The 57,671-nt window shown below is 45.2% G+C and carries 54 protein-coding genes (1 of these 54 running past the window's edge); 24 read left to right on the forward strand and 30 right to left on the reverse strand.

The window, feature by feature from the left end; genetic code table 11:
- Positions 1-301: 301 nt before the first annotated feature.
- The 5 genes from N5J47_RS09465 (at position 302) to N5J47_RS09485 (ending at position 4,325) form a co-directional block, all read left to right on the forward strand.
- Positions 302-1,192, forward strand: coding sequence for a VacJ family lipoprotein (locus tag N5J47_RS09465; RefSeq protein ID WP_279960031.1), 891 nt, complete (start codon positions 302-304; stop codon positions 1,190-1,192).
- Positions 1,193-1,322: 130 nt separating this feature from the next.
- Positions 1,323-2,291, forward strand: a complete 969-nt coding sequence (gigA, locus tag N5J47_RS09470; protein WP_004675729.1) for an RsbU family protein phosphatase GigA — start codon at positions 1,323-1,325, stop codon at positions 2,289-2,291.
- A 102-nt stretch (positions 2,292-2,393) separates the two neighbouring features.
- Entirely contained in the window at positions 2,394-2,915 is a 522-nt protein-coding gene (gigB, locus tag N5J47_RS09475; protein ID WP_004799901.1) for an anti-anti-sigma factor GigB, read from the forward strand.
- A gap of 29 nt (positions 2,916-2,944) precedes the next feature.
- Positions 2,945-3,769 (forward strand): carbon-nitrogen hydrolase family protein, encoded by an 825-nt coding sequence (locus N5J47_RS09480; RefSeq protein WP_279960032.1) that lies wholly within the window; start codon positions 2,945-2,947, stop codon positions 3,767-3,769.
- A gap of 193 nt (positions 3,770-3,962) precedes the next feature.
- Positions 3,963-4,325, forward strand: a complete 363-nt coding sequence (locus tag N5J47_RS09485) for a DUF4951 domain-containing protein (RefSeq protein ID WP_279960033.1) — start codon at positions 3,963-3,965, stop codon at positions 4,323-4,325.
- A gap of 14 nt (positions 4,326-4,339) precedes the next feature.
- Here the strand turns inward: N5J47_RS09485 and gspE are convergent, their stop codons facing one another.
- A complete protein-coding gene (gspE, locus tag N5J47_RS09490; protein WP_279960107.1) occupies positions 4,340-5,827 on the reverse strand; it encodes a type II secretion system ATPase GspE in 1,488 nt (495 codons plus the stop codon).
- 93 nt (positions 5,828-5,920) lie between these two features.
- Here gspE and N5J47_RS09495 point away from each other — a divergent pair, with 93 nt between their 5' ends.
- Together N5J47_RS09495 and N5J47_RS09500 are read left to right on the forward strand one after the other, a co-directional pair.
- Positions 5,921-6,757, forward strand: coding sequence for a hypothetical protein (locus tag N5J47_RS09495; protein ID WP_279960034.1), 837 nt, complete (start codon positions 5,921-5,923; stop codon positions 6,755-6,757).
- A gap of 9 nt (positions 6,758-6,766) precedes the next feature.
- A complete protein-coding gene (locus N5J47_RS09500) occupies positions 6,767-7,696 on the forward strand; it encodes a mechanosensitive ion channel family protein (RefSeq protein ID WP_267981760.1) in 930 nt (309 codons plus the stop codon).
- Here the strand turns inward: N5J47_RS09500 and N5J47_RS09505 are convergent, their stop codons facing one another.
- Positions 7,697-10,552 (reverse strand): DUF2339 domain-containing protein, encoded by a 2,856-nt coding sequence (locus N5J47_RS09505; RefSeq protein WP_279960036.1) that lies wholly within the window; start codon positions 10,550-10,552, stop codon positions 7,697-7,699. It lies immediately after the preceding gene.
- Between the two features lie 188 nt (positions 10,553-10,740).
- Here N5J47_RS09505 and polA point away from each other — a divergent pair, with 188 nt between their 5' ends.
- Positions 10,741-13,521 (forward strand): DNA polymerase I, encoded by a 2,781-nt coding sequence (polA, locus tag N5J47_RS09510; RefSeq protein ID WP_279960037.1) that lies wholly within the window; start codon positions 10,741-10,743, stop codon positions 13,519-13,521.
- Positions 13,522-13,642: 121 nt separating this feature from the next.
- Complete coding sequence (locus N5J47_RS09515) at positions 13,643-14,773, forward strand: acyltransferase (protein WP_279960038.1); 1,131 nt, start codon at positions 13,643-13,645, stop codon at positions 14,771-14,773.
- Between the two features lie 40 nt (positions 14,774-14,813).
- Here N5J47_RS09515 and N5J47_RS09520 read toward each other — a convergent pair whose 3' ends face one another.
- Genes N5J47_RS09520 through ppx form a run of 5 tightly spaced genes read right to left on the reverse strand, consistent with a single transcriptional unit; the run spans position 14,814 to position 19,944 of the window.
- Positions 14,814-15,383, reverse strand: coding sequence for a YggT family protein (locus N5J47_RS09520; protein ID WP_267981756.1), 570 nt, complete (start codon positions 15,381-15,383; stop codon positions 14,814-14,816).
- 16 nt (positions 15,384-15,399) lie between these two features.
- The gene (gene proC, locus N5J47_RS09525) at positions 15,400-16,239 is read right to left on the reverse strand and encodes a pyrroline-5-carboxylate reductase (RefSeq protein WP_279960039.1); all 840 of its coding nucleotides are present in this window, start codon (positions 16,237-16,239) and stop codon (positions 15,400-15,402) included.
- A gap of 3 nt (positions 16,240-16,242) precedes the next feature.
- On the reverse strand, positions 16,243-17,634 hold the full coding sequence (gene tilS / locus N5J47_RS09530) for a tRNA lysidine(34) synthetase TilS (RefSeq protein WP_279960041.1): 1,392 nt from the start codon (positions 17,632-17,634) through the stop codon (positions 16,243-16,245).
- Positions 17,571-18,395, reverse strand: coding sequence for an acetyl-CoA carboxylase carboxyltransferase subunit alpha (locus N5J47_RS09535; protein WP_279960042.1), 825 nt, complete (start codon positions 18,393-18,395; stop codon positions 17,571-17,573). Before N5J47_RS09535 ends, tilS begins: the two co-directional genes overlap by 64 nt.
- 28 nt (positions 18,396-18,423) lie before the next feature.
- Positions 18,424-19,944: an exopolyphosphatase gene (ppx, locus tag N5J47_RS09540; RefSeq protein WP_279960043.1), complete on the reverse strand. Its 1,521-nt coding sequence runs from the start codon at positions 19,942-19,944 to the stop codon at positions 18,424-18,426.
- Between the two features lie 273 nt (positions 19,945-20,217).
- Between ppx and trxA the strand changes: the two genes are divergently transcribed.
- From trxA to N5J47_RS09555, 3 genes are all read left to right on the forward strand, one after another.
- A complete protein-coding gene (gene trxA / locus N5J47_RS09545) occupies positions 20,218-20,544 on the forward strand; it encodes a thioredoxin (RefSeq protein WP_004675702.1) in 327 nt (108 codons plus the stop codon).
- A 329-nt stretch (positions 20,545-20,873) separates the two neighbouring features.
- A complete protein-coding gene (rho, locus tag N5J47_RS09550) occupies positions 20,874-22,142 on the forward strand; it encodes a transcription termination factor Rho (protein ID WP_005085280.1) in 1,269 nt (422 codons plus the stop codon).
- A gap of 395 nt (positions 22,143-22,537) precedes the next feature.
- On the forward strand, positions 22,538-22,819 hold the full coding sequence (locus N5J47_RS09555; protein ID WP_279960044.1) for a hypothetical protein: 282 nt from the start codon (positions 22,538-22,540) through the stop codon (positions 22,817-22,819).
- A 106-nt stretch (positions 22,820-22,925) separates the two neighbouring features.
- Here the strand turns inward: N5J47_RS09555 and N5J47_RS09560 are convergent, their stop codons facing one another.
- From N5J47_RS09560 to pheS, 3 genes are read right to left on the reverse strand one after another with little or no spacing between them, the layout of a single operon-like run.
- Positions 22,926-23,222: an integration host factor subunit alpha gene (locus N5J47_RS09560; RefSeq protein ID WP_004664224.1), complete on the reverse strand. Its 297-nt coding sequence runs from the start codon at positions 23,220-23,222 to the stop codon at positions 22,926-22,928.
- On the reverse strand, positions 23,219-25,600 hold the full coding sequence (gene pheT / locus N5J47_RS09565; protein ID WP_279960045.1) for a phenylalanine--tRNA ligase subunit beta: 2,382 nt from the start codon (positions 25,598-25,600) through the stop codon (positions 23,219-23,221). The genes N5J47_RS09560 and pheT overlap by 4 nt, the downstream gene beginning before the upstream one ends.
- A gap of 33 nt (positions 25,601-25,633) precedes the next feature.
- A complete protein-coding gene (gene pheS, locus N5J47_RS09570) occupies positions 25,634-26,614 on the reverse strand; it encodes a phenylalanine--tRNA ligase subunit alpha (protein ID WP_279960046.1) in 981 nt (326 codons plus the stop codon).
- A 231-nt stretch (positions 26,615-26,845) separates the two neighbouring features.
- On the opposite strand from pheS, the gene N5J47_RS09575 reads away from it, so the two are divergent.
- Positions 26,846-27,844 carry a hypothetical protein gene (locus tag N5J47_RS09575; RefSeq protein WP_279960047.1) on the forward strand — a complete coding sequence of 333 codons (999 nt, stop codon included), beginning with the start codon at positions 26,846-26,848 and terminating at the stop codon, positions 27,842-27,844.
- 53 nt (positions 27,845-27,897) lie between these two features.
- Here N5J47_RS09575 and N5J47_RS09580 read toward each other — a convergent pair whose 3' ends face one another.
- From N5J47_RS09580 to rpmI, 3 genes are all read right to left on the reverse strand, one after another.
- Positions 27,898-28,095, reverse strand: a complete 198-nt coding sequence (locus N5J47_RS09580; RefSeq protein ID WP_004761977.1) for a hypothetical protein — start codon at positions 28,093-28,095, stop codon at positions 27,898-27,900.
- Between the two features lie 176 nt (positions 28,096-28,271).
- On the reverse strand, positions 28,272-28,631 hold the full coding sequence (gene rplT / locus N5J47_RS09585; protein ID WP_000124858.1) for a 50S ribosomal protein L20: 360 nt from the start codon (positions 28,629-28,631) through the stop codon (positions 28,272-28,274).
- Between the two features lie 11 nt (positions 28,632-28,642).
- The gene (rpmI, locus tag N5J47_RS09590) at positions 28,643-28,837 is read right to left on the reverse strand and encodes a 50S ribosomal protein L35 (RefSeq protein WP_004637967.1); all 195 of its coding nucleotides are present in this window, start codon (positions 28,835-28,837) and stop codon (positions 28,643-28,645) included.
- 236 nt (positions 28,838-29,073) lie between these two features.
- On the opposite strand from rpmI, the gene N5J47_RS09595 reads away from it, so the two are divergent.
- Entirely contained in the window at positions 29,074-30,327 is a 1,254-nt protein-coding gene (locus N5J47_RS09595) for an MFS transporter (protein ID WP_279960048.1), read from the forward strand.
- Between the two features lie 53 nt (positions 30,328-30,380).
- Here N5J47_RS09595 and N5J47_RS09600 read toward each other — a convergent pair whose 3' ends face one another.
- From N5J47_RS09600 to thrS, 4 genes are all read right to left on the reverse strand, one after another.
- Positions 30,381-30,806, reverse strand: coding sequence for a DedA family protein (locus tag N5J47_RS09600; RefSeq protein ID WP_279960049.1), 426 nt, complete (start codon positions 30,804-30,806; stop codon positions 30,381-30,383).
- Between the two features lie 25 nt (positions 30,807-30,831).
- Entirely contained in the window at positions 30,832-31,449 is a 618-nt protein-coding gene (locus N5J47_RS09605; protein WP_279960050.1) for a glutathione S-transferase N-terminal domain-containing protein, read from the reverse strand.
- Between the two features lie 133 nt (positions 31,450-31,582).
- Complete coding sequence (gene infC, locus N5J47_RS09610) at positions 31,583-32,134, reverse strand: translation initiation factor IF-3 (protein ID WP_267981768.1); 552 nt, start codon at positions 32,132-32,134, stop codon at positions 31,583-31,585.
- A gap of 5 nt (positions 32,135-32,139) precedes the next feature.
- On the reverse strand, positions 32,140-34,062 hold the full coding sequence (gene thrS, locus N5J47_RS09615; protein WP_267981744.1) for a threonine--tRNA ligase: 1,923 nt from the start codon (positions 34,060-34,062) through the stop codon (positions 32,140-32,142).
- Positions 34,063-34,335: 273 nt separating this feature from the next.
- Here thrS and N5J47_RS09620 point away from each other — a divergent pair, with 273 nt between their 5' ends.
- Positions 34,336-35,979, forward strand: coding sequence for an acyl-CoA synthetase (locus N5J47_RS09620; protein WP_279960051.1), 1,644 nt, complete (start codon positions 34,336-34,338; stop codon positions 35,977-35,979).
- 47 nt (positions 35,980-36,026) lie between these two features.
- On the opposite strand, the gene yjgA is transcribed toward N5J47_RS09620, so the two are convergent.
- The 9 genes from yjgA to mazG form a co-directional block, all read right to left on the reverse strand.
- The gene (gene yjgA / locus N5J47_RS09625) at positions 36,027-36,563 is read right to left on the reverse strand and encodes a ribosome biogenesis factor YjgA (protein WP_004681698.1); all 537 of its coding nucleotides are present in this window, start codon (positions 36,561-36,563) and stop codon (positions 36,027-36,029) included.
- 2 nt (positions 36,564-36,565) lie between these two features.
- The gene (locus tag N5J47_RS09630) at positions 36,566-36,835 is read right to left on the reverse strand and encodes an HPr family phosphocarrier protein (RefSeq protein WP_004678316.1); all 270 of its coding nucleotides are present in this window, start codon (positions 36,833-36,835) and stop codon (positions 36,566-36,568) included.
- The gene (gene rapZ, locus N5J47_RS09635; RefSeq protein WP_267981741.1) at positions 36,832-37,683 is read right to left on the reverse strand and encodes an RNase adapter RapZ; all 852 of its coding nucleotides are present in this window, start codon (positions 37,681-37,683) and stop codon (positions 36,832-36,834) included. The genes N5J47_RS09630 and rapZ overlap by 4 nt, the downstream gene beginning before the upstream one ends.
- A 27-nt stretch (positions 37,684-37,710) precedes the next feature.
- Complete coding sequence (gene panC, locus N5J47_RS09640) at positions 37,711-38,556, reverse strand: pantoate--beta-alanine ligase (protein ID WP_279960052.1); 846 nt, start codon at positions 38,554-38,556, stop codon at positions 37,711-37,713.
- 3 nt (positions 38,557-38,559) lie between these two features.
- On the reverse strand, positions 38,560-39,369 hold the full coding sequence (gene panB, locus N5J47_RS09645; protein ID WP_267981739.1) for a 3-methyl-2-oxobutanoate hydroxymethyltransferase: 810 nt from the start codon (positions 39,367-39,369) through the stop codon (positions 38,560-38,562).
- A gap of 39 nt (positions 39,370-39,408) precedes the next feature.
- The gene (gene folK / locus N5J47_RS09650) at positions 39,409-39,897 is read right to left on the reverse strand and encodes a 2-amino-4-hydroxy-6-hydroxymethyldihydropteridine diphosphokinase (protein ID WP_279960053.1); all 489 of its coding nucleotides are present in this window, start codon (positions 39,895-39,897) and stop codon (positions 39,409-39,411) included.
- Complete coding sequence (gene pcnB, locus N5J47_RS09655) at positions 39,894-41,351, reverse strand: polynucleotide adenylyltransferase PcnB (RefSeq protein WP_279960054.1); 1,458 nt, start codon at positions 41,349-41,351, stop codon at positions 39,894-39,896. The genes folK and pcnB overlap by 4 nt, the downstream gene beginning before the upstream one ends.
- Before the next feature lie 139 nt (positions 41,352-41,490).
- Complete coding sequence (locus tag N5J47_RS09660; RefSeq protein WP_279960055.1) at positions 41,491-41,919, reverse strand: ComEA family DNA-binding protein; 429 nt, start codon at positions 41,917-41,919, stop codon at positions 41,491-41,493.
- Entirely contained in the window at positions 41,888-42,694 is an 807-nt protein-coding gene (mazG, locus tag N5J47_RS09665; RefSeq protein WP_279960056.1) for a nucleoside triphosphate pyrophosphohydrolase, read from the reverse strand. Before mazG ends, N5J47_RS09660 begins: the two co-directional genes overlap by 32 nt.
- Before the next feature lie 102 nt (positions 42,695-42,796).
- Between mazG and N5J47_RS09670 the strand changes: the two genes are divergently transcribed.
- The 5 genes from N5J47_RS09670 to N5J47_RS09690 all read left to right on the forward strand — a co-directional run bounded on the left by N5J47_RS09670 (position 42,797) and on the right by N5J47_RS09690 (position 47,277).
- Complete coding sequence (locus tag N5J47_RS09670; RefSeq protein ID WP_279960057.1) at positions 42,797-43,570, forward strand: SDR family oxidoreductase; 774 nt, start codon at positions 42,797-42,799, stop codon at positions 43,568-43,570.
- 203 nt (positions 43,571-43,773) lie between these two features.
- Complete coding sequence (locus N5J47_RS09675) at positions 43,774-45,144, forward strand: hypothetical protein (RefSeq protein WP_279960058.1); 1,371 nt, start codon at positions 43,774-43,776, stop codon at positions 45,142-45,144.
- Positions 45,145-45,162: 18 nt separating this feature from the next.
- Positions 45,163-45,570 carry a DUF1425 domain-containing protein gene (locus tag N5J47_RS09680; protein ID WP_279960059.1) on the forward strand — a complete coding sequence of 136 codons (408 nt, stop codon included), beginning with the start codon at positions 45,163-45,165 and terminating at the stop codon, positions 45,568-45,570.
- 28 nt (positions 45,571-45,598) lie between these two features.
- Complete coding sequence (lpoB, locus tag N5J47_RS09685; protein WP_279960060.1) at positions 45,599-46,201, forward strand: penicillin-binding protein activator LpoB; 603 nt, start codon at positions 45,599-45,601, stop codon at positions 46,199-46,201.
- Positions 46,202-46,275: 74 nt separating this feature from the next.
- Complete coding sequence (locus tag N5J47_RS09690) at positions 46,276-47,277, forward strand: CsgG/HfaB family protein (RefSeq protein ID WP_279960061.1); 1,002 nt, start codon at positions 46,276-46,278, stop codon at positions 47,275-47,277.
- Positions 47,278-47,311: 34 nt separating this feature from the next.
- On the opposite strand, the gene N5J47_RS09695 is transcribed toward N5J47_RS09690, so the two are convergent.
- The 4 genes from N5J47_RS09695 to cysM are packed head-to-tail and all read right to left on the reverse strand — an operon-like array spanning position 47,312 to position 52,860.
- Positions 47,312-49,618 carry a bifunctional (p)ppGpp synthetase/guanosine-3',5'-bis(diphosphate) 3'-pyrophosphohydrolase gene (locus tag N5J47_RS09695; protein ID WP_267981730.1) on the reverse strand — a complete coding sequence of 769 codons (2,307 nt, stop codon included), beginning with the start codon at positions 49,616-49,618 and terminating at the stop codon, positions 47,312-47,314.
- Positions 49,619-49,649: 31 nt separating this feature from the next.
- Positions 49,650-51,077, reverse strand: coding sequence for a 23S rRNA (uracil(1939)-C(5))-methyltransferase RlmD (gene rlmD / locus N5J47_RS09700; RefSeq protein ID WP_279960062.1), 1,428 nt, complete (start codon positions 51,075-51,077; stop codon positions 49,650-49,652).
- A 9-nt stretch (positions 51,078-51,086) separates the two neighbouring features.
- A complete protein-coding gene (locus N5J47_RS09705) occupies positions 51,087-51,902 on the reverse strand; it encodes a 3'-5' exonuclease (protein ID WP_279960108.1) in 816 nt (271 codons plus the stop codon).
- Between the two features lie 22 nt (positions 51,903-51,924).
- The gene (cysM, locus tag N5J47_RS09710; protein ID WP_279960063.1) at positions 51,925-52,860 is read right to left on the reverse strand and encodes a cysteine synthase CysM; all 936 of its coding nucleotides are present in this window, start codon (positions 52,858-52,860) and stop codon (positions 51,925-51,927) included.
- A 149-nt stretch (positions 52,861-53,009) separates the two neighbouring features.
- Between cysM and N5J47_RS09715 the strand changes: the two genes are divergently transcribed.
- From N5J47_RS09715 to N5J47_RS09730, 4 genes are all read left to right on the forward strand, one after another.
- Complete coding sequence (locus N5J47_RS09715; RefSeq protein WP_279960064.1) at positions 53,010-55,820, forward strand: ATP-binding protein; 2,811 nt, start codon at positions 53,010-53,012, stop codon at positions 55,818-55,820.
- A 118-nt stretch (positions 55,821-55,938) separates the two neighbouring features.
- Positions 55,939-56,727, forward strand: a complete 789-nt coding sequence (locus N5J47_RS09720) for a crotonase/enoyl-CoA hydratase family protein (RefSeq protein WP_279960065.1) — start codon at positions 55,939-55,941, stop codon at positions 56,725-56,727.
- Positions 56,728-56,748: 21 nt separating this feature from the next.
- Positions 56,749-57,615 (forward strand): NAD(P)-dependent oxidoreductase, encoded by an 867-nt coding sequence (locus N5J47_RS09725; protein ID WP_279960066.1) that lies wholly within the window; start codon positions 56,749-56,751, stop codon positions 57,613-57,615.
- 21 nt (positions 57,616-57,636) lie between these two features.
- On the forward strand, positions 57,637-57,671 hold the beginning of the coding sequence (locus N5J47_RS09730; RefSeq protein WP_279960067.1) for a TIM barrel protein. Its footprint extends 760 nt past the window's final position; 35 of the gene's 795 nt are visible here — the first part of the coding sequence; its start codon is at positions 57,637-57,639; its stop codon lies off the right edge, out of view.

A 57,671-nucleotide genomic window follows, 5' to 3' on the forward strand; every position in this document is an offset into this window, starting at 1 on the left:
CATCAATCTCAACTTTATTTTAAACCACTTTAAACACTTGATTTAAAACAACTTTCAATCAACAGCACCGCCGATGGAGTCGCATTATAGATCATTCCAAATACCTTGCAAGTGCTTTTTTCAGTTATTTTATTTAACCGAACACTTTTCAATCAAAAACACTTTCCAGCTTATATTTTTCAACCGAATTTGTTTTAATACCAGAAGAACAATTAAACTATATGCCGTTTCTATATAATGTTTGCATCAAGGCAATCATTTTAATGACTGTAATTTCGCTCTAACGCGATTAAGGACTTATATGCATTACTCAAATTTTATCTTGCTTGGGTTGTTAACTGCTGGAGCATGTTCATCAGTATTCGCGCAAGAGACTCCCAATGAATCGGTAGACCAGACCAATATTGCTGAGAATCAGGCAACAACCGAACAGAAAAACCCGACCACGATTCAAGCAATAAAAGATTTGAAGCATCTCACCAAGAATGATTTAAAAGTAAATGCAAATGCGGCCCAGCCTGATGCGGTAAAAGACCCTTTACAACCATTGAACCGCCAGATTTATGCATTCAATGACATGCTGGACCGTAATATATTAAAGCCAGTAGCCATACAATATGTCGCCAAGGTTCCAGAAGAGGTTCGTAGTCCTTATCGTCAGTTCAGGAAAAACCTGGGTGAACCGTGGAATGCAGTCAACCAGTTCATACAGGGCCGTCCAACACGTGCCGCCAAAAGTCTAGGCCGCTTCACAATCAACACCTTAACGACTTTAGGTTTTGCTGACCCTGCACGTCGTCTGGGATTGCCAACAGAAGAAGAGAGTTTTGGTGTAACACTAGGCTATTATGGCATTGCCTCAGGTCCTTATGTCATGCTGCCTTTCTTTGGCCCAAGTACGTTCCGTGATGGTTTTGGTTTACTCGCTGATAGTTATGGTCGCCCTCAAAAATATTTGCTGGATGATCAGAAAGGCATATATTGGTCAACGAATTTGTTACAAGCAGTTGATGCCCGTTCCCAGATTCTTGATATTGAGGAAAGCCTGAAAGGGGATAAATATGCGATGATTCGTGATTTCTACCTACAGCGCAAAGCTTTCCAAATTGCTGAAAAGCATGGGGATTCAGCTGATATTTCATTTATTAGTGATGAAGATGATACAGATGATTCATCTGCTGATGACAAATAAAAAGACAAGATCTTTCACTATGGACTTCAGTATTGCCAAAGATTTTAAATATTGGCAATACTATGTTTTTCATCATCTTTCATCTATGATGAATTAAAAAATGATCATACAAAGGATCGGCTATTCATCTATGTATTTCATTCAGCCCACACGCTCAATACCTTGTTTAGATCAGTCATTAAATGAGTTACCGAGTTTGCAAGTCATTCATGTTGATGATCTAGATTTGTATGATCCCACAATTATTGCAATTGCGGATGTTCAGGACTTTTTAAAATACCAATGGAAATTACCCACCATTGTGCTGGCTTTTGAAGATGAAGGAACTGCTTTGGCCCAAGCATGGGAAATGGGGGCATTGGCAGGCTGGATCTGGGATAGTCTACCTAAAAATCCTGTTCATGCCTTATTTAAAATTGATGCCCAATATAAACGTAACCAGGATAGCCGAGACCTGCCCTCCGCTGCTGAACTACAGAAACGCCTTTTACCCAATCCAATTGAATTGCCCAATTATCAGTTTGAATCCTTTTTTCAGCCTTCCGCCTATCTTTCAGGGGACTGGTATGATTATTGGCGTCTGAATGATGAAGAAATTTTATTCTATCTTGCCGATGTTTCTGGACATGGGGTAACCAGTAGCTTACTGACCTCATGGATGGCGGCATTTCATGGCAGGTCAAAGACACCAAGCCAGCTCATCCAAAAGCTCAATGCCATGCTGGTACAGGAAAACATTGAAAAGCATATCACCATGGTGGCAGGGGTTCTGAATTTGGTTAGCCACGAAGTGCGTTGGTCAAGTGCGGGACATTATCCTCCCCCAATCATTTTTGAACCGAATCAGCCTCCCCAGATTCTGACAACCAGCAGCTTTCCATTAGGCTTGACCGAAGAACTGGAAGTGGAAGAACATCATTGTGTACTAAACCGTCATTCCCGCTTTATTTTATGTTCCGATGGCGCACTGGAACCTTTTGATGGCGGTTTGAACGAGCAATTTAACCAACTGGTCACCCACCTTCAAAACAACTCTTTCCAGCCTCCCGACCATGTGGCTGATGATATTGCCATTCTGAGTTTATGCCGAATGAATTAATTTTAAAATCAATATTTTAATTAGATCACAGCATCCAACCACTTGTGTCTAGAATATCACTATGGGATAATTTTATATCCTTTCTCTGAAAATGGCATTTATATGTCAACAGGTCATGTTGAATATGCAAGTTTAAATGGAACGCATATTTTCAAGCTTATTGGCGAAGTGCGTGCCCAATCTTGTATAAGTCTGGACAAGCTACTCAACAAGATTGAACAGCAGCAAAATGTTGTTGGTGCAATCGTTGATTTAACCCAGACCACATTTATTGATAGTACTGTCCTAGGCGTACTTGCAAAACTCGGTCTTAAGCTTAAACAAGTCCATCACATACAGGCAGTCATGCTTTCAACCAATCCAGATATTACCACCTTGGCCAATAGCATGGGGCTGGGGCAAGTTTTTGTGATCCTGAATTACTGCGGCGATCCTAGTGTGTGTACGCTGGAGCTAACAGAAGAACTTGTGACACACAGCGCAATGTTAAATACAGTACTGGACGCACATAAGACCCTGATGCGCCTGAATGAAAACAATCAGAATATGTTTGAACCACTGGTCAAGCAGCTGCAAAAAGAACAGGATTGTTTAAATCAGGATACCCAAAAACAAAATGCCTGATCGTTTCCTCCTGATATTGTGGTGTCTATATGAGCCTGCTTTCTGTTGTACAAATGAACTCTCAAGATGACATTGAGGCTAATTTCACTGTCATTGAGTCATTGATTCAGCAAAGTAAGGCCCAAGATGCTGAACTGATTGTCTTCCCTGAAAATTTTGTCTGTTTTGCCGCAGGTAAGCAACGTGAGACCGCAGCACAGTTTGAGGCTATTCAGCAACGACTGGAACAGCTTGCCCACCGCTACCAGATCTGGATTGTTGCGGGTACACTTCCATGCCCATTTCGTCCTGATGGTTCAATCATTCAGGATGGTCGTGTGCGTACCGTCAGTTTATGCATTAGTCCTGAGCGTACAGAAGCACGTTACGACAAGATCCATTTGTTTGATGTTCAGGTGGGTGACGCTGTCGGTGGTTATCAGGAATCAAGATTCTTTGAGCCTGGTGATGAAGTTGTTGTTGCCAAAACACCGTTTGGCAAGCTCGGACTAATGGTATGTTATGACTTGCGTTTTCCAGAACTCTCGTTGATGTTACGCACCAAAGGGGCAAATATCCTAACTGCGCCCGCCGCATTTACCTACACCACAGGCAAACTGCACTGGCAACTGCTGCTACAGGCACGTGCCATGGATAGTCAGTGTTTTGTTCTTGGTGCGGCGCAGCAAGGCTGGCATGGGGAACAGCGTCAAACTTGGGGACATGCAGGGATTACGGATAGTCGTGGTCAGCTTTTACAGATGATAGACACTGAGGGACATGGACTAATTACCAGTGCTTTTGACCTTGATGAACAGAATACCATTCGCCTTTCCATGCCCCTTATACAGCATCGCAGATTAATCAATTACTAAACACATCATAAAGCTTAGCTAAGACAAAATATGTGCATACGGTAAATATCTGACCATAATGATCAACTTTTTCAATGAAAACTGATTAGAAGCATGATTTAATAAAGATTATCCATCCTGGTAGAACAAGCTCTTCTCATTTTGTTCTATTCATACTGTAACATCGTTGATTAATTCTTATTAAGCTTTATCCATGTTTAGATTATTTATTGTTGTGTTTTTAATTGGGGCAACAACAATTCAACTTTATGCTGCTGAAATAGAAACACCTGAGGTTTCTCAACATCAAGTCACCTCTCTTCCAACACCACAAAACCTATCCCTAAATGCATTTGGTCAATGGATTATTGGCTGGGGAACAGGCGCGGAAGGTGCCAGACAACGCCTTGACAATATCCGACGTGAGGATGTTGCTGTCATCAAGCAAAAAGGCACAACGCTAGACATGATCAAAGTCTGGCAACAGTTTTATGAACAAGAGCTGGAAAATAATTTAGAAAATCCAACCGCGCGTTACCGAGCCAGATTAATGAAAAGAATTGCTGACCTTTGGTAAGGTGAAGTGGCAGATTATTCTGCCGCTTCAGTGGTTACCCGCAATACTTCTTCCAGTGTGGTTTTACCAGCCAAGACTTTTCTTAACCCATCATCACGAATTGAACCTGCGTAACGGCGAGCATGGTTTTCCAGTTCATATTCAGCCGCATTGCCATGAACCAAACGACGCAAAGATTCATCCACAGGGACAATTTCATAGATTGCAGTTCGGCCACTAAAGCCGACATGAGAGCATTGCTCACACCCTTTAGATTCTGGCAATTCCATGTGTTGATCCACATTTAAATGCTGGAAAACCTGTCGTTCAAAGTCATCGGCCTTACGCCAAGTCACACAATGTGGACACAAGGTACGCACCAAACGCTGTGCAATCACCCCAATTAATGAACTTGCCAATAGAAAAGGTTCAATGCCCATATCTTTTAAGCGAGTCACTGCACCAATGGCGGTATTGGTATGCAGTGTAGAGAGTACCAAGTGACCTGTCAGTGATGCCTGTACCGCAATTTCAGCCGTCTCAAGGTCACGGATCTCACCAACCATCACCACATCAGGGTCCTGGCGCAGCATGGCTTTCAAGGCACGGGCAAAGGTCATATCGACTTTGGTATTGACCTGTGTCTGTCCAATCCCTTCAAGTTGGTATTCAATTGGGTCTTCGGCCGTCAGGATATTACGGGTATTGTCATTCAGGTCAGACAATGCCGCATAAAGTGTGGTGGTTTTCCCAGAACCCGTCGGGCCTGTCACCAAAATAATCCCATGTGGACGATGTACCAGTTGGGTCAGACGCTCGTAGTCATTTTGCATTAATCCCAAATGGGTCATATTCAAACGTCCAGCCTGCTTATCCAGCAAACGCATCACCACTCGCTCACCGTGAGAGGATGGCAAGGTGGATACACGCACATCAACCTCACGACCCGCCAAACGCAGTGAGATACGGCCATCCTGAGGAACACGCTTTTCTGCAATATCGAGCTTCGCCATGACTTTAATACGTGACACCAACAACGGCGCAAGTTCACGGCGTGGCTGCACGATTTCACGTAGTTGCCCATCAACCCTCAAACGTACTGAAAGTTTCTTTTCAAAGGCCTCGATATGAATATCAGATGCACTGACACGAATTGCTTCTGACAACAAGGCATTGATCAGGCGAACAATCGGCGCATCATCCTCCTGATCCATCAGGTCTTCGGCTTCAGGCACCTGATCGGCAAGGCTGAGCAAATCGGGATGGTCTTCCAGACCCGCTGCAACCTGTTGTGACTCACCTGTATCACCCGCATAGCTGGAACTGAGCAAGGCATGAAATTCCTGATCGCTACACAATTGATCGTGGGCAGATTTCCCCAAAATTCGGCGTGCTTCCTGCAAGGCAATCCGTGCGGTGTCTTTCCGTCGCACAATAAAGGCCTGATCGCCCTCGTAACGTAACAAAACGCCATGTCTTTTGGCAAAACTATAAGGAATTTGTATTTGTTTAAGTATTTGCATCATACAAATAATGATAAAAAAGATGCTTGAGTGTACTCTAAGCGAGTTACAGCGTGAAGTCTGTTTAGCATACTCACACAGGAATTTTGCATCTTGTCTCAAAATAATTCATATCAAAAGCAGCAATATCAGCCACCCCATGCCAACATTTTGAAATGGTGGGGAGAACAACAATTTGAAATTCAGCAGGCCAAGGCCTGGCAATTCGGTTCACTGTTATTTCGCCTGACCCGTGGCATTAAGGAATGGCGGCTGGAATATCATCGTCCCCAATGTCAGCACGATTATGAACAACAATGGAAAATGCTGAGCGATACTGAGTTTGCAATGCCCCACCCCGCAAAGATTGAACGCTATATGTTTCATAAGACCAATAGCACTTTTCATTTGATGCCACGTTTGGCAGATCGTTCGGTGGTGATCAAGCCTGTAGACCCAATTTATATCCCAGCAGGTCAACGCGGAACCTTATATATTAGTACACCCTTATGGATTGCAGGTCTGGTTGAGGGATTGACTGAACCTTTATTTGATATTCCCATCATCCAGCCGAAAGACACTTGGTTTGGGAAAGACCCCCAGCATGGTGAGATTTGTTATGCTACCTCGGTGGATGGACGCACCGATTTAAATTTGCTCAAACCGCGTGCATTCCGTGCCGTCACCCCGATTGAGTTTCATAATACCAGCCAGCATCAGCTTCGTTTTGACCGTATGAATGTACCCGTTCCTGCGCTTCCCCTGTTCTATAGCGAAAGTACAGGACGTTTATGGACCTCACAAATCAAGGTCTATTATGAGGGTGCGGAACATCCAGCGCGTATCCGCATTGAAAACAAAACGCCAACTCAGGCAGGCGAGGTCATTTACGTCCACCCACCACGGGCACCTGGCAGCACATTGTTCAATATGTTCGATTCATTCTTTTAAGAGGTTTTTATGGCAGAAACCAGCATTCCCAAAGATGTGGCTAATAACCTGACCGACACCCTGAAAAGCATATTCACAGGTATTAATCTTGATCGGCTGAGTGAAATTCTGGTTGCCATTATCTTGTGCTTTATTGGTTTCCTGATTGCACGTCTTGTTTCAAACACCTTTATCCGCACCATCGGCAGTCGTTTAAACGCCCATCAGCGTTTATTGTGGCGCAGGGGGATTTTCTATTTTATTTTCCTGCTGTTCATTATGACCAGCTTAAGGGAAGCAGGTTTTAAACTCAGCGTTTTTCTGGGGGCGGCGGGGATTTTAACGGTGGCTTTGGGTTTTGCCTCACAAACCTCAGCAACTAACCTGATTAGTGGTTTGTTCCTGATTGGTGAGGGTTCCTTTGAGGTGGGTGATACCATCCAGATTACCCTGATTCGTGGGCAGACCATTGAGGGACAGGTGATTTCGATTGACCTGCTGTCCGTGAAACTGCTCACACTGGATAATGTGTATATCCGCCTGCCCAATGAGCAACTGATTCGAACACCTGTGATGAACCTGTCCAAATATCCTATACGGCGGATTCCCATCACGCTGGCGATTAATTTCCATGAGGACATCATTAAGGTAAGACAGGTTCTGTTGGAAGTTGCAGCTAAATATCCATTGGTGATGGATGACCCAAAGGCAACCGTGACCGTGACCGCATTTCGGGAATCCTCGATTGAATTACTGTTTTCTGTCTGGTGCCGTAAGGAAAATGCCCTAAAGGTCCGCGATGAGATGCAGGAACGCGTACGAAACGGTTTTCTGGAAAATCAGATTGAAATCCCTGTACCGAAAATGGGCTTGATTGACCGACCTATCCCACTTGAGGATGATGAGCTTGATCAATATGCCCATCAGAAAGAACTTAAAAAAGAGCAGAAAGAGAGTTGATTAACCCTCTTTCTGACTTTCCTCAAGCGCAGGTGGTAGCGGTGCAAGATATGCAATCACCAGCATGACCGCACCCGAACCGATAAATGAAATCACGCGTGTCAACGTGCCACTTTGCGATAAGTCCAGCAGTAATAATTTAGCCACCACAATACCCAACAACGCAGCACCCACAAACCAGATTTGGCGGATATGATGGCGACTGGAAAAAGTCATCAGGATAAATGCCAGAATCACCCATAATAAAGTCAGACTGAGTTGCACATCACCATTTGACCAAATGTCCAACCCCCACAATGGTGTACCCAGATAATGATGCATGGCACGAACCACCACGCTGCTCAACACCAATAAGCCAATTAAAATGGTGGTAACTTTAAAGCCCCATTCTACGGATTGCTCAACGCTAAAATCGTGATGATAAATAATCCAGATCACCCCCATAAACATCAGCAAGGATAGAATATCCGTGAAGTTCAGCAACGGTAAAAAATAATATTGCTCAGCAGAATAGGCATCCAGACTGACCAGCACTAGCCACAACAGGGTCAGGCACCAGACGGGAAGCTGATGCAGTAACTGTGTCCTATTCGTTTGAAACAGCCAAGCACCGTAGATAATAGGGATTATTGCAAGCGCAAGGATTGGCATCATAGGGAAAATGGCCAGGCCAACACTTGCCAGACTCAACCAAAGCAATGTAGACCAAATCACCAGATATGCTTTTGAAGAAGTGAGTTTTAAGGTCATCAGCATGATCGCCAATACAACCGAAGCCACGGCAAAGGTGAACTGGCTTAAACCACTCGGCCAATGCCAGACAGAGTACACATTTGTCGCGAAGCTTTCCCCATAGAGAAGGAACAGCAGACCGCCCAATAGAATCAGTTGCACATTTCCCCACTGCAATTGTGATTTTAAATGAAGAGCAAGGCTAAACCCAGCCATCAAAACGGTTGCAATTGCAAGATAAGGACTCAATCCATATTGCTGCCACTGCATCAACTCAACGCCAGCAACTGCACCTGCATACAGGCCCAGCGCAAGGAAAATTCCACTGAGCATACGTGCGCTGAAATACTTTTCAACTTCTTGGTAATGCAATAAATAAAATGCTGAAATGAATTGCGCCAGCGCATAAATGACCGTACTGAGTATTGGGAAATGATCATTTGACCAAACCTGAAAAATCAGTGCCACTGAACTCAGCAGTACCAAGGCCACACCAATATAACGGCTTAAACGATAACGCTCGGTTACACCCCAAACAATCAATGCCGCTCCCTGTATTACCCAGCCTGTCGAAGTCCAGTGTGCGCCTTTTGCTAATGGGAAAATCAGGGCGACAAAAACTACGGCAAGGATAAAGAAGCTTTTTGCCAAGATGGAAAGTTGTGGATGCTGCCGTTTAATCCAGAGATTTAATGAAATATAGACAATTGCCAAGGCAACTGCCCCCCAGGTCAGGGCCTGGGTGGAGTTATGCATCAGGTAGGCATGCAGTGAAAAGCCCAGTACAGGCACACTAAAAATCAGCCCCACATCCAGAATGGGTTGCAAGCGCTGGGTTTTTCGCCCTGTGTCCTGATTTAAATTCAAGTCCTGATTTTGAGCCCGCAACATCAACTGGCTATAACGGACACTGAGCCAGATAAACAGCGCAATATGCAGCCATAAAATCCAGTCCAGCGTAGCAAATTGCTGCGTCTTGGCATAAATTCCAATCACTGCCCCACCAATAAACATGGTGGCAAAAAAAGCGATTTGATGCAGGATTTTCCAGGGTTGAATAAAATTAACCGCTGCAACAGCTAAATTAATTAACAAGTAATAAGCAAACAGGAAAATTACGTCAGGATGATTTTGTGGAATTACCAACGGCGCAAGATAGGCCATACTCAAGGCCAGCATCGCCAAGTATAGGGCTTGCTGCCTTAAACTGAGATAAACCGTGACCAACAGTAAAATGACAAACAAGATACTGGCTGTGGTCAGGCTGGCAATCACAGCGAAATGATGCGAGAAGATCAGGGTTAAAAACACAACGGCCAATCCCACACCCTGCAAGGCCACGGCAAACAACTGGTTTTTCTTTTGCAGCAAATAGCCAACAATGGTGGTGGTGATACCCGCGCTGGCAATGAACCCCAGTTTGACACCCAGACTCAACTGCCAATGTTCACTGGCAAAGCGTAGCAACAACACCACCCCCACCATCAACACTGCCACGGCAACACGCAGGATTGGATTACCATGGATCATCCAGTCGAATGCAGGTTGCCACCAAGCCTGTTCTTTCACTGCTGGTTGATTGTTGTTGGCTATGGAATCTTGAATATCCATATTTAAAGTTGCTGCGACATTGGCCTGCATCCATGCTGGATGCTGTGCTTCAAAACTTGGTGTAGTTGTTGGTGTGGTCTGGTCGATCTCAATGTTTTGAATATTGCTTAAGACCTCTGCTTTTGAATCGGCATTTGTATATTGTTCCAGATGAAGCAATCGTGTTTGAAAGGCGCTGATAGTTTGAATCAGGCAGAGCATGAGTATCAACAATGCACCACCCGCCAGCCACATCCATGTATTTGCATAGGCAAAAAGCGCAACCAGCGCCGCGCCATAAATCACGATCCGCTGCACTCCAATACCAACAGACTGAGCAAAATAGCTGGGTGCCGCCTGCTCAAGCTGAAGCAAACGCTGATGAATCTCGGAAAGGATGTGTACAATAACAACGGTCAGTCCAATCGCGGCGGCAATAATCGTCCCCTGCCATTGAAATGCGATTGCACTAGCGAGCAATACAGTCAAGGCAGCCAGAACAATAAAGATTCCCTGTTTGTCTTTTTTATACATGGGCTTATATCAATTATCACAGCTTCATTGAGGCTATCTTACTTGATCACTGGATAGGCAGCCATTTTTACATACAAAATACTGCAATTTTTAAAGCGACATAGATCGTCCCTGCTCAACACGACAACAGGGACAGCCACCACTTTTTCACGTAAAATAGCCGCTAGTTCATAATAAGGATTTGTGCAATGCCACCTTTTGTCCTGGTTGACGGGTCTTATTTTCTATTTCGTGCTTTTCACGCCTTGCCCCCACTCACAACATCGACTGGCCTGCATACCAATGCAATCCGTGGTGCCATTTCAGCCATCCAGAAGTTGATGCGCCGTACCCAGCCAACCCATATGGCGGTGATCTTTGACACACCAGAGCCGACATTCCGTCATAAATTATCACCGATTTACAAGGGTGACCGTCCAAGCATGCCAGAGGAACTGTCACAACAGATTCCGTATTTGCATGCCTTGATCAAGGCACAGGGCATTCCACTGTACAGCCTGCCAGGTGCAGAAGCGGATGACATTATTGGAACGCTGGCAAAACGTGCGGTGCTTGAGGGTCATCATGTGCTGATCTCAACAGGCGACAAGGACATGGCGCAACTGGTCAATGAACATGTCAAACTGGAGGACAGCTTCAAGGACCGCGTGCTGGATGAGGCTGGCGTATATGAGAAGTTTGGGGTGCACCCGCACCAGATTATTGACTATCTCACCCTTATGGGCGATGCATCTGATGGCATCATGGGCGTTCCAGGCGTGGGGGCAAAAACGGCTGCCAAACTGCTGAATGAATATGGTTCACTGAACAATATCATTGCCAATGCAGACCAGCTCAAGGGCAAAATCAGTCAAAACATTAAGGACAATCTGGACAATATCAAGATTGACCATCAGCTTGCCAGTATTGTCTGTGACCTTGAGCTTAATCTGGACTGGCATGAACTCAAGCTCTGCAATCCAAACGTGGACCATCTGCGCAACCTCTACACTGAACTGGAATTTCGTAACCAGTTACAGTCACTGGATCACCCGAACAATCCAAATAGCTCTGCCTATCAACAGACTTCACAGAACATTGTGAAAGCTGCGCAAAACACTGAACCCACGACGGCACAGGACGGCATTCCAGAAGACCATGCCAGTCTTTCCAGTCAGGATGACCAGCTTGGCACAGCCAGCTATCATACGGTACTGAAACAGGAAGATTGGGATAGCTTATTACAACGGATGCAGCAGGCCGATCACTTTGCCATTGATACAGAAACCACCAGTCTGGACTATCGTATTGCAGAGTTGGTTGGATTTTCTGTCGCCTTTGACGCAAACGATGCCTATTACATTCCATTGGCACATGACTATGAAAATGCACCTGAGCAGCTTAATCGTGAAACTGTTTTGGCACAGATCAAACCGATTCTTGAAAATGAACACATCAGGAAAATCGGTCATCATTTAAAATATGATGCGCACATCTTTGCCAATCACGGCATCATCATTCAGGGCTGGTATTTCGATACCATGCTGGCGTCTTATGTCCTGAATGCAGCGGCGACACGTCATGGTATGGATGATGTGGCACGAGTGTATCTCAGCCATCTCACCACCACCTTTGAGCAAATCGCAGGTAAGGGTGCCAAACAGAAAACCTTTAACCAGATTGAGCTTGAGGTTGCGGCACATTATGCCGCTGAAGATGCGCATGTCACCTATCGGCTGTATGAGGTGCTGTCAGCAAAGCTCCAGCCTTTCCCTGAACTGGTCAATATCCTGCATAAGATTGAGATGCCTGTTGCTCGGGTATTGACGGGCATGGAAGAAGATGGGATCAAGCTGGATCATGCTTTCCTTGACCAGCTCAGTATTGAATTTTCTGAAACCATGCAGACTCTGGAAAATCAGGCCACTGAACTGGCAGGTGAAGCATTTAATATCGCCTCACCAAAACAGGTCGGTGAAGTGTTATTTGACAAGCTGGGCATCAAGGGCGGCAAGAAAACTGCAACGGGTCAATACAGCACCAGTGAAAGTGTGCTGGAAAAGATTGAGCATCCGCTGGCTGAAGTGATTCTGGAACATCGTGGACTGGCAAAGCTTAAAAACACCTATACTGACCGTCTGGTTGAACAGTCACATGATACGACACATCGTGTGCATACCAGCTATCATCAGGCCTTGACCGCGACAGGCCGCCTGTCATCCACTGATCCAAACCTGCAAAACATTCCAATTCGTACTCAAATTGGACGTCAGATTCGCAAGGCCTTTATTGCGCCTGAGGGACGTGTGTTGCTGGCAGCCGATTACTCACAAATTGAATTGCGCCTGATGGCTCACTTCTCTCAGGACGATGCGCTGGTTCATGCGTTCCAGCATGGACAGGATGTACACCGCCGTACCGCGGCTGAGGTACTGGGCATTGCCATTGAAGATGTGACCAATGACCAGCGCCGCCAGGCCAAGGCTGTCAATTTCGGCCTACTTTATGGCATGTCGGAATTTGGCTTGATTCGTCAGTTAGGCTTTACCCGTGAAGAATCGCAGAACTATATCAAGCAATACTTCCGTCGCTACCCTGGCATTTATGAATATATGCAGCGTACACGTCAGGTTGCACTGGAACAGGGTTTTGTTGAAACGATACTGGGTCGCCGTTTATATACGCCAGATATTGATGCGCGAAACATGATGGTGCGCAAGGCGGCTGAACGTGCCGCGATTAACGCGCCATTACAGGGAAGCGCGGCAGATATCATTAAGATTGCCATGATTGAGGTTGATAAAATCCTGCCAAAAGATCAGGCCAAGCTTTTATTGCAGGTACACGATGAATTGGTGTTTGAAGCGGATGAAGCGATTGCTAAGGAATTATCCAAGCAAATTGTGGATGTCATGCAGTCTGTCGTTCAGATTTCAGTTCCATTGGTGGTTGAGGTCGGACAGGGACTGAACTGGGACGCTGCCCATTAATATATGATCATTCTTCAATAAATTTTCCCTTGCAGATAAACATACTTTTCAACGCTGCAAGGGAAATTACAATAAACCATCCATTATAAAAACTAACCATAACAGGAGAAAGGAATGCAATATGTCGTTTAATCAGGTTCAATTTAACCGTTATCATTCCATTGATTCTTTACGCTTTATTTCAATTTTTCTGGTCTTGCTGCATCACTTTAACATCCCTTACAAACTGTTTGACACCTCGATCAATGTCCAGATTTTTGGTGAAGACATCACCACCCTATTTGCCAGAAATGGTAACTATGGGGTAACGATGTTTTTTGTCATCTCAGGCTATCTGATTACTTCACATACCCTGAAACGCTGGGGTACCCTAAATCGGATCAATATGCGGGATTTCTACATCTCACGATTTGCCCGAATCATGCCCACCATGATTTTATTGATCTGTTTGGTTAATCTTTTAGGCGCATTCGAACTCAAACCATTTATGACCCAGGCACCTAATGGCATCGTGGTGGCACAGTCAACAGTAAATTTGGCTGCTCTCACTTTTTGGATGAATATCCTGATTATCGAAAATGGCTGGGTCAACTATGTGCTGGGCGTGCTGTGGTCGTTATCCGTTGAAGAAGTCTTTTACCTACTTTTTCCACTAGCCGCCCTCTTCCTCAAAAGACAATCTCTTTTTTTGATTGCCTGTGTCGCCCTGATTCTGTTTTGTCCTTATTTTAGGTATTTACATTATGGTGAGGAAAGTGGTGCCTATCTGTATCACTATTTTTCCAGTTTTGATGGAATTGCCTTTGGCTGCCTTGCGGCATTGATTGCACCACAGCTTAAACTCCATCAAAACACATGGTCGTTCCTTAAATTTGCTGCGATCAGTATGATGCTGCTGATCTATTTTTCTGCGCCGATTAAGGAAAGCTGTGTTTGGGGAATTAGCCTATTTGCTTTGGGTACTGCAATTGTGATTCTGGCAAATGTGGCAAACGAACAAGCCAAAGTTGAGGTTGACCGCTTTAAATTCCTACAAAATATCGGCAAAAATAGCTATGAAATTTACCTATTCCACTTGATTATCCTGGGCTTTTTTAAGCTTTTTTATACGCCTGCATTGACTCAGGGCGATATTAAACTTGTACTTTTATTGATTTATCTTGTACTTGCGATTGGACTAGGTGCAGTCATTGCCCGTTATTTTTCCAATCCACTGAATCAAAAAATACGACAACGTTTCATCAGGAAATAAAAATGGGCATCTCGCCCATTTTTTATTGAATCCAGTTTGCTTAAAGACCTGTTAATAACACTTTAGCCGCTTCATTCATTAAAATTTCAGCAATATATAAAGCCAAGAATGCCAAAATTGGCGACAGGTCAATCATCCCCATATTTGGCAACAAACGGCGGAAAGGTGCAAGCAATGGCTCGGCAAGCTCCTGAATCACTTCAATATAAGGTGAACGTGTCTGCGTAAACATCACCACCCAGCTTAAAATGATGGTTGCAAAAATCAGGTAACGGCAGAAACGGATCAGGTCCTGAATCATGGTCACAAAAGTCGTGATCACCAAATACACGGCACTATGCGGCATCTGCCCAGACAAATACATCAGGCCAAAGATCTTCAGTAAATACAGCACCACCAGCAAGGCAACCGCAGCCAAATTGACACGCCCCTTGCCCACCGTTGGAAAAATACGGCTAAAAATATCCACAATCTTGGTGGCTTTCACAGTTGAAAGCACCACAGGATTATATGGACTGACTGCCGCCAATTGCATTAAAAAACGGAAAAAGACCAATAAAATTGCAACATTGATCAAAACACCAAAAATTAGCGCAGAACTTGCACCCATAATTGTCTTATCCTACTTAAACCGATTTAGTCTTGTCACTCAGCTCTTGTGCGAGCTCTTGGCTACGCTTCTGAGCTGCTGCAAGCGCTGCCTGAATATTTTGTGAAATCTGCGCACGGTCAAACACTTCCAAAGCCGCCTGGGTTGTGCCATTTGGAGAGGTCACGTTTTTACGTAATTCTGCTGGAGAGTTTGAGCTGGTGATCGCCATTTGTGCGGCACCCAGTGCCGTTTGTAACGTCAATGCTGTCGCCACTTTCTCATCCAGACCAAGATTCTTGCCTGCACGGATCATGCTTTCCATCAAATAGAAAAAGTACGCAGGACCAGAACCAGATACCGCGGTTACCGCATCAATTTGCGCTTCATTATCCACCCAAATGGTGAGACCTGTCGCTGCAAGAATTTGGCTGCTCAGTTCACGATCCTGCACACCCACCGCTTCAGGTGCATAAATACCATGCGCCCCTGTCTGCACCAATGCAGGTGTATTTGGCATCACGCGGACAATACGCTGACTGCCACCAATGAGGTCTGAAATGGTTTGAATCTCAGCACCCGCAATAATTGAGATCACCAGTTTATCCGACAGCAATCCCTTTAATGGCTGTAATACCGTTGCCAATACCTGTGGCTTCACCGCCAATACAACGACATCCGCATTTTTAATGGCTTCAGCATTGTCGGTGGTCGTCTGAATGCCTTTTTCTTCCAATACATGACGAATCTGTTCTACAGGGTCGGAAACTGTAATGCGTGTTGTTGGTAAACCGCGGGAAAGCAGCCCCCCAATCAAGGCTTGCGCCATGTTGCCACCACCAATAAAACAAATATTTTGATTCAATGCTGTCGCCATATCCTACTCGTCATGTAAAAAAGACTGCTGAGAAAAATCATCACAGTCAGAAATTAAACCTGGTTGCCAACCGCCATGCTCTACATAGTCAGATTGCGCCAACCAAAAACCTTTTGGGCTAAAAACCCCAAGCATAACATTATCCACGACTAATATTTGAATTGTATGACGTAACCAAGGCAAAATCTGTGCTTCCTGAATGGCTTTTTTCAGTGGCCAATGTCCAACCCGCCCATAAAGATGGATTTTCTCGCCTCCCTGCCGCTTGATTAAGTGCAACTCTCGACCCAGCAGTTTTGGAGCAATTCCAATCGTCTGCGATTCAATCCTGAATTTTCCCGCTGCAACCTGTACAAATTGACCTATTTCATAATGCTGTGACGACACATTTGCAATGGGTGATTGCTTTTCCGCATATAATGCATCATATGTTAAACGATACAATTTTTTCTGATAGCGAACATAATAATGCTGGTTGATATGTAAAGTCGCCTGTGCATCAGGTTTCGCCAGAATCACTTCTTGCTGCAAGCGTTGCACCATATCATAACTTGGGCGATATTGACTGTTTCCCTTGATCCATGCAGAAAGCAATTGACGCTGTCGCGCTGCTGACAGTCGGGAAAGCACAGTTAAATCCAGTTCATGATCTGTAGCGCAATGGTGCCAGTCCTGCTGCAATACCTCTTGTAGAATTTCAGTTGCATCCTGCATCAGATAACTGGTGCGTGCCACAGCAGCCTGCATTTTAGGGAAACGCTTTTGCAAGACAGGCCATAGGTCTTCCCGACACCATGCCCGATCATAATGGGTGTCATGATTGGTTGGATCAGTCACATAGTCAAAACCAAGTTGCTGTGTCCATTGCTCAATCTGTTCGCGACTCAGATCCAGAAATGGCCGCCAAATCGTGAGGTCTTGACGCACATCAATTTGCTGCATGGCAGCCAGTCCATTGACTCCCGTGCCCGAGAATAAGCGCAATAATAATGTTTCAGCCTGATCTTGCTGATGATGTGCCAAAACAAGAATTTCGTTGGCTTGTAAATGCTGTTGATAGGCCTGATAGCGCGCCTGCCGCGCTTGCTGTTCCAGATTGCCTGTTGCAACCTGCACCTTTTGAATGACACAGGGAATTTTCAGCACTTCAGCTTGTCTTTGTACCAGTGCTCCCCATTCCGCACTTATCTGCTGTAATTGATGATCAATGTAAATTGCACGTATCTGGGTAGGAAAAATTTCAGACATCAGATGCAACAACAGCATGGAATCCATGCCGCCGCTACACCCTATCAGGAACTGGGTTTGTTCAGGAAAATGCTGTGTTTGTGCTAAGACGCGATGCCTAAATTGCTGCTGCCAAACTTCATTAAACGTTGATAACGTGCGTCGCATCTTGCTTGAGCATCCATCGGTTGCAGTTCATCCAGGGCTTGTTTTAACACATCTTTTAAGTCATGCATGACTTTTTCAGGCTGCAAATGCGCCCCTTCGCCCTCATCCACAACATACTCAACAATGCCCAAAGCCTTGAGCTTGTCTGCCGTCAAGGCCAGTGCCTCACTCGCCTGAGCGGCCTTGTCCGCTGTTTTCCATAGAATGGAGGCACAGCCTTCAGGTGAGATCACCGAGTAAATACTGTGTGACAGCATAATCACGCGATCCGCCACACCAATACCCAGCGCACCACCAGAACCGCCTTCACCAAGCACAGTGGCAATCACAGGCACTTTCAAGCTGGAAAGTTGTGCCAAACTGGTGGCGATTGCCTCCGCCTGACCGCGTTCTTCCGCCCCCACCCCTGGATAGGCACCCATGGTATCGACAAAGGTAAACACAGGTAAGTTAAAACGCTCAGCCATATCCAGTAAACGTTGTGATTTACGATAGCCTTCAGGGTTACACATCCCAAAGTTGTGCTGTAGCTTTTCACGGGTGCCACGACCACGATGCTGCCCCACCACCATGACAGGCTGTCCGTCAAAACGTGCCAGGCCACCAATCATGGCACCATCGTCACCGAATAAACGGTCGCCATGCAGTGCATCAAACTCAGTAAAGATTTCACTGACATAATCGAGAAATTGCGGACGCTCAGGATGTCGCGCAATTTGAACCGTAGCCCACGCCTTGGACTGAGTCGCTTTATTTTTCATAAGTCAAAAATGATCCATAACAATATGGTTAATCAATAAATTTGTCTGACTGAATATTTAACTCAATGTCCCAATGCTTGAATTGCACCTGCTCATCATGCAGGTCTGCAACCAGTAAAGGCCATTGTTTAGCATCGCCAGAAACGCTGAGTTGCCATTGTTGATCATTTACCACACTCAGTTCAATGGCAGGAAGCATCTGATCACTGCGACTATGGTTCAGCAAAACTGCGAGGCGAAGCAACAGGCAAAGATAGAGTAAATGACTGCCACCGACCTTTAAAACATCATTCTTGGCATCGGCACGCAGCTTACGCCGATGGTGCGAAACCAGATGTGAAAGATGGTTTTGATCAATCTGTGAGAAACCTGGAATATCTGAATGCTGCAACAAGTAGGCACCATGACGATGATAGCCACCATGGCTAATCGCCAAACCAATTTCATGCAAATAGGCGGCACGACGCAGTAAGTCACTGTCTTCTGTGGTTAAATGTAACGCTCCAGCCACCCCATCAAACAATTGCTGGGCCGTATTCACCACACGTTCAGCCTGCTTTGGATCGGCGTTATAGCGTCCCATCAACGCCTGCACACTGCGGTCACGAATGTCTTCATGCTTGAAACGGCCCAGCAGGTCATACATCACGCCTTCACGCAATGCACCATCGGAATATGCCAACTTATCAATATTCAAAACGTCAAAAATCGCATACAAAATTGCCATACCTGCTGGCAAAACTGCTCGGCGGTCTTCACGCAGTCCTTCAAAATCAATTTCAGAAACATGCTTAAATTTAAGCAGGCGATCCTTTAGCTTAGACAGCCCTTCATGCGTGAGGTTTTCCTGTTCATCACTCAGTCCCAAATTGACTGCAATCTGACGGCATGCCTTGATGGTTCCACTCGAACCAACAACGGTGTCCCAGCCTTCAGTCTTATAGGTGTTGGCTATCGCAGACATTTCCTTGCGTGCCGCAACCACCGCCTTGTCAAAGGCCTTGGTGGAAATCTCACCATCAGGGAAATATGCCTTACTGTAAGCCACACAGCCCATTTGCAGGGATTCGGTATAAAGTGGCTCGAACTCTTCACCAATAATAAATTCGGTTGAACCACCACCAATATCGACCACCAAACGTCGTCCACCATTGGCCATGGTGTGTGAAACACCAAGATAAATCAGGCGGGCCTCTTCACGGCCTGCAATGATTTCAATGGGTTTTGGCAGGATTTCAGCAGCTTTCTGGATAAACTCATGGCCATTTTTTGCCTGTCTCAGTGCATTGGTCGCCACAATTCTTAAACGGTTGGGTGGCACAGAACTTAAACGACCCACAAAACGTGCCAAACAGGCCAATCCCCGCTGTTGTGCAGCCTCGGTTAGATTCTTGTTTTCGTCCAGTCCCGCTGCCAACTGTACTTTTTCTGACATTGAAGCAACTTTCTTAACTTCACCGTGATCAACACGAGCGATTGCCAAATGGAAACTATTTGAACCCATGTCAATCGCGGCAAGTAATTCTTCATCAATCAGAAAATCAGACATTATTTATATAAACCCATACACCATTCAGGCATTAGAGTAATTCACACGCCAATAATTTTAAAGTCATTTTCAGCAATAAAACTCGCGTATTTTCGCTTTTATCAAGTAAATGATTGTATAAGTCGATGGTCAACATCGTGAGCATCCATTAGACTTTTTATTTTCAAACTTGAATAATCAGAACAAACCCTTACATTGAGTAAAGTAGCAATGTAATATTCATCGTGATGATGATCAAATTCGCACTTTATTCCTTAAATTTGGAGCAACCTTATGTCTGCGACTATTGTTAATACAACTGATGAAAACTTCCAAGCAGATGTTTTAGATGCTGAAACTCCTGTACTTGTTGACTTCTGGGCTGGCTGGTGTGCGCCTTGTAAAGCCATTGCACCTGTACTTGAAGACTTGTCAAATGAATATGCAGGCAAGGTGAAAATCGTTAAGGTTGACGTGACTGCATGTGAAGACACTGCCGTGAAATACAACATCCGTAACATTCCAGCATTATTGATGTTTAAAAATGGTGAAGTTGTGGCACAACAGGTTGGCGCAGCGCCGCGTTCAAAACTTGCGGCATTTATTGACCAGAACATCTAATTGCTGGATGTAGTTGTCAATCGGAAGAAATATACTATTACAGATAGTGTATTTCTTCGTAAAAATTGACAAATTCCCTGATTTCCCCTATATTACTGGATCAAGAAGCCCTGAATGGAATCTACTTCATTACGCTTCTTACAAAACACAAAACATAAGATCGCCGCTCGGCAATAAACAATTGTTTTCACATTTCTCTCTGAAACAATGAACCAAGCTACTGAATCGTGGTTGTGTATCTACAATTACATCAGCATCTATGTATGCGGTCGATTTTTTATTCTTTTCCCAACATTATCCTCCACTTATTCCATTCTGTCTGACCACTTATGAACTTAACTGAACTCAAGAAAAAACCCATTGGCGAACTCATTAAGATTGCGGAGTTTATGGGCCTTGAAGGCATGGCACGTAACCGTAAACAAGATATTATTTTTGCCATTTTAAAGCGCCATGCCATGAATGGCGAAGAAATCTTTGGTGATGGTGTTCTCGAAATTCTCTCTGATGGTTTTGGTTTCCTACGATCGGCTGCTGGTTCATATTTGGCAGGACCAGATGACATTTATGTCAGCCCATCCCAGATTCGCCGTTTCAACCTGCGCACAGGTGACACCATTACAGGTACAATTCGCCCACCAAAAGAAGGTGAGCGTTATTTTGCCCTGTTAAAGGTGAATCAAATTAACTATGACACGCCTGAAAACTCACGTAATAAAATCTTATTTGAAAACCTGACGCCATTGTTTCCAACCGAACAACTGGTGATGGAGCTTGGGAACGGCACAACTGAAGACCTAACCGCACGTGTGGTTGATCTGGTTGCACCGATTGGTAAAGGTCAGCGTTCAATTATTGTGGCACCGCCTAAAGCGGGTAAAACCATGTTGTTGCAAAATATCGCCCAGTCGATTGTACGCAACAACCCTGAAGTATTCTTGATTGTACTTTTAATTGACGAACGTCCTGAAGAAGTTACTGAGATGGAACGTACTGTTCGTGGTGAGGTGGTTGCATCAACCTTTGATGAAGCGCCTGCCCGTCACGTTCAGGTAGCTGAAATGGTGATTGAGAAAGCCAAACGTCTGGTTGAGCACAAGAAAGATGTTGTGATTCTGCTTGACTCCATTACCCGTCTTGCACGCGCCTACAATACCGTGATTCCATCATCAGGCAAAGTACTTACAGGGGGTGTAGATGCCCATGCCCTTGAACGTCCGAAACGTTTCTTTGGTGCCGCACGTAATATTGAAGAAGGTGGCTCATTGACCATCATCTCAACTGCCCTGATTGAAACAGGCAGTAAGATGGATGATGTCATCTATGAAGAGTTTAAGGGTACAGGCAACCAGGAAATTACACTGGATCGCCGTATTGCCGAGAAACGCGTGTTCCCTGCCATGAACATCAAGAAATCAGGCACCCGCCGTGAAGAACGCCTCATGGATGAAGATAATCTACGCAAGGTCTGGATTCTGCGCAAACTCCTCCATCCTATGGATGAGCTGGCGGCAATGGAATTCTTACTGGATCGTATGAAAGAAACCAAGACCAATGATGATTTCTTCGACCAGATGAAGCGTAAAGCGGCAAACTAATCGCGGCACTTCATTAAAAAAGCCTCCTTTTATGGTGGCTTTTTTAATTCGGTTGACACCGTTACATATTATTTACACATTATTTAAAAATCCCACATAAAAATTAAGTTATTGTTTTTTAAAACAATGAATAAAATATAAAGACCTAAAACAACAAAAATCCGATTTAAAATTAATTTTTCATAGTTATTTCCTATCAAAAATTAGCCAATTTTTGTCATTTTTTGTCGTTTTGTTGGACAGGGCTGTAGTAATTCATGATTTGCTTTGATAGGATAGCAGCAGACCAGTTAGACTGCTCCCTGCGTTGTTACCTAAAGCGTTTAGGAATAATAAAAGCACATACAGACTAACCCAGGTTTTTTTTAATCTCACAATTTTATGAGAGTGATGCCATGTTATTCAAGAAATTTGCTGTTGCTGCTGCTATTGCCACTACTTTAGCTTTCGTTGGTTGCTCTAAGAAAGAAGAAGCTCCAGCTACTGACGCTACTGCTGCTGCTTCTGAAGCTGTAGAAGCTGCTACTGAAGCAACTGAAGCTGCTTCTGAAGCGACTGACGCTGCTGCTGATGCAACTGTTGCTGCTGATGCTGCTGCTTCTGAAGCGACTGAAGCTGCTGCTTCTGACGTTGCTGCTACTGAAGCTGCTCCAGTTGAAGCTTCTGCTGCACAATAATCTAGTTTTAGATTATTCAAAAAAGAGAACCCTTTGGTTCTCTTTTTTTATGCCTGATTTTTGATCAAGTTCAAAAAATTAAAAATAAGAACATAAAAAAAGCAGATCAATCGATCTGCTCATTTCCAACACGTTGTCTAAATTTCTGGCCCGCCCTAAACGTGACCACTCGACGGGCAGAAATCGGAATTTCCTCACCTGTTTTTGGATTACGTCCAGGACGTTCGCGCTTGTCACGCAACTCAAAATTACCGAACCCTGAAAGTTTGACTTGCTCACCCGCAATCAATGCCTGGCTGATTTCGTCAAAAAATAACTCGACCATCTGTTTTGCTTCACGGCGATTTAAACTCGTAAGCTCACTTAAATGGTCCGCCATCTCTGCTTTTGTTAATGCTGTCATGAGGCCCTCAATGTCGCTTGGTAAGTGTCTTCCAACACTTGAATAATGTTATCCATACCAGATTTGATTTCAGCATCTTCAAGCGTACGCGCTGGATGTTGCCACAACAATGCAAATGCCAGAGAACGTTTGCCTTGCTCAACTCCTTGCCCCGTATACACATCGAACAACCATGTTGAGTCGAGTAACTCCCCACCTGTTTGCTCAATTAACCGCTGAATATCTCTTACCTCAATCTTATCAGAGATTAAAAGCGCAATATCACGTCTAACCGATGGAAAACGTGATAATTCTGTAAAATTAGATACATAAGATTGCAAAACAGCCTGCTGATCCAGTTCCGCCACCCATGTTGTGCTTAAATCAAGCTCATTTTCCAGTGAGGGATGCAAACGGCCTAAATAACCAATCGACTGTCCATTCACCACAATTTCAGCAGACTGGCCTGGATGTAGCCATGCACGTTCAGTACGGAAAAACTCAGCCTGCACACGTCCAGCAGCCAGTATTTCTTCCACCTCCCCCTTGAAATCGAAGAAATCCATTGCCTGTGGCTTTGCATGCCAGGATTCTGGCGTACGTGAACCCACGGCAATCATTGCCAAGGTCGGGATCTGTTTTAAATCATGAATACTTTGTGCATCCTGATAATCAAAACGCAAACCCAACTCAAAGAAACGGACACGCTGCTGCTGACGGTTTAGGTTGTACTGGACACAAGGAATCAAGCTAGATAATAAGGTACTACGCATTGCAGCCAAATCACTGGAAATCGGATTGGCAAGCATCAATGGCTGGACATTTGGGTTGAGTTGCTTTTCAAGCTTCGCATCGGCAAAGCTAAAGCTAATCGCCTCCTGATAGCCCAAAGTTGCAATGGTCTGGCGCAGTTGAGCAATTTCAAAACGGTCTTGATATTTCTCTAGTTTCACATCAATTTTTGGCAAGCTGATCTGAATGTTGTCATAGCCGTGGATACGTGCAACTTCTTCAATCAGGTCCTGATAGATTGCCATATCATAACGGTGTGAAGGTGGAACAACACTCCACTCGCTTTCAGCGATTGCTGTAACAACACAACCAAGGCGTGTTAATGCATCGGCAATAAAATCACCCGCCACTTGATATCCAAGCAACTGATCAACCTCTGCCTGTTTCAATACAATCGCTTCACGTTTTGGCAATAAGCTCGTTTGTTCAGCCACCGTAATTGGGCCAAACTCACCACCAGCAAAGGCTTGAATCAATTCAGAAGCACGGTGCATGGCAATCATTGGCAGTTCAAAATCGACACCACGCTCATAACGCTGTGATGAATCGGTATGTAAACCAAAGCGACGAGCGCGACCTGCAATGGCTAAAGGCGCAAAGAATGCACTTTCAAGGAAAATATCCTGAGTATCATCGGTCACTGATGAATCCAGGCCACCCATGATGCCTGCAATTGCCAATGCTTTTTGCTCATCTGCAATCACGATGATGTCTTCTTGCAGTTCAACCTCCTGATCATTCAGCAACCTCAATTTTTCTTGAGGCTGTGCCTGTCGAACCTGAATCGAACCTGCAATTTTAGCCAAGTCAAAGGCATGCATTGGCTGGCCTAACTCAAGCAATACGTAGTTGGTAATATCCACCAGAATACTATGGGTACGGATGCCTGAACGTGCCAATGCCTGTTCCATCCACTCAGGTGTTGCCGCTTTGACATTGATGTTTTTGATGACACGCCCTAGATAACGCGGTGTACCCTCAGTGGTGATGGAGACCGCTTTTTCATCGGTGATGGTGGCAGCAAGCGCCTGAATATGAGGTTCATTGACATTCAACTGATTGATCACTGCGATTTCACGTGCAATACCGCGGATACTGAAACAGTCACCACGGTTTGGCGTGATGCTAATATCAATCACATTATCATCAAGCTTTAAATATTCACGAATATTCATTCCCACTGGCGCATCAGCAGGTAATTCCAACAAACCATCAATCTTATCTTCCAGATCAATTTCGGAAGCGCCACACAGCATGCCCTGTGATTCCACGCCACGAAGCTTGCCTTTCTTGATTTTAAAATCACCTGGCAATACCGCACCAATGGTTGCCACAGGAGCTTTCATACCTGGGCGGACATTTGGCGCGCCACAGACGATCTGCAATGGCTCACCTGATCCAATATTGACTGTTGTCACACGTAAACGGTCTGCATCTGGATGCTGTTCTACCGTGAGAACTTCACCAACAACCACACCTATAAATGGTTTTGCCACGGGAGCAAGCTCATCAACTTCCAGACCCAACATGGTCAACTGATCAGAAAGTGTTTCACTATCAATAGCTGGATTGACCCAGGTGCGTAACCAATTTTCACTAATTTTCATCTGTATAAACCTTATTTAATCCTGAAAAAACTGTTAGGCAAATTGGCGTAAGAAACGCACATCATTTTGGTAGAACATACGCAAGTCATTGATGCCATAACGTAACATCGCAAAACGTTCCACCCCTAAACCAAAAGCAAAGCCCTTGTATTGATCAGGATCAATCCCTGCGGCACGCAGTACATTTGGATGCACCATGCCACAGCCCAAAACTTCCAACCAGCGACCGCGCTCATCCATGATATCCACTTCTGCACTTGGCTCAGTGAATGGGAAATAAGATGGACGGAAACGAACTTTCAGGTCTTTTTCAAAGAATTCATTGAGTAAGTTAATCAGCAAACCTTTTAACTCAGCAAAACTGGTATTTTCAGCAACGTATAACCCCTCAATCTGATGGAACATCGGTGAGTGGGTTTGATCTGAGTCACAACGGTAAACACGGCCTGGACACACGATACGAATCGGTGGCTGACTGGTTTCCATGGTACGAATCTGCACACCAGAAGTATGGGTACGCAGTAAATGTGTTGCGTCAAAATAGAACGTGTCATGCATGGCACGTGCTGGGTGATGGCCTGGAATATTTAAGGCTTCAAAGTTGTGATAGTCATCTTCAACTTCAGGACCATAAGCGATCTGGAAACCCGCCTTGGTAAAGAACTGGCAAATACGCTCCTGCACCTGGGTGACTGGATGGATACTTCCCATGCGTTGACCGCGACCAGGCAAGGTGATATCAATCGTTTCACTGGCAAGCTTTTGTGCAAGCTCAGCCTGCTGTAAGGTTGTTTGGCGTTCAGTCAAAGCAGCATTGATTGCTTCACGAACCGCATGAATCGCGGCACCTTGTACTTTGCGCTCTTCAGGATCCATTTTTCCAAGCGCTTTCGATTGCTCTGCAAGCTGGCTTTTCTTCCCTGTAAATTGCACACGGGCCTGGTCGAGTGCAGCAAGGTCTTGAGCCGCTGCAATGGCAGCAAGCGCTTCAGTGGTCAGGGCTTCCAGTGACATAGTAACTCTCAAAGCAACAAATTATAGAAATATAATAAAACGCTATAGTTTATCAGCTTTTTACCTGTTTTTTGAAGTTAAACGGCTGTTTAAATAGGGTACTTTTTCGGTGATCCTATCGCTACCGAATATCAAGATGAGGTAATGAAGTCAGCAAATTTTCGTAAAAAAACGATCAATATTTTAATAAAATGTATAAGATACCGATATCGTCAATGAGAAAGAATAACGATGGCGCTTGATCAAATCTGGAAACAACAGCTTACCCTGGTGAGCTATGGCAATGAATTTCTTGCAGGAAATCTCAATTTTAGCCGTTGGGTTGAACATCCTATTTTTGATCACCAATGTTTGACTTTCCGCGACCTGTTATCACAACATTTACTGGCACAGCACTTCCAGATTTGGCTGGAGGGGCTGAAAAAACAGGGCGTTACCAAACTCAGTCTACACTTATCCATTTTATTAAATGAAGAGCAAAACCCAAACCCCAATGTTGAGCTACTTCCCTTTGCACACTTTATGATCAGCCATCAGGCCAATAAAAAAACTGCATGGATTTGCGGGCAGGAACTGGCTGAATGGTATAACAGTGACAATGAGTTTGAAGTACCTGTTTCACAGAAAATCACACTGGGCCAGGAAACTTTTTGGGGGTATGAACTGAATGACAAACTTGTCAAAAAAATAAATGCTGATTTACAAAATGTGAATTGGAACGATGTAGTGGTTTTTCTGGAACGTGAGCTTTTTGACAGCAAATATGCCCAGCATTTTCCTGAACCAGCACAACAAGACTTTCCATTTTATGGCTATAAGGTTGATCCCACCCATCTTTCAAGCCAGCAGCTTGCATTGATTCCAACGGATTATCCAGCAGATTGCGCCCACCGTTTATTACATCGCACCCAGGCCCTAGCCAACTACCTGGAAGAAAAAAGACGCCACCCCTATCATGATTCAGGTGAGCTGATTGACCCTGAGGAGCAGATCAATTTACGCAACTTTGCCCAGAAAACCGATGACCTATTTGCCAAGCTGATTGTTAAGACAGCCAACCACTATCAAACTGCACAGCTCACTCCTGAACCTGAAATTATCGACAGAACCATGGAAACATCACAGCATTTTAATCAGGCTCACCAGCATAAGGTTGGAACATCTGGTGTGATTAAGTTGATTATTCTCACGGTGATTATCTGTATCTGTGCTTACTATTTTGGGCTGTAACTATAAGCAATAAAACAACCTGCCTACACGCAATCTGGTTTTTCTTTTATTGATCAAAAAGTTGGTTTAATTTTTATAATCACCTTATGTCCGCCATCATGCTGATTGACAATGTGATGTACATTTTCAATTTCACCCTCAACTTCAGCGTCTGGCCCATAAAAAATTCGAATGGTTTCACCCTTTCTTGGCAAAATGGTCAGTTCTGTTTCAAATGCACCTTGCTGCAATCCCTCTACACTCACTAGCATATCTTTACCCCTATCTTGTTTTCTTTTACTGTAAAAAGATTCAAGGGTAAATGTCCAATCAAACGTGTTAGGGTTGTGTAAGCTCTATTTATATTTAATCTCTGTTTATTCTTTAAATTTAATCATCTAAAAATAAAAAAGACCGCTAAAAAACGGCCTTCCTTGAATCTCTAAGCTTATGCAGCTAATGCACCTTTAGCTTTTTCAGCCAAAGCAGCAAATGCAACCGCATCATGCATAGCGATGTCAGCTAATACGCGACGGTCGATGATCACTTGAGCTTTTTTCAAGCCATCGATCATACGGCTGTATGACAAACCGTTTTGACGAGCACCAGCATTGATACGCGCAATCCATAAAGCACGGAATTGACGTTTCTTTTGACGGCGGTCACGGTAAGCATATTGACCAGCTTTGATTACCGCTTGGAACGCTACGCGATAAACGCGTGAACGAGCACCATAGTAACCTTTAGCGCGAGCAAGAATTTTTTTGTGACGACGATGAGCCACTACACCACGTTTTACACGAGCCATTTATAATCTCCTTAGATGTATGGGCACATAGCACGAACTGATGCAACGTCACTTACGTGAACCATTACACAACCGCGCAATTGACGGATACGCTTAGCAGATTTTTTGGTCAAAATGTGGCGCTTGAATGCTTGTTTGCGCTTGAAACCGTTTGCAGTCGCTTTAAAGCGTTTAGCTGCACCACGGCGAGTTTTTAACTTAGCCATAGTAACCTCTTTTGGGCACCTGTTCGGCACGTTTGCACTATTACAAATCGACCTGCAGGTAAGGAGTGCAGTATCATATAGCATCTACACATAAAACAAAAGCAAAATGCTCATTTTTTGATAATACCCTATCCTTTTTCTCCAAACGTTATTTCCCATAATTAATTCTCAAATTATGAGAAACATCCACAAAACCAGCGCTTATAATATATGCAAATTCTCACCCTCCAATTAATATGAATATACAGAATGATTCATTTGCGGCATTAAGGTATCGGGATTTCTCCATTGTCACCATCAATCAATTTTGCCTGACACTTGCTATCTTGATTCAGGAAATCATTGTTGCCTATTCGCTTTACCAGATTACCCGTGACCCACTGACACTTGGTTTTATTGGACTTGCAGAGGCAATTCCATTCATTACCCTGTCTTTATGGGGCGGTTATTTTGCAGATAAGCTGAATAAACAGACCATCATGAAAGTATGTTTATTCTTTGCGATTCCTCTCCCTTTGGTTCTTTGGGGACTTTTCCATTTACATGGTTTAGATAAAATTGGCATTACAACATTGTCTTGGGGAATTTATGCAGTCATTTTTGCCCTGGGAACCATTCGTGGTTTCTATAACCCCTCTGCCACGTCATTAAAGCCATTCCTGATTCCACGCGAACTGTATGCCAATGGTGCAACATGGACCACGATTGGCTGGCAAAGTGGTGTCATTATTGGCCCAATGCTGGGTGGTTTTATGCTGGCCTTTCTTGGACGTGAAACCAGCTTCTTTGCAGTCACGGCATTATTAGCCACTTGTTTTGTACTGATTAACCTATTACAGAAACGTACTTTCCCCAAAATGGAAACAGAGAATGTTCTGCAAAGCCTTACTGATGGTTTCCGCTTTATCTGGAAAACCAAAATTGTACTCTGGGCGATTTCTCTTGATCTGGTTTCTGTATTATTTGGTGGTGTGATTGCCCTACTGCCGATCTTTGCCGAAGAAATTCTAAAAGTAGGCCCCGAGGGCTTAGGCTATTTAAGAGCAGCTCCATCAATCGGTGCACTTGTCACCATGATTGTACTCACCAAATTCCCACCTATGCATCATGCTTGGCGTAACATGCTACTAGCTGTTGCTGGCTTTGGTGTGTTTACGATCCTATTCGCATTCTCAAACAATATGTGGCTATCCCTGTTTGCTCTCGCGATGACGGGTGCCTGTGATAGTATTTCGGTTGTTGTTCGTCAAACTGTATTGCAAATTTTCCCACCAGAAAACATGCGCGGTCGTGTCGCTGCAGTAAATGGCATGTTTGTTTCTTCCAGCAATGAACTCGGTGCTTTTGAATCTGGTTTAGCAGCAAAATATTTAGGAACCATCACAGCGACAATCTTTGGTGGTTGTATGACACTTGCTGTAGTCACTTATTGCTGGTTTAAAACCAGTGACCTATTTAAGGTGGATATTACCAAAGGTTCTGACCACTGAATTCACGCTATAGGATCTAAAGGGAAAGAGATAAATATCTTTCCCTTTAAGGCTTAAAAAACACCCAGATATAAAATATATAAAGCGAGATAACGTCCACCCTTGGCAATGGTTACAATCAACAGAAATCGCCAAAAGCTTTCTTTCATCAGTCCTGCAATTAAGGTAATTGGATCCCCAATCACTGGGGTCCAACTCAATAATAAAGAATAAAAACCATATTGATGATAAATTCGTTGTGCCTGCCCTAAGCGTTTTTCTGAAACAGGAAACCATTTTTTATCCTTGAAATACTCGATTTTCAGCCCCAACCACCAGTTCACACAGGAACCCAGCACATTGCCCAATGTTGCCACCAATAAAAGATAGAAAGGGTTGGACAGTCCCTGTACCAGCAGTGTCATGAGCACGGCTTCAGACTGTAAGGGGAGTAAAGTGGCAGCCCCAAAAGCAGAGATGAACAACAACCAATAGCTCATGAGGCTTAAACTTGCTTAATAAAGATTATACTTTTATGGATAATGCTTTCTGTATTGCAGGTCGAGCAACTAAGCGCTCGATATAGTCCTGAACATAAGGATAATCTTCCAGTTGAATCCCTTGCCATTCATGGCGCAATGCCCAAGGCAAAATTGCCATATCTGCAATTGAATATTCACCTGCAACAAATTTCTGGCCAATCAACTGCTTGTTTAACACGCCATACAAACGCTTGGTTTCATTGACATAGCGATCAATTGCATAAGGGATACGTTCTGGCGCAAATTTGTTGAAATGGTGATTTTGCCCAAGCATGGGGCCAAAGCCCCCCATTTGCCACATCAGCCATTGTTCAACCTCAACCCTTTCCTGCTCATCCGTTGGATAGAACAAACCTGTCTTTCGGCCCAGATACTGTAGGATTGCACCAGACTCAAATACCGAGATCGGCGCATTTCGTGGGCCATTCTGGTCAACAATTGCTGGAATTTTATTATTAGGGGAAATCTTTAGGAAGTCTGGCTGAAACTGATCATTTTCCAGAATATTGATCGGATAGATTGTATATTCAAGTCCCATTTCTTCCAGGGCAATTGTGATTTTATGCCCATTTGGAGTACCCCAATAATACAGGTCAATCATTTATATTACCTATTCATCGTTATCTTGATTGTTGTTGCGTTATAGCATGTTTCATGGTTATTGATCAGCAGTCAGGCACGAAAAGAAACAATAAAAAAGCACCGCATATTGCGGTGCCTTTTCTCAAGAAAAATTACTTTTTCTTTTTCGGACCAAGTAACATGCCCATTTGACGACCTTCCATTTTTGGAGGTTGTTCAACTACACCGAACTCAGCAACATCAGCCTCAATTTTCTGTAACTGGGCCAAACCAAGCTGTTGGTGTGCCATTTCACGACCACGGAAACGCAAGGTAATTTTCACCTTATTCCCTTCTTCAAGGAAACGTAAAATTGCACGCAATTTTACCTGATAATCACCGACATCCGTTGCAGGACGTAACTTGATTTCTTTCACTTGCACTTGATGCTGTTTTTTCTTCGCATCTTTTTGCTTTTGCTTCAAGTCAAATAAGTGCTTGTTGTAATCCATGATTTTACAAACAGGTGGTTCTGCGTTCGCAACAATCTCAACCAGGTCAAGATCGGCTTCCTCAGCAGCACGCAACGCTTCACTTAATGAAACGACTCCCTTTTGTTCTCCATCTGCGGCAACGAGACGTACTTCTTTTGCACGAATCTCGTCATTAATCGCAGGACGGTTACTTTTAGCACCTTGTTGTTGGTTACGGTCAGGCTGTTTAATCTTTATTACTCCACAATGTACCGGCCACGTTCGGCGACGGCAGATTTCACCAAGTCAATAAATGCATCTACTGACATAGTACCTAAATTTTTTCCTGAGCGGGTACGCACATTCACCGTTCCCTCTTCCACTTCCCGATCACCGAGAACCAAGAGGTAAGGAATACGCTCCAGGGTACGCTCACGAATCTTAAATCCGATTTTTTCATTTCTCAAGTCGGAAATGGCACGAAGCCCATTTTGCTTGAGTTTTGCGACCACCTGCTCACATGCCTCAGCCTGTGAATCGGTAATGTTCATCACACAGGCCTGAACAGGTGCAAGCCAAGGTGGCATGAAACCCGCATAGTGTTCAATTAGTATACCAATAAAACGCTCAAAACTGCCAAGAATTGCGCGATGGAGCATGACTGGATGATCACGGTCATTGTCCTCAGTCACGAAAGTCGCCTCAAGGCGTTCTGGCATATTCGGGTCACATTGAATTGTACCGCATTGCCATACACGACCTAAACAGTCTTTCAGTGAAAATTCAATTTTCGGACCATAGAATGCACCCTCACCAGGTTGCAACTCCCACGGTAGACCTGCGGCATCTAGGGCATCAGCCAAGGCCTTTTCCGCAGTATCCCACATTTCCTCACTGCCCACGCGCTTTTCTGGACGTGTAGACAACTTCATTTGAATGTCTTCAAAACCAAAGTCTTTATATACTGCCAAAGTCAGTTGAATAAAGTCTGAAACTTCCTGCGCAATCTGGTCCTTGGTACAGAAAATATGTGCATCATCCTGGGTAAAGCCACGTACACGCATAATGCCATGTAATGAACCCGATGGCTCATTGCGGTGACAAGAACCAAACTCAGCTAAACGTAATGGCAACTCACGGTATGATTTTAAGCCCTGATTAAAGACCTGTACATGGCAAGGGCAGTTCATTGGCTTCACCGCATAATGGCGGTTTTCCGAATGGGTGGTAAACATGTTTTCTGCATAGTTTGCAGCATGTCCCGATTTTTCCCATAGAATCAGGTCGACAATTTGTGGTGTCTTGATTTCCTGATAGCCATTATCCTGCTGAACCTTACGCATGTACTGTTCAAGTACCTGATAAATGGTCCAGCCATTTGGGTGCCAGAACACCATACCTGGCGCCTCTTCCTGCATGTGGAACAGGTCTAAAGCCTTGCCAATTTTACGGTGGTCACGCTTTTCAGCTTCTTCAATACGCTTGATATAGGCAGCTAACTGTTTTTTATCAGCCCAAGCCGTACCATAAATACGTTGTAGCTGTTCATTTTTCGCATCACCACGCCAGTAAGCACCTGAAATCTTGGTGAGCTTGAATGATTTTAGGAATTTTGTGTTGGGTACGTGCGGACCACGGCACATATCCAGATAATCCTGATGGTAGTACAGGCCCATTTGTGTTTCATTCGGCATGTCTGCAATCAGGCGTAACTTGTATTCTTCACCACGTTCAGTAAATTCAGCAATGACCTCATCACGTGGCGTCATCTTTTTAATGACATCATAATCCTGATCAATGAGCTGTTTCATACGCTCTTCAATCGCCGCCATATCATCCAGTGTAAATGGACGCGGCATCCAGATGTCGTAGTAGAAACCTTCCTCGATCACAGGACCGATCACCATTTTCGCCTCTGGAAACAGTTGCTTAACCGCATGTCCTACAAGGTGCGCACATGAGTGACGAATGATATCTAGACCATCTTCATCTTTCGGGGTAATAATTTGAACTGTTGCATCTTCTGTGATTAAGTCACAGGCATCCACCAAACGATCATTGATACGTCCCGCAACGGTATTTTTTGCAAGGCCTGGACCAATGCTTTGAGCAAGTTCCATCACGGAAATCGGATGATCAAACTGTTTCTGATCACCATTTGGTAAGGTAATGATTGGCATAATAAAATCCTTAAGGAGTGATGCCCCGCACAATGGAGCATATCACCGCGAGATTATGTATTGAGGCGGACCTCAAAAGATAAAAAACGGCGGATAAAAAAGTATCCAAGATTTTACACAGGTTTAGATGCGGATGAAACCTTTGAATCAGAAAAATACAGGAACAATCAAGGAATCGTCTCATACTAAAGCCTAAATGAATTAGACTGGGCGAAACACTATGTTGGTGTGAATATAAATAAACATGACAAGAACAGCAATGGAGCAGTACACATGGTCAGTGCATATGATGAGTTACCACGAACACCAGCAAATTTTGTTGCCTTATCACCGTTGCGCTACCTGGAGCGTGCCGCCTACATTTATCCAAATCAGGCAGCCATTATTCATGGTGAACGTCAACTTACATGGCAACAGACCTATCAGCGCTGCCGCCAGTTTACGCATCAGTTAACCCTGTTGGGAATTCAAAAGAATGATACCGTTTCGGTGTTGTTGCCAAATGTCCCTGCCATGATTGAGGCACATTTTGCTGTGCCAATGGCAGGCGCGGTACTGAACACACTGAATACCCGCCTTGATGCCAAAACCATTGCCTTTATGCTGGCACATGCCGAGGCAAAAGTGCTTTTGGTTGATCCAGAGTTCCGTCAGGTTGCCGAGGAAGCACTTGCCCTTGTGCCACAAAATATTATTGTGATTGATGTTTTTGACCATGAGTTTGAGGGTGAACAGGTTGCAATCGGCCAGTATGAATATGAGTCGTGGCTGGCACAGGGCGACCCCGATTTTGAATGGCTGTTACCACAGGACGAATGGGATGCGATTAGCCTCAACTATACCTCTGGTACAACAGGTAATCCTAAAGGCGTGGTCTACCATCATCGTGGAGCCTACCTAAATGCAGCCAGCAATATTCTGGCCTGTGGCATGAAACCCCGTGCGGTGTATCTGTGGACATTGCCATTATTCCACTGTAATGGCTGGTGTTTTGCCTGGTCAATTGCCGCCAGTGGTGGCACTAATATCTGTTTACGCAGGGTTGATCCTGCATTAATCTTTAAATATATCGCTGAGTATAAGGTCGATTATTTCTGTGGTGCACCGATTGTGCTGTCCATGCTCATCAATACTCCTGCTGAACAGAAAACTGCTTTTGATCATCATGTGGAAGTGATGGTCGCGGGTGCTGCGCCACCTGTAGCGATCATCGAAGGAATGCGCAATATCGGCATCAACGTCAACCACGTTTATGGCTTGACCGAAACCTACGGCCCATCAGCACTATGTGCATCACAGGCTGGCTGGAGTGATTTATCTATTCAGGAGCAAGCGCAGCTTCATTCACGCCAAGGCGTACCATACCCATTGCAAGACAGTATGCGCGTGCTCGATCCTGAGACCATGCAGCCTGTACCGAATGATGGACAGACCATGGGTGAAATCATGTTCCGTGGCAACATCGTCATGAAAGGCTACTTAAAAAATCCACAGGCAACCGAGGAGGCATTTAAAGGTGGCTGGTTCCATACAGGGGATTTGGCGGTTTGCCATCCTGACGGTTATGCCAAGATTACCGATCGCTCCAAGGATATTATTATCTCAGGTGGCGAAAACATTTCCTCTCTGGAAGTGGAAGATGTGCTCTATCGCCACCCTGCCGTACTCACCGCAGCGGTTGTGGCAAAACCAGATCAACGCTGGCAGGAGGTACCATGTGCCTTTATTGAATTAAAACAGGGCGCATCCGCATCGACTGAGGAAATCATTGCCCATTGCCAGAAAGAACTGGCCCGATTTAAAGTACCCAAGGATGTGGTGATTACCGACATTCCCAAAACATCGACAGGGAAACTACAGAAATTTATTTTAAGGGAATGGGCGAAACAACGTGCAACGGGAGATTTTGGAAATTAACGCCCTAAAAGCAAAAGAAGTTTCTTTCGAAACTTCTTTTTGGAGCTTTAACCCTGATCTGATAACAAGGCCACTTGCTGTACATAGTTCACAAACTTGCGTTTAGAGGCTTCAAGCTCCTCCTCACTGACCTGCTGCTTGATATCCCGATGGATACGCAGTACATGCTGGCGTAGGGTATGACGTTCAGAGGCGTTAAACACCTTGCTGAACTCGTTAATAATTGGATCACCCTGATCAATCATTCGGTCTACCCAACGCATCAACTGCATTTGTTTCTTCGCGCCCTGCTGCGGCGTTAAATAGGATAAAATGGTGCTTTCATCCTCATTGCGAAGCAACTTGCCCACACGCTGGAACTGGCGACGACGTGCCTCAAATGAGCTGATCTTCTGCACTTCAAGCAATGCGTCAATTAGGCGCTCATCGACAGGAAGTTTTTGAATCTGCTTTGGATTGAGTTGAGCCAGTTGCTCACCCAAGGCTGCCATACGCTGAACCGCCTTTTTTTGCTCAGTTCGACTCGCACGCCCTTCTAATGACTCAAAATCTTCATCGGTATAACGCTGGGGTCCACGTGCCACGATTACTCTGCCTCGTAAAATTTTGCTGCGAACAGCGTTTGAATTTCTTCCAGTGCCTTGTCTTCATCGGCACCGTCAATCACCAGTCTCAGTGTGGTGCCCTTTCCTGCACCCAACATCAACAATGACATAATATTCTTTGCATCAACCAGTTTGTCGCCCTTGCCAATTTGAATGGAGGAACGAAACCTGGTGGTCACCTCGATCAGTTTACCAGATGCACGCGCGTGTAAGCCGAGTTTATTAATTACATCAATTGTTGTGTCTATCATGACCAGTGCTTCATTTCTCTATGTAAGATTTGGACAGTCCATTTTGCCTCAAGGGCCTGCTTGAGTCTATCCACAATATAAACCGAACGGTGCTGCCCACCCGTACATCCCACTGAAATGGTCATGTAATGGCGATGCCCCTCTGCGAAAGCGGGCAACCACTTTTCCAGAAAGCAATAGATATCCTCAAACATCTCGTTGGTTTGCTGACTACCCTCTAAAAAGCGGCGCACAGGTTCATCCAAACCTGAAAAACGGCGCAGTTCCAAATCCCAGTGTGGATTAGGCAGATGACGTACATCAAACACATAATCCGCATCCAGCGGAATGCCATGCTTATAGCCAAATGATTGCAGTATCACGATCAACTTGTCTGACTGCCCCAGTTTGGACAGCAGGATATGCTTTAAATCATGGACACTTTTATCTGTGGTATCAATATGGACGGTGGAACGGAACTGGATCGGAATCAGAAGCTGTTTTTCTTCCTGTATGCACTGCAACAGGCTGTTAAAACGGTTTGCCAACGGATGCGGCCTACGTGAGGCGCTAAAGCGGGAAACCAGATCCTGATCTTGGGTGGTCAGGTAAATGATATCGACCGTACCATGTTTTTGCAATTGTTCAAAAACATGGTCAAACTCCTGCATATCGGCACGGGTGCTACGGATATCAACGCCCAGAGCCAACTGCTCAAGATTATTCTCATGATCCAGTTTTGACACAATTTCAGGCAACAACGCCAAAGGCAGATTATCTATACAGTAATAGCCCAGGTCTTCAAGCACCTGTAATGCAGAGGATTTTCCTGAGCCTGATTGTCCTGTCACGATAAGAATACGCTTCATGGCGTTTACCCTTTTTATTTTCTAGTTTTAAGTCTTAAAGTCGACCTGTAGGTTATCGATCAAACGCGTTGTACCCAGTTTTGCCGCAACAAATAAAACCACGTTTCGATCAAATTGCTCAATTGGCTGTAAATTTGTTTGACGGGCCTCCACATAATCGACAACAAAGCCTGCCTGTGTCAATTGGTTGGAGATACTTTCCAGTACCTGCGCAAGTGCCTGCCCCTCATGCAGTTGCTGTTCGGCTTGCTTGAGCAGTTGGTAAATCGTGGGTGCAATGGCGCGTTGCTGTTCAGACAAATAACCATTGCGGGAACTTAAAGCCAAACCATCTTCAGCACGGACAATTGGCACACCAATCACTTCCAGTGGCATGTTCAGGTCCTGTACCAACTGGCGAATGACCGCCAGCTGCTGGTAGTCCTTTTGCCCAAAGAACGCGAAATCAGGCTGTACGATGTTGAACAGCTTGGTCACCACAACCGCCACACCGTCAAAATGGCCAGGACGTGACTTGCCACACAGGTCATCGGTAATCTGACCGACACTGATATTGGTCAAGCGTGGCTGCGTGCCATACATCTGCTCTACAGAGGGTGCGAAAATGATGTCGCAACCCACATCCGCCAGTAAACGGCTATCCTGCTCCAGGGTACGTGGATAGCTGTCAAAGTCTTCACCTGCGCCAAACTGGATCGGATTGACAAAGATGCTGACCACCACCACATCACAGATTTTCTTTGCGGCGCGCACCAAGGTCAGGTGACCTTCATGCAGGTTGCCCATGGTCGGTACAAAACCAATCAGTTTTTTTGTGCTGCGCGCAGGAGCAAGTGATGCGGTCAAGCCTTGTATGGTTGTTTCTGTTTTCATGGATTACAGCTCAACTTGAAAAGTATGTTCTTTTGCAGGGAAAGACTGGTCCTGAACAGCGGCATGATAGGCCTTAAAGGCATCCAGAATTGCGGTTTCACCAGACTGTTCTTTCATAAAGTTACGCACAAATCGTGCAACACGTCCAAAGGTTAAACCAAGCATGTCCTGTACCACCAATACCTGACCATCGGTTTCATTGCCCGCGCCAATCCCAATCACAGGAGTATTTGGAAATAACTCAGCAATTTCCTTGCCGAGTTGTGCGGGAACACATTCAAGTAATAAAACAGCAGCACCAGCATCCACCACTGCCTGACAGTCTGCAATCAGTTGATCCGCAGCTTCACGTGTTCTGGCTTGCAGTTTATAGCCACCAAACACATGCACTGATTGAGGTGTTAGACCCAAATGCACACAGACAGGGATTCCATTACGGGTCAACACCTGCACCAGCTCACCTAACCATGCGCCACCCTCGATCTTGACCATTTGTGCGCCAACCTGCATCACCGCCTTGGCACTTTTCAGGCCATCTTCCAGCGTTGCATAGCTCATAAACGGCAGGTCTGTCATGATCAATGCATGTGAATTACCACGACGCACAGCCGCTGTATGGTAGGCCATGTCTTCAACCGTCACGGGAAGTGTGGAGTCTCGGCCCTGAATCGCCATTCCCAGAGAATCACCGATTAAAATCGTATCAATTTCAGCCAATTCCATCGCTTTCGCCATACTTGCATCGTAGCAGGTGAGGCATGAGAACTTGCGTCCCTCGGCTTTAAACTTTCTTAAGTCACTTAGACTAATCATGATGATGTCCTCTACAGGCGTTTCCAGAACGAAACAGTCTTAAGCGTTTGCCCAAGACTGGTCTGCGATTACAGTCAAGCTTGCTTGCTGCACCAGTTCTAAATCTTTTAATGGATGGCCATTTAACTGTAAATGGGCATCGAGGTCCAACAAGGGAATAACCACAAAATCACGATCTAAAATACCGATATGCGGTACGGTTAAACGCTCATCTTGAATCTGCTGCTGACCATAGATCAGTAAATCCAGGTCAAGGGTGCGTTCTCCCCAGCGTCGCAAACGGACTCGACCCGCCTCTTGCTCAAACTGTTGTAGTTGATCCAGTAAGGCTAAAGGCTCAAGTGCTGTATCCAGTTGCACAACCGCATTTAAATAATTGGGTTGATCCTGTGGACCCATCGGTGGGCTTTGATAGAGTTGGGAAACCTGAACTGGCCCCAAACCTGCCAACTTGGCAACCGCTTCACGCAAAATCTGCTGCGAATCACCGAGGTTACTTCCCAACCCAATATACGTGCGAATGGTCATTGCGTTGGCCCAAAAACCACTTGGCTTAAATCACGTTTTACCCGTTTGCGCTTGAGAATTGGATGATCAGCACCAACCTGACTGGAATCACTTGATACCTTTTCCGTAAAACGGGGAGTGAACTCATCCGACCTGACACGTTCTTTTCTGCCACGACGACTTCTTGGCTCAGGCACATTGACCAAAGGCTCAATTTCTGTCACTTTGGGCTCATCAACAACCTCAGTGGCCTTGCGACGGCTTTTACTGCGTTGGCGGTTATACTGGCGAATCGCGATTTCTTTTTGGTCAGTGGTCATTTCCTGATAGGATTCCCACCACATGCCCATGCCCTCGGTACTGCTATCACCCGATTTTTCACGCAGCAGCAGGAAGTCAAAGCCTGCACGGAAACGCGCATGTCCAGCCAAGGCTTCGATCTGCTGTGGTTTTGGATTGAGCAAACGGGTTTGCATTTCCCATACTTCACGAATAAAGGTTTCAGCAAAACGCGGAATGATGGTACGGGTTGCCTGACGTTTCAGCACATCAAGCCCTGCCTGTGCGCGTGCCTCTGCTGGTACCACACCTTTATTTAGATAAAAATCACAACGTTCCAGAAATGGTTTCCATAACAACACCGCATAGAAAAAAGCGGGGTTGATGGTTTTGCCAATTTGAATCCGTTGGTCAGTATTTTTTGCCGCACGCTCAATAAAGGCAGTAAGGTTTGGTGGAATTTCAGCAAACAACTGTTTCCAAACACCAAACTCAATCAGCATTGGTAAAACCTGAGTCAGATGCCCCATGGTAAATAGTTTTTGTGACTCGTCATATAAACGGTGCGGAGAGACATCCCGCAGCAACTGCGTCATCTCGACACTGAAAACATCAAGAATGGATTGGTCAATCTGGAAATTCAGTTTTGCGGCAAAACGTAAGGCCCGCAGCATGCGTACAGGGTCTTCCTCAAAACGCTGGGCAGGCTCCCCCAGAAAACGTAGGGTACGGGTTTTAATATCATCAACCGCATGGCAAAAATCAAGTACGATGCCTTTACGGGGCTGGTAATACAGGGTATTGATCGAAAAATCTCGACGAGCAAAGTCTTGCTCAATCGTTCCCCAGTTATTGTCACGAAGAATCATTCCAGATGCACTGGTGACTGCCTTTTTCGGAGGTGCACGGAAAGTCGCCACCTCAATCAGCTCACGGCCTGAGTAGACATGCGCCAACTCAAAACGCCGTCCAATAATTCGGCAACGTCGCCCAAAAACTTCTTTCACCTGAGCTGGGGTGGCATTGGTGACTGCGTCAAAATCCTTTGGATTAAGACCTAACATCATATCGCGAACACCGCCACCCACAATATATGCCTCATAGCCAGCTTTGTTCAGGCTATCAATCACATCGAGAATTGAGGGGGGAAGTTGAACTGTGGACAGACCACATTTTGACGCGCGCAAGGTTTGCAAAAGACAGTGTCTCCTACGTCAGGACGTAAATAACAATTTGTCGCTAATCATAGCTCCAACCCACACAAAGGGCAATTTATTCTGTTGAAGTTTCAACATATCCCTCTGCTTAAAAATCAGAAATACTTCAAAATTTCACTTAAAGCATCAGCCGTGCCTTGTTTTTTTCCAGCAACTTTGGCCCAATCCCTTTCACATTCACTAATTCATCAACTGTTTTAAATCCGCCATTCTTTTGGCGATATTCCACAATGGCCTGAGCCTTTTTCTCGCCTACACCATTCAGGGTCTGTAACTGCTGTAGATTCGCCTGATTTAAGCTAATTTTATCGCCCTGATGATTTACAGAAGATGAAACTGACTTTGAACTGGACTGCTGTGTTGGGCGTGATAAATAATAATTGTTGTTGGACTGCTTCGCCAATTGCTGATCACGTGCCTGCTGCTGGGCTTTCCACTGGTCATAAGACTGGTCAAACTGCTGTGCATGCAGATGGGAAAAGCATCCCAGACATAAAAGAATAAATAAAACAGCCTTATGTTTGCTGTGCGGATGTGGCAAGGTCATTGGTTTTCCCCTCAAGTTTTAATTGTCGTTTTGCTTGCTCCCAAAGTTCATCCATTTCTGCCAAACTCATTTCCTGCAAGTCTTTGTGTTGTCGTTGTGCCTGTTGTTCAATAAAAGCAAAGCGGCTTCTAAATTTGTGAATCGTCGCCAACAAGGCGGTCTCACTCGACAGCCCAAGTTTACGTCCTACATTGATTAAAGAAAATAGACAGTCGCCAAATTCTTCTTGTATTTTATCAACTTCCTGCGTTGCAATCGCCTCCTGTAATTCTTCCAGTTCTTCATCCAGCTTTGCATAGGCATCTTTTACCGTTTCAAAATCGAATCCAAGCTGGGCCGCTTTGTTCTGAATCTCATGTGCCTGCACTAAGGCAGGTGCATGCTTGACCTCATCCAGACGTGACTGTGGTTTGCCCTGCTTTTCCTGCTGCTTGATCTGTTTCCATAATTCACTGACCTGCTCAGGGTTTAGGTTTTGATAGTGTTCCGACTGAAACACATGCGGATGACGGCGGATCAGTTTTTCACCAATCGCATCGACCACATCATGAAAATTAAATGCACCCTGCTCACTGTACATTTGCGACTGGAACACCACCTGTAGCAATAGGTCACCCAGCTCATTTCGGATTTCACCTACATCGCCCTCCCGAATGGCCGCCTCCACCTCATAGGCTTCCTCAATCGCATAACGGGTCAGGCTTTCAGGTGTTTGCTGCTGATCCCATGGACATTTTTGTCTTAATTCCTGCATGATTGCCAATAACTTTTCCATGATGATCTCCAAACTAGGTGCAGCGAAATTGTTGCAGCAGCAAACTGCTTATGCGTAATATACACGGATTCAAAAAATATCAAGATAAAGCAAGGGAAAGCAATGCAACAGAGTGTTTTTATCAGTGGGGCTGCACAGGGAATTGGTGCTGAAATTGCGCGTTTATTTCACAACAATGGCTATAAAGTTGGTATATACGATATTAATGAAGAACAGGCAAACGCTCTGGCAAAAGAACTGGGCGACAATGCCAAAGCGGGCTATCTGGATGTCAGCAATTATCGCCAGTGGCAAATGGCACTACAGGAGTTTAAAAACTGGGCAGGTGAGCTGAATATTTTAGTGAATAATGCGGGAATTCTATATTCTGGCGCATTTGAAAATACCCCGATTCAATCCCATCACCGTACGATGGATATTAATGTCAAAGGGGTTTTAAATGGCTGCCATACCGCATTGGCGCATCTACAAAAATCCAGTTTTGCCCGAGTGATTAATCTCTCCTCAGCCTCAGCGATTTATGGTCAGGCTGATTTAGCCTCCTACTCCGCCAGTAAATTTGCTGTACGTGGTTTAACCGAAGCACTGGATGTGGAATGGCAGAAATATAATATCCGCGTACTTGATGTCATGCCGTTATTTGTACAGACCAATATGGTCAAGAATATGGATGCGGGCAGCATCCAGAACATTGGGGTGGACTTAACCCCTGACGATGTGGCAAAACAGGTGCTGCATTTGGCTCAGCAAAAGGATCACGCCCTGATTCCAACCCATACGCCAGTAGGGATAAAAACCAAACTGATGTACCAGCTTTCCAGCATTAGTCCTCAGTTTTTAAATCGACTTACCAATATCTTTTTATCAAAAAGGTAAATTCAAATGAAGTCATTCATCCAAATATTCAATTTGGATGAATCGAATTAAATAATATCTTTCAAAAACTTATATAGATTAAAATTATTTTTAGATTGAATACCAATTAAATAACCATGTTAACATCTGTTAAAAAATTAAAACATTTTGTATATTTGCGAAAAATTTTTATAGATTGTGTTTTTTTGTAAAAGGGGTTTTACATGTCATCTTCATTGGCGAAATCAAGAGTTTCGTTATTCATCATGGGTTGTTTAAGTTTCTCCAGCCTTACATTAACCACTCAAACACAGGCTGGTTTATTTGATAGTTATACCGATACAGCGCAAAGTTTTCGCTCATCGCTGACCCAACCCCTTAATACCTCAACACAGGAATTATTTCAGAAAAAAGCCAAAAGTAATGACGCTGCATTATATCTACTGGAAAAAGCCCGTTTAGAACAGGCCAACCAACAATATGAAGCCAGTAAGCAAACCTTTGAAAACGCATTTGCCTTATTGGACGAACAAAATAACAAGGCCACCATCAGCGCATCCAAACTGGGTTTCAAGGCTCTTTCCCTTGTAACCAATGACAGTGTTTCTCCTTACAAAATCCCAGAATACGAGCAGGTGTTGGCGCATGTGTATCAGGCGATCAATTATCTGGCGTTAAACAATACCGAGGGTGCCAGTGTGGAAATGCGCGTGGCCCAGCGTATTCAACGGGAAATTGAACTGGCTCACAGCAAGGAAGCAGAAAAAGCCGCTGCAAAGGCACAGGAGAGTGATGCTCCTCCAGCAGAATATGACGAAGCATTGGCAGGTCTCGACACCATCGCGGGTAAAGTGAAGAATACCTACCAGAATGCCTATGCTTTCTATATGGCAGCAACCTTATGGGAAGCACTGGGTGAAAAAAATGACGCGCTGGTGGACTATAAGAAAGCCTATGAATTACAGCCCAATGATTTTATCAAGAATGACGTGAAACGTCTGGACACAACAACAGGCAAAGCCAGTGCGCAATACCCTGTGATTATTTTTCTGGAACAGGGCCTCGTTCCACAAAAGATTTCCTCCACCCTCGCGATTCCAACCACAAATGGTTTGGTCAATGTCTCATTTGCCAGCTATGATCCAACAACCTATGTTGCGCCAAGCCAAATTGATGTGTCAGTGAATGGCAAGACTGTGGCAAATACCGCATTACTTACCGATATTGGTGCCTTGGCGGTAAAAACCCTCAAGGAAAACATTGCGGCCAACCTCACCACCCAGATTGCGCGTTCAACCGCCAAGTATGCGGTGCAAAAAGAACTGGGCAATCGTTTAGGGGTATTGGGCCAACTTGCAGGCAACGTGTATAACACAGCCACTGAAAAAGCGGATGTACGGGCATGGAACACCTTGCCAAGCAATGCACAGGTCACCCGACTCTCACTTCCTGCTGGCAGCCATACCATCCAGCTTAAAAACAACTACGCAAATCAAAGCATCAATATTGAAGTAAAACCAAACCAGACCACTTTTATCCGTGGTATTGAAACCAACCAACAAATCGTTGCTGATAGTTTCAGCATTGCAAAATAATGACTTGAGTAAAACATTATGAAAAAACTGCTTTTACCTATAATCCTGTGTGGCTCTGCCCTTGGGCTCACCGCATGTACAGCACCAAATGCCATGCGTACACAAACAGACCCTGCAACGGGTGCAAGCAATGTCAGAACAATGACCAGCAACCCGATACTGGCAACACGCATTGGGGTCAACCGCGTCAACATGACCACGCTTGGGGATATTAAAAAAGCGTCACTGGCCTTAAAAAATGGTTGGTTCTATGCACAGTCGTTTGAATACAAGATTGTTTGGTTTGATGCAGATGGCACTGAAATCAATCCAGAGGGTGCCACCTGGAAACCGATTACATTACAGGGACGTGAAGTTAAAACCGTTCAGTCTGTCGCACCAAACCCACGTGGTGTAGACGTACTTATTTACATGAAGAAAGACTAATCAACAGCTTATTTATAAGGGGTAAGACATGAAATTCCGCACTTTGGCTTTAGCAACCACAATTGGCACCATGGCATTGTTCAGTGGCTGTGCCTCCCAGTCTGTATCTTATGGCGATGCACAGGCAACTGAGACCTTAACCAAGGATTTTGGTTCAACCGACCTTCAACAAATCGCATCCAAGATGGTTGATGACATGCTGGCGTTTCCACCTGTGATTGAAATGACCCAGGCCCGCCGTCCAGTGCTGTTTGTTGACCGTATCAAAAACAAAACACAAGAGCATATTGATACGGAATCCATCACCGATACCATCCAGAACAAACTGATTAATTCTGGAAAATTCCGTTTCGTTGATATGACTTCTGTGGGCGCAATGGCAGACCAGTTGGCTTATCAACAGCAAAGTGGCATGGTTGACAAACGCACAGCAGTAAAAACAGGTTCTCAAATTGCCGCTGAATACATGCTGAATGGCAACTTATCCAGCATCGTAAAAAACTCAGGCGGTAAGAGTGATGTGTACTACAAGTTCACTTTCAAATTACAAAACCTGAAAACAGGTATTGTTGAATGGACAGGCGAAAAAGAAATTCGCAAGTCAGCTAAACGTGCTGCTTTTGGTTTATAAACCATTCACAACAACAATAAACTCGATGCTCAGTACCTCCTGAGGCATCGGGTCACATAGAATGATAGAAAATGATGAAATCCTTATTTTGTGCAGCCCTGTTCTGCTTAACAACAATTCATTCAGCCAATGCTGCCCTACAAGAAGTCATGAAAGAAGCCACAGGTAGCGGCCCAACCCAGCAACAGGCCATTGCGGAAGCCCTGCTGATTGCAGCACAGTCTGTAAATGGCACCAGTGTCAGTTCACGTACCGATTTAGCTGAAGAAGTGAACATGGTGGTCAGCAACAATCATTGGAGCTATCAGGGTAAAACCTCGCCTGTGTTTAGCGTTGAAACGCAGGGCACTAATGCGATTAACCGCTTTCAGGTGTTAAGTGTTTCTGGTTCTGGCAAGAACTACCGCGCCAAAGTGCGTGCCTATGTCAGCAAATTCCAGTCCAGTGTCGCTGACCAGCATTTACGCCGTATTGCTGTGATGCCATTCCAGTATAACTATGCAAAAACACAAATCACCGATGGCAGTGATGCCGATGACTTTGTCACTGAAGTTGCTGATCTGGTTGGTACACAACTGGCAAACTCACGTCAGTTAAGTTTGGTGAGTCGAGACTATATTGAGGAAATGGCAAGTGAAAATGCCTTTCTTCGCTGGGATGGTGCCCCTGCTGAAATGGCACGTCTTGGACAGAAAGTGGGTGCTGACTATATTTTGGTGGGACGCATCAATGAAGCCAAAACCACACAGGGCCGTTCTTTCTACGGTGCCGTACCTGCTGGACAACAAGCCATCCGTCTGAACTGGCGAGTGATTGAGGTCAATACAGGCAAAGTTGCTGCCGCGGGAACAGTGAATCAACAGCAACGCCAATCCCTAGGTGACTTGATTCACAGCGCACAGCCTGCCACTTCATCTGACCTACTGGCACAGCAAATCAGCAATGAAGTTTTGAGTGGCTTATCTTTAACGCCCGTCAATTATTCAAGCCAAGGTACGAATCAGATTGAGTCATCAGAACCGTTGTCTGATGCCGACCTAACACCAGGCTCAAGCGAAAAACCTGTTCGCTGGTGATCAAAAGGGGCTGTAAATACAGCCCCTTTTTTTATTAATTTCCCTGCACCAAACGTCTGGCACTGATAATGCCTGGCTGCTGTTCCAAACGCGCCAATAAACGGGACAATTGCGCCAAACCTTTGACTTCAATCAACAGTTTCATGTTGGCAATGCCATCCGCCTCAGAAATGGTATTGACCTGACGGATATTGATCTGGTCTGAGAAAATCACTTGGGTTAGGTCCTTAAGCAAGCCACGGCGATCATAGGCCTCAACCACAATCTGCACACTTTGACCACGTGTTGGCTGCATTTCCCAATCCGCCTCAACCGCACGTTCAGGTTCTTGCGTGGTCATCCGAATATAATCAGGGCACGCAATCTTGTGGATACTGACACCACGATTTAAGGTGATATAACCACCTATCGACTCGCCATGTACAGGCTGGCAGCACTGGGCAACATGCAGTTCCACATTGTCCAGTCCATCAATCAGGATGCCATGTGCAGACAAGGTATGGCTGGCACGTGGATTCAGGGCAGGTTTCAACACCAGCTCAGGCTCATCCTGATCCAGATGCATCTGACGATTGACCTGATTAATCAGAGCATGCAGGCTAATGTCACCATTGACCAGACCGACCAGAATATCATCCCCAGACTTCACATTAAAATGCGATGAATAATCATTTAAATCAATGCTTTTTGGGTGAATCGCTAAACGTGAAAGCTCTTTGGTGAGTAGCTCACGTCCAACCTCTATATTCTTGCTGCGGTCCTGTTGTCTAAACCAATGGCGTAATTTGTCACGGGCACGGGCGGTCTTGATATAACCTAAAGAGTTTACCAACCAGTCACGGTTTGGTTCACGGTCTTTCTTGGTGAGAATCTCAACCTGCTCACCTGTTTTTAGGGTATAGGTGAGCGGTACATAACGCTGGTTGACCCGTGCCGCATAGCACTTGTTCCCCACCTCGGTATGCACATGGTAGGCAAAATCCAGAACGGTTGAACCCCGTGGCAACTCCTTAATGTCACCATCTCGGCTGAATACATAGATCTTTTCAAAATTTTCAAAATCCTGAATCTGATCAATGTCATTGGATTCATCATCTTCGGTATGTGGCGTGGTTTCAGTACGTTCCTGATAGTGTTCCAGCACCGCACGGAGGGAATGTAGACGATGGTTGAATGAATGGTCAGTGTTCTTTTCACCTTCTTTATAGTTGAAGTGTGAGCAAACTCCAAGCTCCGCCTCATCATGCATGTCAAAAGTACGGATTTGCACTTCCAGTGACTTATTCTCTGCAATCACCGCAGTATGCAGTGAACGGTAGCCATTGGCTTTCGGGTTGGTAATATAGTCATCAAACTGGTTCGGGATGTGACGCCAGATTTGATGCACAATCCCCAGCGCGTGGTAGCAGTCAGGGACATTCTTCACCAAGACACGCACAGCACGAATATCATAGAGCTGGTCAAAGCTGAGGTTCTTGCTTTTCATTTTTCGATAAATCGAATAAATGTGCTTCACCCGTCCCGTAATTTCGGCCTGAATATCATACTCTGCCAATTCGGTCTTAAGCTTATCAATCACAAACTGGATATATTGTTCCCGCTCCAGACGCTTTTCATTCAGCAGTGCTGCAATTTCCTTATAACGCTCTGGTGCCAGATAGCGGAAAGCCAGATCCTCCAGTTCCCACTTGAGCTGCGCAATACCCAGACGGTGTGCCAGTGGTGAGTAAATAGTCAGGATTTCCCGTGCCACCCGTTCCTGACGTTCCTTGCTTGCGGTTGCCAGTTCACGTAAAGAATAGGTACGTTCCGCCAGCTTGATGAGAACCACACGAACATCTTCAGTCACCGAGATCAGCATTTTATAAATGCCACTGAGGTGTTCACGCTGGTTATTGTTGAAATGGTCTTCCAGACGCTTGTTTTTTTCAATCAGTTCAGACAGTTTACCCATTGCAAGTGTGCCCTTGACCAGGCTATGCACTTGCTCGCCAAACTGTTGCTGAATATTTTCCAGGGTGATTAAGCCCTCACGCACACTGCGGTACAACACTGCCGCTGAAAGCGTATCTTCATCAACATGCAGATGCGCTAAAATATCGGCCATGCCAATCCCTGTACTAAAGGTATTGGTCCGATGGTTTACCGTGGTTTCCAGCTCTTTTGCCAAGGTCAGTTCTGCAACCTGCTGAAGTTGCCTTAACTCTGCCCCATCCAAGATATCACGCACCCGATCCAGCCAGGACACCAGACCACTTTGCGCTTCAGCGGCATGTTCTACAGTCGCTTCCTCAGACAACTCATGGAGCTGTCCAGGTAACTGTTCACGTACTGTGACCATACCATTCTCCTCTGGCTAAATAACTCATTTTCTAATCGTTTATCTCTTCGATTTTTTCAGGCTGCCCAATCTTTTCAAACTGTTCAGTTTTCTCAAATAGTGCAATGGATTCAATATGTTCAGTATGTGTAAACATATCCATCACTGCGGCTTTTTTGAGTTGATAGCCATATTGTGCCAGTACACCCGCATCCCTTGCCAGTGTTGAAGGATTACATGAAACATAAACGATTCTTTTTGCTCCAAAATTAGGTACATATTGCATAACTTCAACCGCACCTGAACGTGGAGGATCAATCAATAATGCATCAAATCCCTGTTTTGCCCAAGAATGATGCGAAAAGTCTTTTGTTAAATCTTGTGAAAAGAACTGTGCATGGGCCAGCTGGTTTGCTCTCGCATTCTCTGTTGCCCGTTGCACCATCTCATCACTTGCCTCAACACCGACCACCTGACCCGTCTCACCGACACAGCGTGCCAAAGGTAGAGAAAAGTTGCCCAACCCACAAAACAGGTCAAGCACCCTTTCCCCTTTCTGTAACTGTAGCAATTCACATGCCAACTGAATCATTCTCGCATTTACCCCATTATTGACCTGGGTAAAGTCCAGAGGTGAAAACGCAAATTTGATGGCAAAGTCATCCAGGCTATAGTGCAGACGCATCTCCGCATGGACATCATCGACACGATGAACACTGTCCGCACCTTTCGGCTGCAAATACAGTTGCCATCCCTTGAGTAACGTAAATTGACGTAATTGGTTGACATCCGACACATTTAATTCATCTAAATGACGAATCAGCAATGCAACCTCGGTATCTCCCATCGCCAATTCTATATGACCAATATGGGCCTTGCCTGTTAGACTTTCGAGAAGTTTCTTCAGTTCAGGCAATACATCCGACAGGGTTTGGTCCAGCACCTTGCAGTGCTGGATTTCAGTCAGATGGTTGCTGTGGTGTTCACGAAACCCCATCACCAGACGATTTTGCTTATGTAGATAACGAACCCCGATACGCGCACGACGGCGATAATCGGTTTTTACAGAACGAATCGGGTCCAGCCACCGTTCAGGTTGTAACCCTGCAAAATGCTGTAAATGTGACTGCAATACCTGCTGCTTGAGTAAAACCTGCTGGTCAGGGTGAATATGTTGCAAGCTACAGCCACCGCACACGCCAAAATGTGGACAGATCGGATCAATTCGCCCCTCGGCGGCATCACTTTCCAGCCTGAGCATTTCCGCCTCTTCCAGACGTGTGGTCTGGTTGGTAATCTTCGCCTGTACAGTTTCCCCCACCAGCGCATAGCGGATAAACACTTTCTTGCCCTGCTTTTCCTTGGGATGGTCTGGATGCGTGCCATAATGCGCAATTCCACGTCCCTCATGTGAAAAGGACTCCACCTGAAAGGTATAGACAGGGTTTTGTGCTGGGCGGCGTTTTGCTTTATGTTTCAAAAGATGAACCTAGATTTTTGCTGCAAACGTGTGTGCGGTGAATACAGTATATTGCGATGTCTGCCGCCATACCTGTAAAAATTCTGTTTGTTGCGTCTGTGTCTGTAAATAATCGGCTGTCGCCTGAATCCATTTTTGGTGATCCTGTTGATTCAACTGACCTTTTAGCAATAGCCAGCGCAGATAGACCAACCATGTGTTGAGCACGTCACCCTCACAGTAACTGGTGAGCTTCAACCATTGTTCAGTGCGTACATATTCAGGCACATGATAACCTGTTTCACCACGTTTTCCAGGGAATCCCAACAGACAGGCAATGTCATCCAGCTTCTGGAAATTGCGTCCATTAAACATCGCCATCACATCCATCAGGTCAACATGACGGTGGTGGTAACGGTTCTGGTAATTGTTAAAGCGCTTCTGGTTATCAATTTCACCCTGATCAAACAGGCTTGGTGCAGAAAGCCCATGATACATGGCACGGAACAGAATCACGGGCAGGTCAAACTGCGAACCATTCCAGCTCACCAGCGTCGGCTGCTTCTTGTCAAAAATGGACAGGAATTTTGTCAGCATTTCTGCCTCGGAACCCTGCTCCTGACTAAATGAAAATAGGCGAAAGCCCTTTTCATCAATCCATAAACCTGAAATACAGACAATTTCATGCAAGGGTAGACGCTGAAAATCGCTGCCTGATTCCTGACGGCGGATTTTGGTCAGTGCCTGTTCCACATCGGTTTCAGGCAAATCAAGGTGATAAAGATGAGCACCAGCCTTTAAGTCAGTCAGTGTTTCAATATCAAAAACTAAAATTGGAAAACGCAAGCTCATCATTCAGTGTAATCAGTTAGGCCTGATCTTCATCTTGAACTGAAAACAGCCCTGTTGACAAGTAACGATCACCACGGTCGCAGATAATGCACACAATCACGGCATCAGGTGTTTCCTCAGCAATTTTGAGTGATGCCCACACCGCCCCACCAGAAGAGGTTCCCGCACTGATGCCTTCCGTGCGTGCCAGTTTACGCATGGTCTGCTCCGCTGCAAGCTGTGGAATATCAATGATACGGTCCACACGGCTACGGTCAAAAATGGTTGGCAGATATTCTTCAGGCCAACGGCGAATTCCCGCAATGCTCGCCCCATCTTCGGGTTGTAAACCAACAATCTGAATCTCTGGATTTTGTTCTTTTAAATATTTTGAAACACCCATGATGGTGCCTGTGGTGCCCATCGAGCTGACAAAATGCGTGATTTTTCCAGCTGTCTGTTTCCAGATTTCAGGGCCTGTGGTGAGGTAATGCGCCTCAACATTATCTGGATTGCCAAACTGGTTCAGGACAAAGCCCTTGCCATCCGCCTGCATTTGCGTGGCAAGGTCACGCGCACCTTCCATTCCCTGCTGCTGCGTCACCTCAATCAGTTCAGCACCATAGGCCAGCATGGCGTCCTTACGTTCCTGACTCATGTTGTTTGGCATGATCAGCTTCATTTTATAGCCACGCATCGCGGCAACCATCGCCAGGGCTATTCCCGTGTTGCCACTGGTGGCCTCAATCAAGGTGTCGCCTGGCTGAATCTGCCCACGCTTTTCCGCCTGGACAATCATGTTGTAGGCAGGGCGATCCTTGACCGAACCCGCTGGATTATTGCCTTCCAGTTTTGCCAATACCGTAGCTTGAGTATGACACGCCAAACGCTGCAAACGGACTAAAGGGGTTTTACCAACATAATAGTCCAGTAAAAATTCATCTGCTAAAAAATCAGTTTGCGTATTCGTCATGATCGACACCGATATTAAGGTGGCGACTATTGTATGAAAAAAATGGAAATACTGCACCTTTTCACTATGCTTTTTATTGGCTAGCCCATACCGCTGTTTGCCACAAAGCATGCTAAGATGTTGCACAGAATGATAAATCTGACCGCATTATGTCAAATTTCAATAAAACCCTGTCAAAACGCTTACGGCTCAATCATGCCTATGGACAACTGATTGCCCTCATTCTAGTGCCAATCGCAATTTTGACAGGTGTGGGAATTTTCTGGGTTTTATCTGAAACGACCAATGCGGCCAAACAGCAACAACGCTCCGACGCCTCCGCCATTCTGGCACGCTACCACCAGACCGCGAATGATCTACTGCAACTGGTGCAGCAACATCCTGACCAATATGACCGCGCCCAGAACATCATGCAGAAGATGTTTGATGAGCGAAACCTGCAACGTGCGGTCCTGATTGACAACCAGGGGCAGACCTACTTAAGCGTGGGCTACCAGAACAATCGCTTCTGGCCGACGTTCCCTGACAACAGTAATTTTTTTGGCCCGATTTCGCACAACCACAATAATATTTATGGTGCAAAACTGGATGCCAGCAATCCTGACTCTGTCTGGCTGATGATTGAACTGGACAATCAGCCTCTGGAACTGGCCCGTTATAAAATCCTGCTTTCGCTGGTGGCGACAGGGCTGATTACCCTGATGATTTTATTATTTTGCCTAAATGTTTTTTCACGACGCTGGCTGGCGCCACTGTATGAAATCCGTATGCAGATGCAGCGCCTGAATGCCGATACGCTGGATCAGCATATCGTGGTGAACAGTACAGGCGAGTTGCGCCTGCTCCAGCGAGACATTGCCAATGTGGTTAAACGTCTACACTTTAGTTTTCTGGAACTTAAAGAACATACTGAACAAACTGAGGAAGACTTACGTAGAACACTAGATACTTTAGAAGTTCAGAACATTACCTATCGTCAGGCACGCGATCAGGCGATTTCATCAAATCAATCCAAGTCCGTCTTTTTAGCGAATATCAGCCATGAACTCAGGACACCACTAAACAGTATTGATGGCTTTATTCATTTGCTGTTACGCCAGCAAAACCTAAGCAATGAGCAGAACCTCTATCTACAGACCATCCGAAAATCCTCTGCACATTTATTGGCATTGATCAATGATGTACTGGATTTCTCCAAGATTGATGCAGGAAAACTGGAACTTGAGACCGCCCCCTTTGATCTTGAGGAAGCCATTTTTGATGTGATGGACATGCTTTCACCTTTGGCCGCGCAGAAGCATATCAACATGGCATTTTATTATGCCGAGAACATCCCACAGCATGTGATTGGTGATGCGCTACGTTTCAAGCAAATTCTGACCAACCTGATTTCCAACGCCATCAAGTTTACTCCTGATGGTGAGATCATTGTCCGTGTCCGCATGGAAGATGACGACATTGGGCAGTGCCTACTGCATTTCAGTGTACAGGACAGTGGCATTGGTCTCAGCGGTACCGACCGTAAAAAGCTGTTTGAATCATTTTCCCAGGGTGATGCCTCGGTTACACGTCAGTTTGGTGGAACAGGACTTGGTCTGGCGATTTCCAAGCAGCTTGTTCACCTGATGCATGGCCAGATTGGCTTTGAGGATAATCAGGAACGTGCACCAACCGAAAAAGGTTCAACTTTCTGGTTTACCGCCTCATTCAAGCTTGAGGAAGAAGATGAAACTGTGGAGCATCCTCATTTCGACCAATTGAAAGTGGTGTCTTATCTGGCTCATCCCGCAACCGCGAGTGTGCTGCGCTCATATCTGGAAAACTACCATGTGGCGCATATTGAAACACAGTCGATCCTTGACCTGTTCAGCCGCCTCAACCACCTGAACCAGCAGGAAAACACATGGCTCATTGTTGACCATAGCGGTGATACTGAAGCCTTACTCAAGGAAATTCGCCACCGTTACCATGGCAATCTGGCGGTTTATGGTTATCAGATGAGCCTTGAGCCGAACATGCTGAATGAATACCGTGCCCGTCCACTGTATCAGCCATTAAGCCGCCGTGAACTGGTTCAGTTGCTGGGCAATCAGCCTGTGTTTGAACAGGAATCTGAGGATTTCAATGGTCAGGGCTTACACGTATTGGCGGTTGATGACCATCTTCCCAACCTGATTGTGCTTGAGGCACTGTTGGGCGAACTGAATGTCACCACCACCAAGGCATTAAGTGGCCAGAAAGCGATTGACATGATTCAGCAGCGGATTGAACAAAAGCTGCCACCCTTTGACCTTGTGTTTATGGACATTCAGATGCCTGTCATGTCTGGAATTGACACCACCCGAGCCATTCGCTCGCTTGAGTCAACACTGGATACAGGCATGCAACTCCCGATTATTGCACTGACCGCACATGCACTGGCTGATGAAAAACAGAAATTGTTGAAAGTGGGTATGAATGATTATGTGACCAAGCCAATCCAGATGGAACAGATCATTCAAATCCTGACCCATTGGACCAAAAACAACTTCTCTTCCCAGACTGTCAATACTGAACAGAAGCACCCGACAGAATCAATTGATCCACAGATTTTAAACTGGCAGCAAAGTATCCAGCTGGCAGCCAACAAGGAAGAACTGGCGCAGGACCTATTGGGTATGCTGGTGGATAGCTTTGATACTGAACTGACTGAAATGCAGCAATTGATTGAGTTGGAGGATTTCCCCCAGCTTGAGCATGTGCTACACCGCCTTTATGGTGCAACACGCTACGTTGGCACCCCAGCTTTACAAAAGGTTTCAGGGGAATTTGAGCAATTCGTTTCAACCCTGCGTAAAGAGCGCCGCAAAGCAGATGATGCCTTTATACGAGAAACCAACCATCGTTTTAATGAGTTGAACTTTGCGATTGATCAGGTTAGACAGGCCGCCAGCCTGATTTTACATTCCCACGATACCTAGGGTCTGCTGGCATCTACAAGATGCTGGTCATAACCGCTATTTGTGACTGTGGTGTCATGTTTCAGGTGAAAGACTCATGTTATGCTGCCCAGCATCGAACACAATAAGAGTAAGGCAAATGGCACTGTTACGAGTTGAAAAGAACAATGGAATTGCAACGGTTTACCTCAACCGCCCAGAAAAACGCAATGCGATGAGTTTTGCGTTATTAAAAGAACTGGTGACAACTGCAAAGAAAATTGGAAAAGACCGTTCGATTCGTTGCGTCATTTTAACAGGCGAGGCACAGGTTTTTAGTGCGGGTATTGACCTATCTGACCTGAACAACCCTAAAAATACCGCATTTGCCGCATGGGAACTGATCAAGCCAGGTCAAAGCCTGTTTCAGAAAGCTTTCCTGATTTGGCAAAACCTGCCAATTCCAGTCATTGCTGCCATTGAGGGCTATTGCTTTGGGGCGGGCATGCAACTTGCGCTTGCTGCGGATATCCGTATTGCAACGCCGACCACCCAAATGTCCATTATGGAAAGCCGCTGGGGACTGGTTCCAGACATGGGTCTCACCCGCTCATTGAAAGGACTGATTGGCGTTGATTTAGCCAAGGAGCTTACCCTGACCGCACGTGTATTTGATGCAGAATACGCCAAAGAAATTGGTTTGGTCACACATCTGGACAACAATCCGTTGGCAAGGGCCAATGTGATTGCACAGGAAATGCTGCAACGTTCCCCTGATGCCATCATGGCGGCTAAACGTGTATTGGATGCCATGGAACACCAGCCAGAAAAATCGTTACGTTTAGAAAAACTTTGGCAACTTAAACTTTTGTTGGGTAAAAACAGTAGCCTTGCACGCAAGAAAGACAAGAATCCTGAGATTCAGTTCTTACCACGTCAGTATAAGTAATTACAGCTTGGATAAATTCACATGCATGTTGATCAACAAACACCTATCGCTTTTTTAGGCATGGGGTTAATGGGAAGTCGAATGACAACCCGATTATTACAGGCGGGTTATACGGTAGCAGTTTGGAACCGTAGCCCTCATGCATGTGAGCCACTTATTCAACAGGGTGCGGCAACTTTAGCTTTGGAAGATATTGGAAATTATCCTGTCATTCTCACCTGTCTGGCTGACGATCAGGCAGTTCAAAGTGTTTTTGCCCAAATCCAGCCTTATTTACAGGCCAGACAAGTCATTGTTGATTTCTCCAGCTTATCGGTCGCAGCAACGCAACAACTGGCGCAATCTGCTCAACAGCAAGAGGTTATCTGGATTGATTCCCCTGTTTCAGGTGGAACAATTGGTGCAGAGCAAGGCACTTTGGTTATTTTTGCAGGTGGTGATGCAGAAATGATTCAACAGCTTGACCCGATCTATCAGGTGTTATCACAGCGTGTGACCCGTATGGGAGCATCAGGCACTGGTCAAGCCACTAAAATCTGCAATCAATTGATTGTTGCAGCAAACAGCACCCTGATTGCTGAAGCAGTGGCACTTGCTGATCGAGCTGGAGTGGACACCACACTCCTTGCCCCTGCGCTTGCAGGAGGTTTCGCAGATTCCAAACCTTTCCAGATTCTTGCACCACGTATGGCAACTCACAACTTTGAACCTGTGCAATGGAAAGTGCAAACATTATCGAAAGATTTAAACAATGCGTTAAAACTTGCACAAAACCTAAACTTAAAGATACCTGTTGCACAAAAAGCTTTATTACAGTTACAAGCCCACCAAGAAAATGGCTTTTCTGAGAAAGATTTAGCAACTATCATTCAATATATAGAACAATAATATTGATTTGGGGAGCCTGAAATGAGCCATCTTGCAGTCAATTTATCCATGATTTT

It is taken from the genome of Acinetobacter sp. GD03645 (genome assembly GCF_029845285.1).
Lineage (GTDB): Bacteria > Pseudomonadota > Gammaproteobacteria > Pseudomonadales > Moraxellaceae > Acinetobacter > Acinetobacter corruptisaponis.

Excerpts from the sequence above, each read along its gene's own strand:
- N5J47_RS09465 (WP_279960031.1), top strand. The coding sequence starts at position 302 with ATGCATTACTCAAATTTTATCTTGCTTGGGTTGTTAACTGCTGGAGCA.
- gigA (WP_004675729.1), top strand. The coding sequence starts at position 1,323 with ATGTATTTCATTCAGCCCACACGCTCAATACCTTGTTTAGATCAGTCA.
- gigB (WP_004799901.1), top strand. The coding sequence starts at position 2,394 with ATGTCAACAGGTCATGTTGAATATGCAAGTTTAAATGGAACGCATATT.
- N5J47_RS09480 (WP_279960032.1), top strand. The coding sequence starts at position 2,945 with ATGAGCCTGCTTTCTGTTGTACAAATGAACTCTCAAGATGACATTGAG.
- N5J47_RS09485 (WP_279960033.1), top strand. The coding sequence starts at position 3,963 with ATGTTTAGATTATTTATTGTTGTGTTTTTAATTGGGGCAACAACAATT.
- gspE (WP_279960107.1), bottom strand. The coding sequence starts at position 5,827 with ATGCAAATACTTAAACAAATACAAATTCCTTATAGTTTTGCCAAAAGA.
- N5J47_RS09500 (WP_267981760.1), top strand. The coding sequence starts at position 6,767 with ATGGCAGAAACCAGCATTCCCAAAGATGTGGCTAATAACCTGACCGAC.
- N5J47_RS09505 (WP_279960036.1), bottom strand. The coding sequence starts at position 10,552 with ATGTATAAAAAAGACAAACAGGGAATCTTTATTGTTCTGGCTGCCTTG.
- polA (WP_279960037.1), top strand. The coding sequence starts at position 10,741 with ATGCCACCTTTTGTCCTGGTTGACGGGTCTTATTTTCTATTTCGTGCT.
- N5J47_RS09515 (WP_279960038.1), top strand. The coding sequence starts at position 13,643 with ATGTCGTTTAATCAGGTTCAATTTAACCGTTATCATTCCATTGATTCT.
- N5J47_RS09520 (WP_267981756.1), bottom strand. The coding sequence starts at position 15,383 with ATGGGTGCAAGTTCTGCGCTAATTTTTGGTGTTTTGATCAATGTTGCA.
- proC (WP_279960039.1), bottom strand. The coding sequence starts at position 16,239 with ATGGCGACAGCATTGAATCAAAATATTTGTTTTATTGGTGGTGGCAAC.
- tilS (WP_279960041.1), bottom strand. The coding sequence starts at position 17,634 with ATGCGACGCACGTTATCAACGTTTAATGAAGTTTGGCAGCAGCAATTT.
- N5J47_RS09535 (WP_279960042.1), bottom strand. The coding sequence starts at position 18,395 with ATGAAAAATAAAGCGACTCAGTCCAAGGCGTGGGCTACGGTTCAAATT.
- ppx (WP_279960043.1), bottom strand. The coding sequence starts at position 19,944 with ATGTCTGATTTTCTGATTGATGAAGAATTACTTGCCGCGATTGACATG.
- trxA (WP_004675702.1), top strand. The coding sequence starts at position 20,218 with ATGTCTGCGACTATTGTTAATACAACTGATGAAAACTTCCAAGCAGAT.
- rho (WP_005085280.1), top strand. The coding sequence starts at position 20,874 with ATGAACTTAACTGAACTCAAGAAAAAACCCATTGGCGAACTCATTAAG.
- N5J47_RS09555 (WP_279960044.1), top strand. The coding sequence starts at position 22,538 with ATGTTATTCAAGAAATTTGCTGTTGCTGCTGCTATTGCCACTACTTTA.
- N5J47_RS09560 (WP_004664224.1), bottom strand. The coding sequence starts at position 23,222 with ATGACAGCATTAACAAAAGCAGAGATGGCGGACCATTTAAGTGAGCTT.
- pheT (WP_279960045.1), bottom strand. The coding sequence starts at position 25,600 with ATGAAAATTAGTGAAAATTGGTTACGCACCTGGGTCAATCCAGCTATT.
- pheS (WP_279960046.1), bottom strand. The coding sequence starts at position 26,614 with ATGTCACTGGAAGCCCTGACCACTGAAGCGCTTGCTGCCATTGCAGCG.
- N5J47_RS09575 (WP_279960047.1), top strand. The coding sequence starts at position 26,846 with ATGGCGCTTGATCAAATCTGGAAACAACAGCTTACCCTGGTGAGCTAT.
- N5J47_RS09580 (WP_004761977.1), bottom strand. The coding sequence starts at position 28,095 with ATGCTAGTGAGTGTAGAGGGATTGCAGCAAGGTGCATTTGAAACAGAA.
- rplT (WP_000124858.1), bottom strand. The coding sequence starts at position 28,631 with ATGGCTCGTGTAAAACGTGGTGTAGTGGCTCATCGTCGTCACAAAAAA.
- rpmI (WP_004637967.1), bottom strand. The coding sequence starts at position 28,837 with ATGGCTAAGTTAAAAACTCGCCGTGGTGCAGCTAAACGCTTTAAAGCG.
- N5J47_RS09595 (WP_279960048.1), top strand. The coding sequence starts at position 29,074 with ATGAATATACAGAATGATTCATTTGCGGCATTAAGGTATCGGGATTTC.
- N5J47_RS09600 (WP_279960049.1), bottom strand. The coding sequence starts at position 30,806 with ATGAGCTATTGGTTGTTGTTCATCTCTGCTTTTGGGGCTGCCACTTTA.
- N5J47_RS09605 (WP_279960050.1), bottom strand. The coding sequence starts at position 31,449 with ATGATTGACCTGTATTATTGGGGTACTCCAAATGGGCATAAAATCACA.
- thrS (WP_267981744.1), bottom strand. The coding sequence starts at position 34,062 with ATGCCAATCATTACCTTACCAAATGGTGATCAGAAACAGTTTGATCAT.
- N5J47_RS09620 (WP_279960051.1), top strand. The coding sequence starts at position 34,336 with ATGGTCAGTGCATATGATGAGTTACCACGAACACCAGCAAATTTTGTT.
- N5J47_RS09630 (WP_004678316.1), bottom strand. The coding sequence starts at position 36,835 with ATGATAGACACAACAATTGATGTAATTAATAAACTCGGCTTACACGCG.
- rapZ (WP_267981741.1), bottom strand. The coding sequence starts at position 37,683 with ATGAAGCGTATTCTTATCGTGACAGGACAATCAGGCTCAGGAAAATCC.
- panC (WP_279960052.1), bottom strand. The coding sequence starts at position 38,556 with ATGAAAACAGAAACAACCATACAAGGCTTGACCGCATCACTTGCTCCT.
- panB (WP_267981739.1), bottom strand. The coding sequence starts at position 39,369 with ATGATTAGTCTAAGTGACTTAAGAAAGTTTAAAGCCGAGGGACGCAAG.
- folK (WP_279960053.1), bottom strand. The coding sequence starts at position 39,897 with ATGACCATTCGCACGTATATTGGGTTGGGAAGTAACCTCGGTGATTCG.
- N5J47_RS09660 (WP_279960055.1), bottom strand. The coding sequence starts at position 41,919 with ATGACCTTGCCACATCCGCACAGCAAACATAAGGCTGTTTTATTTATT.
- mazG (WP_279960056.1), bottom strand. The coding sequence starts at position 42,694 with ATGGAAAAGTTATTGGCAATCATGCAGGAATTAAGACAAAAATGTCCA.
- N5J47_RS09670 (WP_279960057.1), top strand. The coding sequence starts at position 42,797 with ATGCAACAGAGTGTTTTTATCAGTGGGGCTGCACAGGGAATTGGTGCT.
- N5J47_RS09675 (WP_279960058.1), top strand. The coding sequence starts at position 43,774 with ATGTCATCTTCATTGGCGAAATCAAGAGTTTCGTTATTCATCATGGGT.
- N5J47_RS09680 (WP_279960059.1), top strand. The coding sequence starts at position 45,163 with ATGAAAAAACTGCTTTTACCTATAATCCTGTGTGGCTCTGCCCTTGGG.
- lpoB (WP_279960060.1), top strand. The coding sequence starts at position 45,599 with ATGAAATTCCGCACTTTGGCTTTAGCAACCACAATTGGCACCATGGCA.
- N5J47_RS09690 (WP_279960061.1), top strand. The coding sequence starts at position 46,276 with ATGAAATCCTTATTTTGTGCAGCCCTGTTCTGCTTAACAACAATTCAT.
- N5J47_RS09695 (WP_267981730.1), bottom strand. The coding sequence starts at position 49,618 with ATGGTCACAGTACGTGAACAGTTACCTGGACAGCTCCATGAGTTGTCT.
- cysM (WP_279960063.1), bottom strand. The coding sequence starts at position 52,860 with ATGACGAATACGCAAACTGATTTTTTAGCAGATGAATTTTTACTGGAC.
- N5J47_RS09715 (WP_279960064.1), top strand. The coding sequence starts at position 53,010 with ATGTCAAATTTCAATAAAACCCTGTCAAAACGCTTACGGCTCAATCAT.
- N5J47_RS09720 (WP_279960065.1), top strand. The coding sequence starts at position 55,939 with ATGGCACTGTTACGAGTTGAAAAGAACAATGGAATTGCAACGGTTTAC.
- N5J47_RS09725 (WP_279960066.1), top strand. The coding sequence starts at position 56,749 with ATGCATGTTGATCAACAAACACCTATCGCTTTTTTAGGCATGGGGTTA.